Source organism: Natronospira elongata, from assembly GCF_034931365.1.
Lineage (GTDB): Bacteria > Pseudomonadota > Gammaproteobacteria > Natronospirales > Natronospiraceae > Natronospira > Natronospira elongata.
The window spans coordinates 1-56,290 of sequence record NZ_JAYGII010000001.1 but is presented as its reverse complement, the minus strand read 5'-3'; the positions used below and the strand labels follow the sequence as shown (position 1 = coordinate 56,290).

General features: G+C 60.8%; 57 protein-coding genes and 3 tRNA genes (1 of these 60 cut by a window edge). 13 read left to right on the top strand and 47 right to left on the bottom strand.

Features of this window, described 5'->3' with window-relative positions:
- The 5 genes from fliF to VCB98_RS00280 all read right to left on the bottom strand — a co-directional run.
- On the bottom strand, window positions 1–1,080 hold the 5' portion of the coding sequence (gene fliF / locus VCB98_RS00300; RefSeq protein WP_346049275.1) for a flagellar basal-body MS-ring/collar protein FliF. Its footprint begins 612 nt before the window's first position; 1,080 of the gene's 1,692 nt are visible here — the first part of the coding sequence; it begins with the start codon at window positions 1,078–1,080; its stop codon lies off the left edge, out of view.
- Between the two features lie 50 nt (window positions 1,081–1,130).
- Window positions 1,131–1,454 carry a flagellar hook-basal body complex protein FliE gene (gene fliE / locus VCB98_RS00295; protein ID WP_346049273.1) on the bottom strand — a complete coding sequence of 108 codons (324 nt, stop codon included), beginning with the start codon at window positions 1,452–1,454 and terminating at the stop codon, window positions 1,131–1,133.
- A 63-nt stretch (window positions 1,455–1,517) separates the two neighbouring features.
- Complete coding sequence (locus VCB98_RS00290; protein WP_346049271.1) at window positions 1,518–2,912, bottom strand: sigma-54-dependent transcriptional regulator; 1,395 nt, start codon at window positions 2,910–2,912, stop codon at window positions 1,518–1,520.
- Window positions 2,913–2,932: 20 nt separating this feature from the next.
- Window positions 2,933–4,135, bottom strand: coding sequence for a sensor histidine kinase (locus VCB98_RS00285; RefSeq protein ID WP_346049269.1), 1,203 nt, complete (start codon window positions 4,133–4,135; stop codon window positions 2,933–2,935).
- 248 nt (window positions 4,136–4,383) lie between these two features.
- Window positions 4,384–5,778, bottom strand: a complete 1,395-nt coding sequence (locus VCB98_RS00280) for a sigma-54 dependent transcriptional regulator (protein ID WP_346049267.1) — start codon at window positions 5,776–5,778, stop codon at window positions 4,384–4,386.
- A gap of 241 nt (window positions 5,779–6,019) precedes the next feature.
- On the opposite strand from VCB98_RS00280, the gene VCB98_RS00275 reads away from it, so the two are divergent.
- On the top strand, window positions 6,020–7,570 hold the full coding sequence (locus VCB98_RS00275; RefSeq protein WP_346049265.1) for a tetratricopeptide repeat-containing sulfotransferase family protein: 1,551 nt from the start codon (window positions 6,020–6,022) through the stop codon (window positions 7,568–7,570).
- A 6-nt stretch (window positions 7,571–7,576) separates the two neighbouring features.
- Here VCB98_RS00275 and VCB98_RS00270 read toward each other — a convergent pair whose 3' ends face one another.
- The 17 genes from VCB98_RS00270 to flgB form a co-directional block, all read right to left on the bottom strand.
- Window positions 7,577–8,152, bottom strand: a complete 576-nt coding sequence (locus tag VCB98_RS00270; protein WP_346049263.1) for a PilZ domain-containing protein — start codon at window positions 8,150–8,152, stop codon at window positions 7,577–7,579.
- The gene (locus tag VCB98_RS00265; protein ID WP_346049261.1) at window positions 8,149–8,496 is read right to left on the bottom strand and encodes a flagellar protein FliT; all 348 of its coding nucleotides are present in this window, start codon (window positions 8,494–8,496) and stop codon (window positions 8,149–8,151) included. Before VCB98_RS00265 ends, VCB98_RS00270 begins: the two co-directional genes overlap by 4 nt.
- Entirely contained in the window at window positions 8,496–8,936 is a 441-nt protein-coding gene (gene fliS / locus VCB98_RS00260) for a flagellar export chaperone FliS (protein ID WP_346049259.1), read from the bottom strand. The genes VCB98_RS00265 and fliS overlap by 1 nt, the downstream gene beginning before the upstream one ends.
- 15 nt (window positions 8,937–8,951) lie before the next feature.
- Window positions 8,952–10,343: a flagellar filament capping protein FliD gene (gene fliD / locus VCB98_RS00255; protein ID WP_346049257.1), complete on the bottom strand. Its 1,392-nt coding sequence runs from the start codon at window positions 10,341–10,343 to the stop codon at window positions 8,952–8,954.
- Window positions 10,344–10,359: 16 nt separating this feature from the next.
- Complete coding sequence (locus tag VCB98_RS00250; RefSeq protein ID WP_346049255.1) at window positions 10,360–10,767, bottom strand: flagellar protein FlaG; 408 nt, start codon at window positions 10,765–10,767, stop codon at window positions 10,360–10,362.
- A 147-nt stretch (window positions 10,768–10,914) separates the two neighbouring features.
- Window positions 10,915–12,816 (bottom strand): flagellin N-terminal helical domain-containing protein, encoded by a 1,902-nt coding sequence (locus tag VCB98_RS00245; protein WP_445353986.1) that lies wholly within the window; start codon window positions 12,814–12,816, stop codon window positions 10,915–10,917.
- A gap of 328 nt (window positions 12,817–13,144) precedes the next feature.
- Window positions 13,145–14,338, bottom strand: coding sequence for a flagellar hook-associated protein FlgL (gene flgL, locus VCB98_RS00240; RefSeq protein WP_346049251.1), 1,194 nt, complete (start codon window positions 14,336–14,338; stop codon window positions 13,145–13,147).
- Between the two features lie 6 nt (window positions 14,339–14,344).
- Window positions 14,345–16,228 (bottom strand): flagellar hook-associated protein FlgK, encoded by a 1,884-nt coding sequence (flgK, locus tag VCB98_RS00235; protein ID WP_346049249.1) that lies wholly within the window; start codon window positions 16,226–16,228, stop codon window positions 14,345–14,347.
- Between the two features lie 35 nt (window positions 16,229–16,263).
- Window positions 16,264–17,235 (bottom strand): flagellar assembly peptidoglycan hydrolase FlgJ, encoded by a 972-nt coding sequence (flgJ, locus tag VCB98_RS00230; protein ID WP_346049247.1) that lies wholly within the window; start codon window positions 17,233–17,235, stop codon window positions 16,264–16,266.
- 12 nt (window positions 17,236–17,247) lie between these two features.
- Window positions 17,248–18,324 carry a flagellar basal body P-ring protein FlgI gene (locus tag VCB98_RS00225; protein ID WP_346049571.1) on the bottom strand — a complete coding sequence of 359 codons (1,077 nt, stop codon included), beginning with the start codon at window positions 18,322–18,324 and terminating at the stop codon, window positions 17,248–17,250.
- A gap of 91 nt (window positions 18,325–18,415) precedes the next feature.
- Window positions 18,416–19,138 carry a flagellar basal body L-ring protein FlgH gene (gene flgH / locus VCB98_RS00220; RefSeq protein ID WP_346049245.1) on the bottom strand — a complete coding sequence of 241 codons (723 nt, stop codon included), beginning with the start codon at window positions 19,136–19,138 and terminating at the stop codon, window positions 18,416–18,418.
- Between the two features lie 29 nt (window positions 19,139–19,167).
- Complete coding sequence (flgG, locus tag VCB98_RS00215; protein ID WP_346049244.1) at window positions 19,168–19,953, bottom strand: flagellar basal-body rod protein FlgG; 786 nt, start codon at window positions 19,951–19,953, stop codon at window positions 19,168–19,170.
- A gap of 90 nt (window positions 19,954–20,043) precedes the next feature.
- The gene (flgF, locus tag VCB98_RS00210) at window positions 20,044–20,787 is read right to left on the bottom strand and encodes a flagellar basal-body rod protein FlgF (RefSeq protein WP_346049242.1); all 744 of its coding nucleotides are present in this window, start codon (window positions 20,785–20,787) and stop codon (window positions 20,044–20,046) included.
- 27 nt (window positions 20,788–20,814) lie between these two features.
- Window positions 20,815–22,032 carry a flagellar hook protein FlgE gene (flgE, locus tag VCB98_RS00205; protein ID WP_346049240.1) on the bottom strand — a complete coding sequence of 406 codons (1,218 nt, stop codon included), beginning with the start codon at window positions 22,030–22,032 and terminating at the stop codon, window positions 20,815–20,817.
- Window positions 22,033–22,110: 78 nt separating this feature from the next.
- Window positions 22,111–22,782, bottom strand: a complete 672-nt coding sequence (locus tag VCB98_RS00200) for a flagellar hook assembly protein FlgD (protein ID WP_346049238.1) — start codon at window positions 22,780–22,782, stop codon at window positions 22,111–22,113.
- A gap of 40 nt (window positions 22,783–22,822) precedes the next feature.
- Window positions 22,823–23,227 (bottom strand): flagellar basal body rod protein FlgC, encoded by a 405-nt coding sequence (flgC, locus tag VCB98_RS00195; RefSeq protein ID WP_346049236.1) that lies wholly within the window; start codon window positions 23,225–23,227, stop codon window positions 22,823–22,825.
- Window positions 23,228–23,233: 6 nt separating this feature from the next.
- Window positions 23,234–23,638 carry a flagellar basal body rod protein FlgB gene (gene flgB / locus VCB98_RS00190; protein WP_346049234.1) on the bottom strand — a complete coding sequence of 135 codons (405 nt, stop codon included), beginning with the start codon at window positions 23,636–23,638 and terminating at the stop codon, window positions 23,234–23,236.
- A 264-nt stretch (window positions 23,639–23,902) separates the two neighbouring features.
- On the opposite strand from flgB, the gene flgA reads away from it, so the two are divergent.
- The 7 genes from flgA to VCB98_RS00155 all read left to right on the top strand — a co-directional run bounded on the left by flgA (window position 23,903) and on the right by VCB98_RS00155 (window position 28,996).
- Window positions 23,903–24,604 (top strand): flagellar basal body P-ring formation chaperone FlgA, encoded by a 702-nt coding sequence (gene flgA, locus VCB98_RS00185; protein WP_346049232.1) that lies wholly within the window; start codon window positions 23,903–23,905, stop codon window positions 24,602–24,604.
- Between the two features lie 153 nt (window positions 24,605–24,757).
- Complete coding sequence (flgM, locus tag VCB98_RS00180) at window positions 24,758–25,060, top strand: flagellar biosynthesis anti-sigma factor FlgM (RefSeq protein WP_346049230.1); 303 nt, start codon at window positions 24,758–24,760, stop codon at window positions 25,058–25,060.
- Window positions 25,061–25,138: 78 nt separating this feature from the next.
- The gene (gene flgN / locus VCB98_RS00175) at window positions 25,139–25,660 is read left to right on the top strand and encodes a flagellar export chaperone FlgN (protein WP_346049228.1); all 522 of its coding nucleotides are present in this window, start codon (window positions 25,139–25,141) and stop codon (window positions 25,658–25,660) included.
- A 134-nt stretch (window positions 25,661–25,794) separates the two neighbouring features.
- Window positions 25,795–26,520: a flagellar brake protein gene (locus tag VCB98_RS00170; RefSeq protein WP_346049226.1), complete on the top strand. Its 726-nt coding sequence runs from the start codon at window positions 25,795–25,797 to the stop codon at window positions 26,518–26,520.
- 104 nt (window positions 26,521–26,624) lie between these two features.
- Window positions 26,625–27,851, top strand: coding sequence for an EAL and HDOD domain-containing protein (locus VCB98_RS00165; RefSeq protein WP_346049224.1), 1,227 nt, complete (start codon window positions 26,625–26,627; stop codon window positions 27,849–27,851).
- A gap of 195 nt (window positions 27,852–28,046) precedes the next feature.
- Window positions 28,047–28,424 (top strand): hypothetical protein, encoded by a 378-nt coding sequence (locus VCB98_RS00160; protein WP_346049222.1) that lies wholly within the window; start codon window positions 28,047–28,049, stop codon window positions 28,422–28,424.
- Between the two features lie 182 nt (window positions 28,425–28,606).
- The gene (locus VCB98_RS00155; RefSeq protein ID WP_346049220.1) at window positions 28,607–28,996 is read left to right on the top strand and encodes a hypothetical protein; all 390 of its coding nucleotides are present in this window, start codon (window positions 28,607–28,609) and stop codon (window positions 28,994–28,996) included.
- Between the two features lie 71 nt (window positions 28,997–29,067).
- On the opposite strand, the gene VCB98_RS00150 is transcribed toward VCB98_RS00155, so the two are convergent.
- The 15 genes from VCB98_RS00150 to VCB98_RS00080 form a co-directional block, all read right to left on the bottom strand.
- Window positions 29,068–29,143 (bottom strand) — tRNA-Lys (locus VCB98_RS00150).
- Between the two features lie 71 nt (window positions 29,144–29,214).
- Window positions 29,215–29,907 (bottom strand): 7-cyano-7-deazaguanine synthase QueC, encoded by a 693-nt coding sequence (gene queC, locus VCB98_RS00145; RefSeq protein WP_346049218.1) that lies wholly within the window; start codon window positions 29,905–29,907, stop codon window positions 29,215–29,217.
- Between the two features lie 17 nt (window positions 29,908–29,924).
- Window positions 29,925–30,623: a 7-carboxy-7-deazaguanine synthase QueE gene (queE, locus tag VCB98_RS00140; RefSeq protein ID WP_346049216.1), complete on the bottom strand. Its 699-nt coding sequence runs from the start codon at window positions 30,621–30,623 to the stop codon at window positions 29,925–29,927.
- A gap of 11 nt (window positions 30,624–30,634) precedes the next feature.
- The gene (gene ybgF / locus VCB98_RS00135) at window positions 30,635–31,414 is read right to left on the bottom strand and encodes a tol-pal system protein YbgF (RefSeq protein ID WP_346049214.1); all 780 of its coding nucleotides are present in this window, start codon (window positions 31,412–31,414) and stop codon (window positions 30,635–30,637) included.
- Window positions 31,415–31,419: 5 nt separating this feature from the next.
- A complete protein-coding gene (pal, locus tag VCB98_RS00130) occupies window positions 31,420–31,968 on the bottom strand; it encodes a peptidoglycan-associated lipoprotein Pal (protein WP_346049212.1) in 549 nt (182 codons plus the stop codon).
- 42 nt (window positions 31,969–32,010) lie between these two features.
- On the bottom strand, window positions 32,011–33,357 hold the full coding sequence (gene tolB, locus VCB98_RS00125; protein WP_374729178.1) for a Tol-Pal system beta propeller repeat protein TolB: 1,347 nt from the start codon (window positions 33,355–33,357) through the stop codon (window positions 32,011–32,013).
- The gene (gene tolA / locus VCB98_RS00120) at window positions 33,354–34,274 is read right to left on the bottom strand and encodes a cell envelope integrity protein TolA (protein WP_346049210.1); all 921 of its coding nucleotides are present in this window, start codon (window positions 34,272–34,274) and stop codon (window positions 33,354–33,356) included. The genes tolB and tolA overlap by 4 nt, the downstream gene beginning before the upstream one ends.
- Window positions 34,271–34,729, bottom strand: a complete 459-nt coding sequence (tolR, locus tag VCB98_RS00115) for a protein TolR (RefSeq protein WP_346049208.1) — start codon at window positions 34,727–34,729, stop codon at window positions 34,271–34,273. Before tolR ends, tolA begins: the two co-directional genes overlap by 4 nt.
- A 3-nt stretch (window positions 34,730–34,732) precedes the next feature.
- Window positions 34,733–35,416 (bottom strand): protein TolQ, encoded by a 684-nt coding sequence (gene tolQ / locus VCB98_RS00110; RefSeq protein ID WP_346049206.1) that lies wholly within the window; start codon window positions 35,414–35,416, stop codon window positions 34,733–34,735.
- Window positions 35,413–35,820, bottom strand: a complete 408-nt coding sequence (gene ybgC, locus VCB98_RS00105) for a tol-pal system-associated acyl-CoA thioesterase (protein ID WP_346049204.1) — start codon at window positions 35,818–35,820, stop codon at window positions 35,413–35,415. The genes tolQ and ybgC overlap by 4 nt, the downstream gene beginning before the upstream one ends.
- A gap of 69 nt (window positions 35,821–35,889) precedes the next feature.
- Window positions 35,890–36,930: a Holliday junction branch migration DNA helicase RuvB gene (gene ruvB, locus VCB98_RS00100; RefSeq protein WP_346049202.1), complete on the bottom strand. Its 1,041-nt coding sequence runs from the start codon at window positions 36,928–36,930 to the stop codon at window positions 35,890–35,892.
- Window positions 36,931–36,933: 3 nt separating this feature from the next.
- Window positions 36,934–37,533 (bottom strand): Holliday junction branch migration protein RuvA, encoded by a 600-nt coding sequence (gene ruvA, locus VCB98_RS00095; protein ID WP_346049200.1) that lies wholly within the window; start codon window positions 37,531–37,533, stop codon window positions 36,934–36,936.
- On the bottom strand, window positions 37,530–38,072 hold the full coding sequence (gene ruvC / locus VCB98_RS00090; protein ID WP_346049198.1) for a crossover junction endodeoxyribonuclease RuvC: 543 nt from the start codon (window positions 38,070–38,072) through the stop codon (window positions 37,530–37,532). The genes ruvA and ruvC overlap by 4 nt, the downstream gene beginning before the upstream one ends.
- Before the next feature lie 11 nt (window positions 38,073–38,083).
- The gene (locus VCB98_RS00085; RefSeq protein ID WP_346049196.1) at window positions 38,084–38,833 is read right to left on the bottom strand and encodes a YebC/PmpR family DNA-binding transcriptional regulator; all 750 of its coding nucleotides are present in this window, start codon (window positions 38,831–38,833) and stop codon (window positions 38,084–38,086) included.
- A gap of 18 nt (window positions 38,834–38,851) precedes the next feature.
- Entirely contained in the window at window positions 38,852–39,418 is a 567-nt protein-coding gene (locus tag VCB98_RS00080; RefSeq protein WP_346049194.1) for a YfaZ family outer membrane protein, read from the bottom strand.
- A 166-nt stretch (window positions 39,419–39,584) separates the two neighbouring features.
- Between VCB98_RS00080 and relA the strand changes: the two genes are divergently transcribed.
- Window positions 39,585–41,735, top strand: a complete 2,151-nt coding sequence (gene relA / locus VCB98_RS00075) for a GTP diphosphokinase (RefSeq protein ID WP_346049192.1) — start codon at window positions 39,585–39,587, stop codon at window positions 41,733–41,735.
- A 161-nt stretch (window positions 41,736–41,896) separates the two neighbouring features.
- Window positions 41,897–42,676 carry a glucosaminidase domain-containing protein gene (locus VCB98_RS00070; protein WP_346049190.1) on the top strand — a complete coding sequence of 260 codons (780 nt, stop codon included), beginning with the start codon at window positions 41,897–41,899 and terminating at the stop codon, window positions 42,674–42,676.
- A gap of 58 nt (window positions 42,677–42,734) precedes the next feature.
- On the opposite strand, the gene VCB98_RS00065 is transcribed toward VCB98_RS00070, so the two are convergent.
- The 9 genes from VCB98_RS00065 to VCB98_RS00025 form a co-directional block, all read right to left on the bottom strand.
- Window positions 42,735–43,769, bottom strand: a complete 1,035-nt coding sequence (locus VCB98_RS00065; protein WP_346049188.1) for a polysaccharide deacetylase family protein — start codon at window positions 43,767–43,769, stop codon at window positions 42,735–42,737.
- Window positions 43,770–44,024: 255 nt separating this feature from the next.
- Complete coding sequence (gene lpdA / locus VCB98_RS00060) at window positions 44,025–45,455, bottom strand: dihydrolipoyl dehydrogenase (protein WP_346049186.1); 1,431 nt, start codon at window positions 45,453–45,455, stop codon at window positions 44,025–44,027.
- A gap of 84 nt (window positions 45,456–45,539) precedes the next feature.
- Window positions 45,540–46,784, bottom strand: a complete 1,245-nt coding sequence (gene odhB / locus VCB98_RS00055) for a 2-oxoglutarate dehydrogenase complex dihydrolipoyllysine-residue succinyltransferase (RefSeq protein ID WP_346049184.1) — start codon at window positions 46,782–46,784, stop codon at window positions 45,540–45,542.
- A complete protein-coding gene (locus VCB98_RS00050; protein ID WP_346049182.1) occupies window positions 46,781–49,726 on the bottom strand; it encodes a 2-oxoglutarate dehydrogenase E1 component in 2,946 nt (981 codons plus the stop codon). Before VCB98_RS00050 ends, odhB begins: the two co-directional genes overlap by 4 nt.
- A gap of 538 nt (window positions 49,727–50,264) precedes the next feature.
- Window positions 50,265–50,341: transfer RNA gene (locus tag VCB98_RS00045), tRNA-Arg, on the bottom strand.
- A gap of 313 nt (window positions 50,342–50,654) precedes the next feature.
- A tRNA-Ala gene (locus VCB98_RS00040) sits at window positions 50,655–50,730 on the bottom strand.
- Between the two features lie 33 nt (window positions 50,731–50,763).
- Entirely contained in the window at window positions 50,764–51,267 is a 504-nt protein-coding gene (locus VCB98_RS00035; RefSeq protein WP_346049180.1) for a GNAT family N-acetyltransferase, read from the bottom strand.
- Window positions 51,267–51,794, bottom strand: a complete 528-nt coding sequence (locus VCB98_RS00030) for an acyl-CoA thioesterase (RefSeq protein WP_346049178.1) — start codon at window positions 51,792–51,794, stop codon at window positions 51,267–51,269. The genes VCB98_RS00035 and VCB98_RS00030 overlap by 1 nt, the downstream gene beginning before the upstream one ends.
- Window positions 51,791–52,189, bottom strand: coding sequence for a secondary thiamine-phosphate synthase enzyme YjbQ (locus VCB98_RS00025; protein WP_346049567.1), 399 nt, complete (start codon window positions 52,187–52,189; stop codon window positions 51,791–51,793). Before VCB98_RS00025 ends, VCB98_RS00030 begins: the two co-directional genes overlap by 4 nt.
- Window positions 52,190–52,398: 209 nt before the next feature.
- Between VCB98_RS00025 and VCB98_RS00020 the strand changes: the two genes are divergently transcribed.
- Both VCB98_RS00020 and VCB98_RS00015 read left to right on the top strand, forming a co-directional pair.
- On the top strand, window positions 52,399–52,632 hold the full coding sequence (locus tag VCB98_RS00020; protein ID WP_346049176.1) for a hypothetical protein: 234 nt from the start codon (window positions 52,399–52,401) through the stop codon (window positions 52,630–52,632).
- An 11-nt stretch (window positions 52,633–52,643) separates the two neighbouring features.
- Complete coding sequence (locus tag VCB98_RS00015; RefSeq protein WP_346049174.1) at window positions 52,644–53,225, top strand: hypothetical protein; 582 nt, start codon at window positions 52,644–52,646, stop codon at window positions 53,223–53,225.
- Window positions 53,226–53,315: 90 nt separating this feature from the next.
- Here VCB98_RS00015 and VCB98_RS00010 read toward each other — a convergent pair whose 3' ends face one another.
- Window positions 53,316–55,448, bottom strand: coding sequence for a dihydrolipoyl dehydrogenase family protein (locus tag VCB98_RS00010; RefSeq protein WP_346049172.1), 2,133 nt, complete (start codon window positions 55,446–55,448; stop codon window positions 53,316–53,318).
- Between the two features lie 114 nt (window positions 55,449–55,562).
- Between VCB98_RS00010 and arsS the strand changes: the two genes are divergently transcribed.
- Window positions 55,563–56,290, top strand: a 728-nt coding sequence (gene arsS, locus VCB98_RS00005; RefSeq protein WP_346049170.1) for an arsenosugar biosynthesis radical SAM (seleno)protein ArsS, incomplete at its 3' end; no start/stop codon positions are given.

The window sequence follows — 56,290 nt, the reverse complement described above, 5'->3', positions numbered from 1 at the left end:
GCGCGCCACCGGGGTGGGGATGCCGGCTTGTTCGGCTTCGACCTCGAGATCCTCCTCGTCGATCAGCCCCGGCGGCTGATTGGTCAGCGCCCCGGGCACGCCACGGCCTCGGGCACCCGGCTGTGGATCTTCGCTTTCCTGCTCGCTGCGAACGGCCGTGGTGTCCGGGTCAAAGGTCTCGCGGCTCTCCTCGAATCGGGTAAAGTCAAGATCCGCCGCCACCTGGGCACGAACCCGGTTGGGGCCGAGAATGGGGGTGAGGATATCCTCAATGCGCTCGACATAGGCCCGCTCCAGACGACGCGCATGGTCGAATTGCTCACGGGTGTCGGCGCCGAGCTGATCCCGCCCCTGGTCGGAGAGTAGACGACCACGCTGATCCACCACGGTCACCTGCTCGGCGGGCATGTCGGTGATACTGGAAGACACCATGTGAACGATGGACGAGACCTGTGACTCGCTCAGGCTGCGACCGCGATAGAGATTGATGAAGACCGAAGCCGAAGGCTGACGGCGATTGCGCACGAACACCGTGTCCTCGGGAATGGCCAGATGAACCCGGGCACTTCTCACCGCATCCAGGCTGTTGATGGTCCGGGCCAGCTCGGTCTGCAGGGCGCTGTGATAGCGGGCCCGCTCCATGAACTGACTGACCCCGAAGCCGGTCTCTTCGTCCATCATCTCGAACCCGGTGCCCGCCCCGCGCGGCAGTCCTTCGGCGGCCAGATGCAAACGGGCCCGATGCAGCTCACCCTCGGGAACCTCCACCGCGCCGGTAGTCCGGTTCAATCGATAGGGAATACCCGCCTCTTCCAGCGACTGCACGACCTGGGAGGCATCCTGCTGATCCAGATCGCCGTAAAGCGTTCGATGACCGGGTGACTGGGACCAGAGGAACACCACCACGGCAATGGCCACCGCCGCCGCCAGGCCGATGACCATGCCCATCTGGCGCCCGGCATCGCTATTCAGCATATTCTGAATCTGCAGAGCCGTGCTCCGGGATTCCTCACGCCGCTCTTCGCGGGGTGCCTGTTCCGCCGGGAGATTGCTAGCGCCTTCCGGTGCCTGTGCCGCCATTTGCTCCGTCCCCTGAATCAGTGTCTACTGCTATTTCGAGCCCAGTCGGATCAGATCTGCATCCGCATGATTTCCTGGTAGGCCTCTACCAGACGATTGCGGACCTCCGACATGGCCTGGAAGCTCACATCCGCCTTCTGCAGGGCCAGCATCACCTCGGTGAGCTCCACTTCCTTGTCGCCGCTGGAAAAGGCGTCCGCCAGCTTGCCCGCCGCCTGTTGGGTCTCGTTGACCTGATCAATGGAGGCCTTGAGCATTTCACCGAAATTGGGCCCCTCGCTGCTCGCCTCCCGCTGGGGACCATGGGGGCCGCCCGCCTCGGTCGAGAGCTGGCGCATCTGCTGCAACACACTTTCGATATGCGGATCGTTCATTATCCACCTCGCCTCTTCCACCGGCGCCGACAAATCGACACCAATCGACTACTCGATCAATAGCTAAGCAAGTTTCGCGCCAAGATCCCTCGGCAGCTCAATGCCGGCTTCCCGCAATCGGGCCATTTTGTAGCGTAGGGTCCGCGGACTGATGCCCAGACGGGCGGCGGCCTGCTTGCGGGAACCGCCCTCGGAACGCAAGGCATCGACGATCAGACGATACTCCCTTTGTTTGAGGGCATCATCCAGACCATTTGATCCGGCGGCAGCTGAAGGTGCAGGCTCGCCGGAAACAGGGGGCGACATTTCGCCACTGCCAGCGCTCACCGGCATATCGGCCCCGGGCTCGAAATGCAGGGCCTCCGCGCCGATGGTGTCCCCGTCCGCCAGAATCAGGGCACGCTGCATGACGTTATCCAGCTCCCGGATGTTGCCGGGCCAGGCATGGGCCAGAAGACGGGCCTCCGCGGTTCCGCTCAGAGCCGGCGCGGGCCGTTCGCCGCGACAGTGACGCTGGAGCAGATGCCTGGCCAGCGCCGGAATGTCATCCAGCCGCTCCCGCAGCGGCGGCAGACGCACCGGGAAGACATTCAGGCGGTAGTAGAGATCTTCCCGGAACTGTCCCTCGCGGACTGCCGCGGCGAGATCCCGGTTGGTGGTGGCAATGACCCTGACGTCCAGTTCAATGGTCCGCCGACCGCCGAGGCGTTCCACTTCCCGCTCCTGAAGCACGCGCAGCAGTTTTGCCTGCAGGGACAGGTCCATTTCGGAAATCTCGTCAAGCAGCAGGGTGCCACCCTGAGCCTGCTCGAACTTGCCGGGGTGGGCGGCCTGGGCACCGGTAAAGGCCCCCTTCTCGTAGCCAAACAGCACGGCCTCCAGCATGTTTTCCGGGATGGCCGCGCAGTTGATGGCGACAAAGGCCTGGTCGCGGCGGGGCGAGCAGTCGTGGACATATCGGGCATAGACTTCCTTGCCGGTACCGCTCTCACCACAGAGCAGGACCGTGGCCTCACTGTCCGCCACCCGCCGGGCCAGCTCCAGCACCCGAAGGCTGGCAGGGTCTTCGGCCACCGGGCCGCCGTCCGCTTCAGGCTGGAGTCGATGGCGCTCAACCATCTCCACCAGTCCCTCGGCCTCGAAGGGCTTCATCAGATAGTCCGTGGCGCCGCCACGCATGGCATCGACGGCCTGCTCGACCGTGCCGTAGGCCGTCATCATCACCACCGGCAGTTCCGGATGGTGGCTGCGTACATGGGCCAACAGGGCGCGACCGTCCATGGGTGCCATCTGCACATCGGTAACCACCATGCCCACCGGCTGTCGCCCCATGGCCTCGATGGCCGTTTCGCCGTCCGCCGCCTCAATCACGGTCAGCCCGTGAGCCATCAGTGTCTCGACAATGGCCTCGCGCAGATCGGCGTCATCTTCCACTACCAGAATCGGAAGCTCGCTCATTGGCTGCTCTCCCGTAGTTGTCAGTGTCTGGGATTGGCTCGCCGCCGGCCATCGGCCGCCTCCGGCAGACTGAGCAGAAATTCGACGCCCCCCTTGCGGGGCGTGCCGACCATCAATTCACCTCGATGGGCCTCCACCACCGAGCGAACCACCGCCAGACCCAGGCCCGTCCCCTGGGGGCGGGTGGTAAAAAAGGGCTCGAAAATCTGTTCTCTGATCTCGGTGGGAATGCCCGGGCCGTTGTCCCTTACCCGGATGAGAATGCGTTCCTGTTGCCGCTCCGCCTTCAGTCGCACCTGGCGATCCGACTGTGCCTGAGGCTGCACCGCCTCCGCCGCGTTATTGAGCAGATTGGTCAATGCCCCGAGCAAGGCAGCCCGGCTGCCTTCGATGTTCAGACCCCGACCGCCTTCCACGGCCAACTGAATTCGGCCGCGCCAGCGTGCCATGATCTGCCCCGAGGCCTCGGCAAACAGCTCGTCCACACCCAGGACCTCGTCATCGCGCCGTCCACCGCCGGCAAACATCAACATATCGCCAATCATGCCCTCGATCTGGCGCAGACGCCCGGCCAGGCGACCGCCGATCCGCGGCAGGGCCTCATCGCCGAGCCGGCCAGTTTCCAGTTGCCCGGCATAGAGCAGGGCGGCCGATAGCGGCGTACGGATCTGATGAGCCAGACGGGCGGCCATTTCGCCCATGGCCGACAGACGCTGATGGCGGTCCACCAACTCCTGCAGGGCCCGTGTCTCCGAGACATCGGTGAACAGCACGATCCGCCCCTGCTCCGCCTCCAGACTGCGCTGGGAGATGGAAACACGCCGCCCCGTTCTCAACTGGACCTCGCCGGTGCTGCGCAACTCGCCGGTGAAGGATCGGTCACGAACCGTTTCCCAGCGCTCTCCTTCCAGCGGACGGCCCAGCAGGGACTCGGCGGCGGGATTGGCGTCACGGACCCGGCCTTCCCCATCGATCACGATCACACCGCCGGGCAATGCTTCAAGGAGCTGCTCCAGGCGCCGCCCGATTCGCTCCTTCTCCGCCAGCTCCCGCAAACGGGCATCACGGGCCGCCGCCAGTTCCTGACTGAGGGAACTGACCTGGGTTTCCAGTTCTGCATAGGACTCGGAGAGCTGCCGCGAGGTGCGGGTAAACACCTCGAAGGCCTGCTCCAGCTCCTCCATCCGCTCTGAATCGTGCTGCTTCAGGGACGATCGACTCACGACATCGGCTCCGTCGGGGAATTGACAGTTCGCTCCGAGGGAGGCTTTTGCAATTGCCGTGCCGACTTTTTATTTTTCGCTAAAACCGAGACTTGGGATGTCTTTCGACCAATCTGCGCGGGGTATGTCGGTTTCCCGACGGGGTGGGTATTGAATGTCAGCGTGCCAGGCGGAGGATTGTCATCGCGGATGAATCCGCTCCCACGGCGCCAAGGACAGGTACCGGTTTTGCTCCTTGCTCCTTTATTTCAGGATTCCGGCTGCAGACCGTATTTGCGCAGCTTCTCAACCAGGGTGGTTCGTCGCATTTTCAGCAGGCGGGCGGCCCGGGCCACCACTCCGTCGGTGCGCTCCAGGGCCTGGCGGATCAGGCTCTGTTCCATCTCGGCGATGTGTTCTCTGAGGTCCAGCCCCTCTTCCGGCAGTTGCATGGGATCTGCTGCCGAGGCGCCATTGACGGTGGCGTCTTCCGTCTGCTCTTGCGGCTCCTCCCACTCGGGGAGATTGTCCGGATCACCGGGATCCGCCCCATAGCGACCGGGCAGGTCCTCCAGATCGATGATGCCACCGGGCTTGATGATTGCCAGACGCTCAAGCAGATTGGCCAACTCACGGACATTGCCGGGCCAGTCATAGGCACAGAGGGCGGCCATGGCCCTACGGCTAAGCCGTAGCCCGGGGCGGCCCTGATCCCGAATATTGGCGCTCATCAACCGTACCAGCTCGGGGAGGTCTTCATTGCGCTCCCGCAGCGGCGGCATTTCGATGGGGAACACGTTGAGCCGGTAATAGAGATCCTCGCGGAAATCCCCCTCCGCGATCATCGATTCCAGCTTCTGGTGGGTGGCGGCAATGATGCGCACATTGCACTCAATGGGTCGATTGCTGCCCACCCGCTCGAAGGTCCGTTCCTGAAGGACCCGAAGCAGCTTGACCTGCATGGGCTGGGGCATGTCACCGATTTCGTCCAGAAACAGGGTGCCACCCTCGGCAATCTCGAAACGCCCCTTGCGGGCAGTAATCGCCCCCGTGAACGCCCCTTTCTCATGGCCGAACAGCTCAGACTCCAGCAGCTCACCCGGAATGGCACCACAGTTGACCGGCACGAAAGGCGCATTGGCGCGGCTCGAGGCCCCATGCACCTCCCGGGCGACCACTTCCTTGCCCGTGCCCGACTCCCCGGTAATCAACACATTGGTGTCAAAGGGGGCCACCTGCTCGATCAGGGAGCGAACCCGGCGAATGGGCTCGGAATGGCCGGCCGGGCGGCGGGCCTTGCTTCGACTGAGGGCATCCTGGAATTCCTCCACCCGCCGCAGGGCTTCGGTAAGCTCGGCATGCTTGACCGGATAATTGAGATGGCAACAGGCGTGGTCCGCCATTTCATCGCTAATCAGCCCGCCATCCTCCTGGACCAGTGCCACCAGCGGCACCCGCTTACCCAGTTTCTTCAGGGCATCCAACTCGGTAGCCGCCGGCAACTCCCCCACCACCACGGCCTGCCAGCCCCCATCCGGGCTCAGGTCAGGCTCCTTGCCATCCGTAACCACCGCCGGGGGCATGTCTACCGCCCCCAGAACGGCCTCCAGGGCGCGGGCACGGTGTTCGTCTTTTTCGAGCACCAGAATCTGCGACTCAATCATCCGGCGGGCTCCCTAAGAACGGCTTAGCTTTGCTTTGAATTGTCGATATGTCGAGAATATGTCAGGTGATGTTTTTTTGCCAGTTTTGAGAACAGATGGTGTCGATTTACCGGCAGGCGGTGCCCGAATATTGCCACCCTGGCTTGGCACTAGATTTGCTTGCAGGAGATACTATCCGCAGGATAACTTGTAAGCCTGTCCAGTCTGTAAGGACAGCAAACCGACCTTGGAGCCAACCAGCATGAGTCGAGACCAGGCTTCGGCCCAGCGCAAGCAGGTCAATGGAACAAAACGCCCCGAGCTCAAGAAGAAACAACAACGAGTTCGGGATCTTCGTTCCCGCGGGGATACACGGCGCGCTTTGAATACAGCGGCTGAACTAGCCAAGGAATACCCTAATGACCCGGAATGCCACTTTCTTCTTGGTTTGACACTGACGGATTTTCAGAGATTTGAAGCCGGTCAGAAATGCCTTGAACGATCCCTGGAACTAGCACCCAAGAATCATGGCCTGAGGTTGGCTGTTTGTCAGGCCATGCTTGAAACAGCCGAATTCGAGAAGCTGCTCGATCAATCTGATAACTGGTCGTCACTGCCCAAAGTCGCCCAGGATATGGGAGCCGTCCGGGCGGCAGCATTATGCGAACTGGGTCGGCGATCGGAAGCAGAATTGGTTGCCAAACAAATACTGAGCTCTGCGCCACAAAGTCTGTCCGTTTACAGGCACCTTCTGGGCTATGGCCTTACGTCCCACGACGAGCGTTTCGGACGATGGCTCGAAAAACACCTTTCAGGAGATGGTACTTGGGAGGGTGAAAAACTGGCAGAAGGCTATTTCCTGCTGGCAGACTACTACCACCAGCGAGGTGAGCACGAAAAAGCCCTGACCGCCTATATTGACGCCAACGAAAAAGCAAGGCCCCTACTTGCCCGAAAATTCAATCGACCTTATCGCGCCGAACAAGAAGAAAAGTCCGTGGCAAGTATTACGAAAAACTTCCCGGCGGAGAAATTGAACAATGAGCCAACTGCCTCTGTTTCAGACAATATTACCCGCCCGGTCTTCATCCTAGGCATGCCACGATCCGGCAAGTCTCTAGTCGAGTATGCAATCGGTGCTCACCCCCAAGTCTCTGCAAAGAGAGAATTACCTCCCTTTACAGTCCTGGGTTTATCATTGGAAAGAAAAACCGGAAAAACCATGAGCCAGGTCCTGGGGCTGCTCGACGCCAAGCAAAGAGCCACTATCGGCGCTCGTTATCTGAAGGCCATCCAAAGCTCGGAGGTTACTGAGCCCTGGTCAACAGACACGAACCCCATCAATCTGAGAGGGGCTGGCTTTCTTTGGGCAACGGTGCCTGGATCCCGTATTGTATTGATCAAGCGGGATCCGCTGGATCTCGCCTTCGCCAATTTCGCAAAATTCATGCCGCGCTTTCCCCATGGCCAACTCCCCTTGTTTGAAACCGGACACAGAACCCGGATGATGCTCTCTTTGATTGACTTCTGGGCTGAAAACTTGGGAGACCGATGCCTTGTCGTTGAGTATGAATCTTTTGTGCGCGAACCCGAAGTGCATACGCGGCGTGTACTCGAATTGCTGGATTTGCCCTGGGACGATTCTTGCCGGCCTGCTGAGAAAAAGCGTGTTGTGGCCAGCAACAATGTGGATAGCCGGGAAAGAGCAGCCCCGGATGAGCAGTTTGTCGGCCTGGCCGCCCCCTACCGAAAGTGGCTGGAGCCCATGATTGAGGGCTTGGGAGAATACGGCGAGCGCTACCGACAGAATTGAACTCAATCAGCCTTGCCTTGCCCCTGCAATGGCCCGCCGGTGATGGCGAAAAACGAATTTTCCCAAGGCATCCAGGCAGGTTTCATTCAAGCCGAAGAATTGGCCCAGCACGGCCGGACGGCCTTCCCACTCACCGTGAGCCTGGATACGGGCAGGCAGAATCAAGGGCTGGGTGGCGTAGGCGGCCAGGGACAGTTCGAGCATGCCTTCCGCATCCTTTGGGTCCTGTTCTCCATCTTTCGGCCACCAGGCCGCCCCTTCGGCGGCCAGCTCAATGCTGTGGCTGGGGGGTATCAAGCCATCGGCTGAACGGATCTGGCCCACCAGGGTGAGGAGCAGATCCACTTTCGCCTCAAGACGTTGAAGTTCGGGACTGAAGGCAACCTGCTGCGTGTCACTGGTGTCGGTATGACGCTCTTCCAGGGCAGCCACCGCCCTGAGAAGGGCCAGATTCTGCTCATTCAGGGCAGCCAATTGGCCATCATCAAGGGCCGTTTCGAACCTCACCCACTTCAGGGGCATCCGGGACCGAAAGCTGACCCGGCCATCAAAAAACGCTGCGAACTGCTCGGAGCCGCTCATGGCCGGTTATCCGCATAGGCGCCAACGGCCTTCTGCCCCCTTCGCACCGCCGACAGTTCCGCGTCAAGCTTGCTACGCATGGCCATCACCTGGTTGACCAGGGCCTTGTCCGCGGCAATCAGCTCACGGGTAATGCCGGCCAGCGCTTCGCCCGACTCGGCATCCAGGTCTCCGGGTTCTACGTAAAGCGTCCGCAATTCCTGCGCCCTGCGGCTCTCCAGATCGCGGGTCTTGTCCCAATCCCCTTGTTCCACGGCGGCCGTCATTGCCGCCTGGAGCTCAAGCACCTGCTCCAGGCATTCGCGGCGTTCACGGGGCAATTTGTCGATTAGCGTACGATCCATCATTCCACCGCGGCGGGTGCCTGCTTGTGACTGGCGGCCTCCTGGACGGCCTCATCAGGGATGGCATCCCAGCCGGCCTTGACCTCGCGCATCAGGCCCGCCACTTCATCCAGCTTTTCCATATCATTGTACAGATTGGCTTCGGTGAGGCGACGGCACATGTAGTCGTAGAGCTGTTCCAGGCGCTCGGACAGTTCCGGATTATGGCTGTGGTCCAGCATGGCGCGCAGGCTGTCAATGATATTCACGGCCCGACCGATCTGCTCACCCTTGGGACCCACTTCACCACGCTCCAGACAGCCCTGAGCCTGATAGATGCGATCCAGGGCCCCTTCCATCAGCATCTGGATCAGGCGATAGGGATTGGCTTCATCCACCCCGCCCTGGACACTCATCTCACGGTAGGCAGTCAATGCAGCATTTCGAGAGACGTTATACATCGTTCACCTCAAGGGTTATCGGTTATTGAAGGGCAAATTACCCAACTGCTGATCGAGAAAGCTGGAGGTTTCCTGGAGTTGGGCCACAAGCTGATCCATGGCCGTGAACTGACTGATGTAGCGGGACTCCACCCGGGCCATCCGTCGATCCAGCCTTTCCTGCTGGTTACCCAGATCCTGCAAACGGTTTTCCAGGGAGCGGGAGCGGCTATCCAGAATCCCGCCGGATTGGGTGTAGCTTCTGGCGACGGTATCCACCGCATTGGCCAGGCCACCCTCGCCCGCAAAGAGATTGCCCACCGCATCGTAGTTATTGCTGATGGCTTCATCCAGGCGCTCGTCATTGATCTCCAGCGTGCCGTCATCCCGGGTGACAATGCCCAGGCCGGCCAGCGAGGAAAAATCCGCCCCGGTATCCACCGAACTGTTGATGGCATTGCGCATCTGGCTGACCAGGGTTCTCGCCGTGGAATCCCCGGTCAGGGGCCCGCTGGTGCCCTCCTCCGGGTCGGCATCGGCCAATGCCCGGATCTGGCTGATCAGTTCATTATAACTTGCCACGAACTGCTCGACAGACTCCCGCCCCTGGGCCCGGTCCTCGGCAATCACCAGGTTATGCACCTCACCGGGATCTGAGTCCCTCAGATTCAAAGTCACGCCGTCGATGACGCCGTCCAGGGTGTTGTTGCTGCTGGTTACCGCGAAGTCATCGATGAAGACCAGGGCATCCTGGGCTTCCCTTACCTGGCTCATGGGGTTATCTTCCGGATCCAGGCTAGGATCAAAGGCCAGATCTTCCAGCGGGCTGCCGCCCTGATCGGCATCGACACTGACGGAAATGACATTGTCGGCGCCCGTTTCCTGAGATGTCAGGGTCAGTCGGGCCCCTTCTGCCGTATTGATGATGGACGCGGTGATGCCGGGATTGTCCGGCGCCACGTTGATGGCATCCCGAATCTGGGCGAGGCTGTCAGCACCCTCCGGCACCGCCAACTGGAAGCTGTCATTGCCCAGACTCAGAGTGAGCGTGCCACTGCCCATCTCCGTCCCGGCGCCATCTGCAAATTCACGCGAAGCGATCCGATGCGACTGAGCCAGTTCCTCTACCTGCACCGTAAAGGCGCCTTCCACAGCCTGGCGGGTTGCCGAAACGGTGAACACGTCCTCGGCACTGCTCTCCGCCGTGCGGCTCTGGAAGGCGGACCGACTTCTGAGATCACTCAGCCCGTCCTGCATCTGGCTGATGAGCCCTTTCAGGGTGCCCATGGCCGAGAGCTGATCCTGGGCCCGCTCGGCATTGCGGTCGATACGGTTCTGTGTGGGGGCCCGCTCAGCCTCCACCAGATCATCCACGAGTCCGCGAATATCCAGACCGGAACCGATGCCCATGCTGGTAATGGCGGGCATAATACCTCCTAGCACCTCAGGCGCGTGTCCTAATCAGGCTGATCTCAGACAGGTCACCGTTCGATCCCAGTTCCTGCAAGAGATGTGCCAGACGCACTGCCTCCTCGGGCGGAATCTGGCGAATCACTTCCTCCGTCTCCGGATTGTAGACGGTTATCACGGTTCTGCCCGAGACATCATCCACCTTGAACTCCAGTTCCGGGCGAAACAGGGTCTGAATATTCTGTAGCTCCTTTGCCGCCCGATCAGCCAGGGCCTGTCTATCCTGACCATCCAGTTCCCGGCCTCGTTCCAGATCATCCGACTTCAGGTCGCGCATAGTATTGCCGGCCTGATTGCCGTTTCGAGACAGGGACGGCAAGGCATTGCCGCCTCGAGAACCGAGAGCCTGGCTCAGGCGAGCACCATCAATCTCGTAAGACATGGTGTCCTCCTCCCTTGGGCCGCAGCCCCGCCATTGCAGCCGGCCATGTTAACGGGCTGCAACGGCCAAAGCGGACAGGGTCTTGCGACCCTGCCCGCTCCTCCTGATGACCATTGAAGGTCATTGGACTGTACCTCTATGCCGCCATTACTGCAGCAGACCCAGGACCGTCTGCGGGACGGCATTGGCCTGCGACAGGATGGAGGTACCGGCCTGCTGCAGAATCTGGGCACGGGTCAGTTCGGCCGTTTCAGCGGCGAAGTCCGTGTCCTGAATCCGCGAACGGGCGGCGGTCAGGTTTTCTGAGCCGATGCTCAGGTTGGCAATGGTCGCCTCGAAGCGGTTCTGGACCGCACCCAGCTCGGAGCGCAAGCCAGAAACCTGCTGCAGAGCCGCATCCGCGGTGCGAATGGCATCCGAGGCTTCAGCCCGGCTCAGCACGCTGAGGTTGGCCACATCCAGGCTCTGGCTGATATTGTCGCCGTCAGAGTCCTGAAGACCAATGGCTTGCAGGAACTCGGCATCACCAGAGATTTCAGCATCCAGATCCCGAACTTCAATCTCGAAGCCAGCCTGGAAGGTGGCAGAGGTGATGGCCTCTACGCCGGATGCTTGACCCACAGTACCGTTATCAAACTCGATGGGCCCCGGCTGACCAAACAGATCATTGAGATCAAGACTGGCGATGTTGGTAGCATTGGTGACTCCCTCGATCGTGAAGTCATCACCATCAGCGCGGGTCACCGAAATCTCGTTACTTGTGGCGCTGTAAGCGGCGGTAATGTCAGCCAGACCATCCAGACTCGCGGCGATGGCACTACCGAGCGCATCCTGATCCACCGAGCCGCCCGCCGTAATATCACCGGCCAAGACAGTGACTTCCACGTTGCTGAACCCGGCCACTTCCAGCTCGAACACCAGGTCTTGGCTGCCAGTGGTCGCCGAAATCTGGGAGCTAACAGCCAGGGTGCCGGTGGTGGCAACGGTGGTGACGCTGGAGATGGCATCGCCCACGCCCATGACATCGCCGAAGACCACGCTCAGGTCATCGGTATTGACGCCGGCGGCCGCATTGGTGATGCTCATGTTGGAGAATTCGATATTCTCGCCGTCTTCATTGCGGAAGACCAGGCTGTCCCCGTCGCGCTCGACGGTCACACCAATGTCGGCATCATTGACGGCCTCTTCGACCGCGATAGCCAAGGCCGTTCCACCGAAATCACCGGTAGTGCCGGCTTCCACCGAAATCGTTGCGCTACCAATATCGAATTCGAAGGAAACTTCCTCTAATCCGCCAGCGCCATCCGAAGCGGCTTCAATCGAGCCCACCGTCATCTCGGCCGTCTCGGTGAACTCAGCCTGTTCAGCCGAAACACCGGACAGGCCCTCGGCATTAATGGCGTCAACGATGGCAGAGAGGTCGTCACCGGCCCCGGAAAGATCGATGGAATCGTCACCAATCGTGATGGTGCGATCACCACCAGCCACATCGGCCAGGTCGCTGGTGTTGACGCCCTCCTGATCACCGAAGACCTGCAGACCAAGCTGATCGGTGCGGGAATCCACACCATCCACGGAAATGGTCTGACCGCGGTTGGCGCCCACCTGGAAGACCAGGTCGGAGAGGGTGCCGTCCAGGACGTTCTGATCATTGAACTGGGTGGATTCGGCAATCCGCTGAATCTCGGCCACAGCCTGTTCAACCTCCTGGTTCAGGGCTTCCCGATCGGAGGCGGAGTTGGTGTCATTGGCGGACTGCACAGCCAGTTCGCGGACACGCTGCATGAGGTTGGAGACCTCTTCCAGCGCACCCTCGGCGGTCTGGGCGAAGGAAATGCCATCGTTGGAATTCCGGATGGCCTGGTTCTGACCGTTGATCTGAGCGGTGAAACGCTCGGAAATGGCCAGGCCGGCCGCATCGTCCTTGGCGCTGTTGATGCGCAGACCGGACGAGAGCCGCTCAAGGGAAGTCGCCAGAGCGCCCTGGGAGGAAGACAGGTTCCGCTGGGCGTTGAGCGACATGATGTTGGTGTTAATAACCGAACCCATGCTCATAAGTCATACTCCTAATTTGCCGTTTCTGAAGTTGTCCGAGTGAGACCTCGGGCTTCATGCCCAACGCCGGGTCCTCTGGGTCGATGGGACAATTGCGGCGCTGTCAGTGGGCTTAACGGCGGGAGGGGAGGAGACTTTAGGGCCCGGGGGGAATTTTCCATAACGGGCGACGAACGGTGCAGGGAGCGGGATGGGCGGCTGCGGGGGCGGTTTTCTGGGCCCTGGGGGGCGCGATACAGCGGTGTGACAGGTTTGGGATTGAAATCGCGGATGAATCCGCTCCCACGGTGCCATTCCTGAGGCCCGGGTTCTGCTCCTTGGATCACATGAAGTTGAACAGGCTCAGGCCCTGGACCCGTACATAGGCCTGCTGGGCAGCCTGGAGCCCCACCTGCTGCTGGTTGAGGCGGGTGATGGCTTCGGCATAGTCGAGATCTTCTATGCCGGATTTGGTGGTTTCCAGGTCCAGGCGAGCCCCGTCATTGACCGACATCTGGTCTTCCACGGCCTTCAGGCGGGCGCCGGTTTCCGAACGAACCTCCAGCATCCGCGAAATGGCCTGATCGGTATCATCCAGGGAGCGGTTGATCTCGTTGAGCTGCCGCGTCCGGTCGCGGGAGTTACTAACCGGCGTTTCAAAGGCATCGATCAGGCGATCAAAGGTATTGAAAATACTGCTATTCCGGCTGGGGGTGACTTCAAAGAGATCGCCCTCTTCCGGATTGCCATCGATGATGAACTCGATACCGGAAAAGCCAATGGTCTCGCCGGAGGCGAACACGCCCGTCTCCACCACGTCACCGACCGAATCACGGACCTCGTACTCGCCATCGGCGAGGATCTCGATTTCGTAACTGTCCCCCGTCCAGTCCTGGAGGTCGCGGATACTGCTGTTCTTGATGACACCGGTGCCCTGATTATCTTCACCCGCCTCGACCTTGAAAGTCCCATTGCCCTCGCGAATACGCATGAAGACTTCCGAGCCCGGGTTGCCATCGGTGACAAAACGATTGGGCCCAATCTGCAGCGTGCGCTGGCCCTCATCGCCGTTATAAGTCACGCCATCCGGGGTCGGGGAAAAAGGCTGGGTGCCGCCGCGATAGCCGGCGAAAATGAAATTGTCGCTGGAATCCTTGGTATTGGCCAAATCAATCAGGGACTGGCGCAGCTCCCGCAGCTCATTGGCGATGAACTGGCGGCTGTCGTTGCCCTGGCTGCCATTGGCCCCCTGCACGGTGAGCTCACGGGCCCGCTGAAGAATGTCCCCTACCTCCGTCAGGGTGCTCTCCTGAGTCTGGAGGCGGTTCTGGGCGATGGTCGCATTGCGGTCAAACTGCTCGTTCTTCTGCAGGGCACGCCCCAGCTCCAGGGCCTGGACCGAGCCGATGGGGTCATCGGAGGGTCGGACAATACGTTTGCCGCTGGCCACCTGCTCCTGGGTTTTAGCCAGTTGCGACTGCTGATTCTGCATTTGCAGAGTCGCATTCAGATTAAACCAGCTCGTTGACACTCTCATCAGTGTTTACCTCCCTACCGCGCTAAGCAGGGACTGAAACACCGTATCAGCCACCCGGATGGATTGCGCCGAAGCCTGATATGCCTGCTGGAAACGCATGAGATTCGCCGCCTCTTCATCGAGATTCACCCCGGAAACCGATTCCAGCGACTCCCGGGCCTGATCCCTGAGGGTTTGCTGGGCATCCCGGTTGGACTGGGACTGGGAGGTCTTGGTCGCCACATCGGCGACCAGTTCGCCCACCGCGTCCTGCAGGGAGGTCTGGCCGCCGTCGAGAACCCCTTCATCCACCAGGGCCGCGAGACGGTTGGCGTTACGGTTATCCCCCGTGGCACCGCTATTGGCTTCCACGGTGAAGGTATCGCCGGCCTCGGGCTGGCCCTCGATGGTCACCCGCCAGCCATTGAATTCAATGGGCTCCCCAGGCTCGAAGGTGACGGCCGTACCATCGATCTCAAAGGTGTCCTCATCGATGAATTCGATCTCCACGGTGTCCAGCAGATCGGGATCATCGATATCCACCACTTCGCCGAGACTGATGCTGCCAGTGCCCAGGTTGTCATCGCCGGGGCCGGCAACGATGGGGGCCGCCGCGGCAACGGCCCGGGGATCATTGATCTCCCGGGCCAGGCCTCCACCGGCACTGCGGGTGGGTTGAATCTGGAAGGCGTCGCCCTCTTCCACGGTGCCATCCACCACCACTTCCATGCCGTCAAAGACGAAGGGGTCGGCGGCACTGCCGTCCCCGGTAAAATTCACCAACTCGCCGGTATCGGCCCGATTGATCTGCCAGTCCCCATTCACGAATCGCAGGCGGTAATCGCCCCCGGTCAGATCCTGGGCGTCGGTGACCACTGCCTCCAGTTCCGCATCCCCCTCATTGCCACGGCGAGTAAGCACGGTGGGGTCGGGGACGGAGAAAAATGCCTCGCCCAGTTCACCATTCAGATCAATCCCTTCTGCATGGATTTCGTTGAAAGACTGGGTCAATCCATAGGCAATCTTGCCCAACTGATTCTGGGTCGGATCCAGTACTTCGCCGCGAAAATCCAGCACCCCCCCCAGCGAGCCGCCGGACAGGGTGCTGCTGATGTTGCCCGGCTCGGGCTGACTGGCAACGGCCACTTCCCGACGTGAGGGGTCAAAATCGCTGCGCCGGGCTTCCAGTTCACTGGCCGAATTGCCAATCACGAGGGGCGTGCCATTGCCCACGAAGACATTCACCGCGCCGCTGTCTTCCTGGATTTTCTCGAAACTGACGAATTCGCTCAGCTCCTGCAGTTTCTGATCACGTTTGTCCAGCAGATCATTGGGCTGCCCACGCCCCTGCCCCTTGGCATTGACGATCTCAAAGTTCAGGTCTGCGATCGCTTCGGTAATACCATTGATCTCCTGAACCGAGTTCCGAACCTGGGTGTTGATTTCACTTTCCAGGTCCTGCATTCGCTGGTCGATGGTGTCAAAGCGGTTCACCAGCGCCTCGGCTTCGCTCAACAGGACCTGACGGGCGGAGATGGAAGCCGGGTCATCGGCCACCTCCTGCACCGCATTGAAGAACGCCTGCAGACTCGGGGTGAGGCCAGCGTCTGAATCCGCCAGCAGATTGTCCACTCGCTGGGCGAGATTGGTGAAGGTATCCAGCTCCTCGAAGGCCGAGGTGGCATTTTGGAGCTGATCGCTCAGAAACTGATCAAAAACCCGATTGATGCCCGAGACCTGGGTACCCTGGCCCACGAAACCGTCACCGAATCCCTGTGCCTGGCGGGTGCTCTGATCCACCCGCTGGCGACTGTAGCCCTCGGTGTTCACATTGCTAATGTTGTGGCCAGTCGTGGACAACTGGCGCTGTGCGGCCAGCAGGCCGGATACACTGTTACTGAGCAAACTCATTAGCGACCACCTCGGCGCGGATCGCGCGATCCTGTTTATTCAAACGGCCGGTCGGCCAAGTTCTTTAGTCCCGACGCCCATTCCGCCCCACTGCCATTGCCTGAGGCGGCGTCATTCAGCACTTCCTGCATGGGACGGCTACGAGCCACCCGCTCGATCTTCTCGGCATATTCGGGGTCAGTGGCATAACCGCCCGCCTGCAGGGCCCGACCAAAGGCGGCGGCATCATCGCCCTGGTCGAGCGCATTGCGATACCGGGGCGATTGCTCCAGCAGGCGAACGTAGTCCTCCAGGGACTCCTCGGGCGAGCGGTAGGCGCGAAACTGGTCATGGCGACGAACAGGCACCCCCGCCTCGAACTCCAGGGTGGGAACCGTCACCTCGGGCCCTTGCCAGTCCTGACTGGCCTTGATGCCGAACAGATTAAAGCTGTTGCGGCCCTGGCCGTCCCGGATCATGTGCTGCCCCCACCCGGTCTCCAGGGCGGCCTGTGCCAGAACCAGTTGCGGTTCTACGCCCAGACGCCGCGCCGCAGGGCGAGCCGCCGGCATCAGCCGTTCCAGGAAATCCCGGGGGCCATCGGGCCGGAAGTCTTCAGCGCTGTCGGTTGCCGCTCCGGCTGAATCGTTCTCTTCGGTGCGTACGGGAATGGCTCGCTGGCGCATGGCTTCAATGGTGTCCCGGGCGCCCTTGCCGGGCGACGCTGAAGCAGGCTCACCACCCAGTTCACGAACAATCATGTCGGCCAGACCGATGCCCTGGCCTTGAGACATCTCCACCGCGATCTGCTGATCGAACATATCCCGGTAGAAGTTCATTTCATTGCCGCCGGTGAGATCGTCACCGAAGCTGGCCGCCCGCATGCTCTGCAGCATCATGTGGGTGAACAGAGACTCGAAATGCCGCGCAACTTCCCGCAGGGCTTCCGGATCATCCCGACGAGCCTTGCCGCGCAGGCGTTCAAGACCCTGGAGGTCGGTAAAGACGGGCTTGTCACCGGAAATCATGGCCGGGCCTCCTCAGATCACCACCAACTGGGCGCGCAAGGCACCCGCGCGGTCCAGGGCCTCGAGGATGGCCACCAGATCACCGGGGGCGGCGCCGACCTCGTTGACCGCCTCGACGATCTGGTCCAGCCCCACGCCCGGGTCGAACAGGAACATGCTGGCATCTTCCGGCTCCTCGACCTCAATCTCGGTACGTGGCACGACGATGGTTTCCCCCGGCGCAAAGGGCGAGGGCTGCACCACGAAAGGCCGCTCACGAATGCGCACGGTCAGCGCCCCGTGGCTCACCGCGGCGGGGCCGACGCGGACATTGGAACCGATGACCACGGTGCCGGTACGGGAATTGACGATTACCCTGGCCGGCCCTTCGCCGGGTTCCACCCGGAGGTTTTCCAGCACCGAAACGAAGGCAATACGCTGAGTGGGATCATTGGGGGCCTCAACCCGGACGGAAGTGGCATCCAGAGGCAGGGCGGTATTGGCACCAAAGTTGTCGTTGATGGTTTCGGTGAGACGGTGGGCGGTGGTGAAATCCGAATCATTCAGGTGCAGGGTGATGAACTCCTGCTCCTGAAAGTTATTGGGCACTTCCCTCTCCACCGTGGCACCGTTGGGTACGCGACCGGCACTGGGCACATTCACCGTCACCCGTGAACCGTCCTGGCCATCAATACCAAAACCCGACACCACCACATTGCCCTGGGCCATGCCGTAGACCTGTCCGTCGGCACCCAACAAGGGCGCCATTACCAGGGTGCCACCGCGAAGACTGGTGGCATTGCCAAGAGAAGACACCGTGACATCGATTTCCTGGCCGGGCTTGGCAAAGGGTGGCAGCTCGGCGGTGAGGGAGACGGCGGCCACATTGCGAAGCTGCGGGTTGACGTTGGCCGGCACCTCGATGCCGTAGGTGGAGAGCATGTTCTTCACGCTCTGCACCGTGAAAGGCGTCTGGGAGGTCTGGTCACCGGTCCCATCCAGGCCCACTACCAGGCCGTAGCCGGTGAGCTGGTTGGCCCGCACACCGCCGACAGTAGCCAGGTCCTTGACCCGGTCACCCTGCTGATCGGCCATCACCTCGCCAAGCATCTGTTGCGCCGTGGCGGGCAGCAGACTCAAGCTCAGCAAGAAACCCGCGAACCAGGCAGTGGCAGCTTGTGCTTTCATGACCGATCCTCCCTCACAAGGGGCTCAAGGGTGACTGGAAAAAGCGGGTCAGCCAGCCAGGCTGATTGGCATTGGCCAGGCTGCCGGTGCCGCTGTAGGTAATACGGGCATCGGCGACCCGATTGGAAGGCACGGAGTTATCCGAGGCAATATCCTGGGGGCGGATGATGCCGGCAATACGCACCATTTCCTCGCCCTGGTTGAGGGTCAGCCATTTCTCCCCCTGCACCATCAGGTTGCCGTTGGGCAGGCGGCGGGCGACGGTCACCGTGATCTCGCCCTCGAGGCGATTGCTCTGGCTGCTCTCACCGCCGCCTTCGAAAGAACGGCTGCTACCCATTTCCGTTTCCAGGATGGGCCGCCCACGGTGGGTCACCCCGCGGCCAAACAGCGTGGGCGGCTGCATACTGGTGCTGCTATCCCGGCTGGTATTGGTATTCATGCTCTTGCTGGCATCGGTCCGTTCCACCAGGCGGATGGTGAGAATGTCACCCACCCGCCGGGCCCGGCGATCCTCCACCAGGGAACTGGCATAGGCCGCCTGGAAGATGGAGCCGCTGACCCGCTCGGACTCGGCGGGCTCCTCGGGCATGACCGGCTCGTAGCTGCGCTCGTCGTCCCGAGGCGCCTGACCGGCACAGCCTGCGAGAAAAGCGGCAATGATCAGCAGCATGAGAGCGGCAAGCCCTTGCCGCCCCAACGATACCTGACGATGTTGTCGAGACACTCCAGTCATGATTCATCTACTCCCATCAATGTGAGCGATTAAAGCTGCTGGTTGGTGAACTGCAGCATCTGGTCGGCGGAGGAGATGGCCTTGGAATTGATCTCATAGGCCCGCTGGGTCTCGATCATGTTCACCAGCTCTTCCACCACATTGACGTTGGAACTCTCCAGTGAGCCCTGCTGAAGCATGCCGAGACCGTCGAAACCCGGCGTGCCCGGCTGGGGCGGACCACTGGAGGCGGACTCCATGAACAGGTTCTCGCCCCTGGCCTGCAGACCGCCGGGGTTGATGAAGCGGGTGAGCTGAATTTCACCCAACTGAACCGGCTCGGCCTGTCCCGCCAGCTTGGCGCTCACCGTGCCATCCGAACCGATGGAAACGCTCTCGGCATCCGGGGGAATCTGAATACCGGGTTCCAGGGAATAACCACTGGAAGTCACCACTTCGCCCTCGGCATTGAGCTGAAAGGAACCGTCCCGGGTATAGGCCTGGGAACCATCAGGCAGCCGAATCTCGAAGAAGCCATCGCCCTCGATGGCCAGGTCGAGGGGATTCTCGGTCTGGATCATGTTGCCCTGGTTGAACAACTTCTCGGTGGAAACCACCCTTACACCGGTGCCCTTGCTCAGCCCGGAGGGATTGAGGGTTTCCTGCGTGGTTTGGCCCCCTACCTGGCGGACGTTCTGATACATCAGGTCCTCGAACGCCGCCCGCCCCCGCTTGAAGGCCGTGGTGTTGGCGTTGGCCAGGTTGTTGGACACCATGTTCATGCGCGTCTGCTGCGCATCCAACCCCGTTTTCGCCACCCATAGTGCTGAGTTCATCTCTCTCGCTCCTCGGAAAGCTGACGCATTGCCGTCACTTCCCTCTTGATCATTGGTTACGCTGCAAATTCAGTGCCAATTCCGGCTGGATCAACCCTGACCGCGGATCAGCTCGGATGCGGCACGGGCATTGTCATCCGCACTCTGGATCATCTTGACCTGGGTCTCATACTGACGGGCCAGCTGAATCATGTTCACCATCGCCGTGGTGACATTGACGTTGCTGCCCTCCAGTACGCCACTGGCCAGGCTCACCTCCGCATCGGCCTCGGCCTCCTGACCATCGGCCAGTCGCACCAGGCCATCAGGGCCCTTTTCCAGCTCTTCCAATGGCGGATTGACCAGCTTGATCCGGTCCACCAGGGCCATGGCTTCGGAGCCCTGGCCCTGGGGCACGATGCTGATGGTGCCGTCATTGCCAATGGACAATTCATCATGCGGCGGGACCGCCACCGGGCCGGCGTCTCCCAGAACGGGATGGCCGGTACCGGTGACCAGATTGCCGTTGGCGGTCAGTTGCAGATCGCCGGCGCGGGTATAGGCTTCACTGCCGTCCGGCGCCTGTACGGCAATCCAGCCTTCACCCTGGATCGCTACATCCATTTCCCGACCGGTGGTCTGCATGGTGCCGGGGGTAAAATCCACACCCAGCCCCCGGTTCACCGCATTGACCCGACTGGCATAACCAGGGCCCCTGACTTCTTCCGGTGCAAAAGCATGCAGATCGGCGCGAAACCCGGCGGTATTGGCATTGGCCAGGTTATGACTGTTGGCCGCCTGAGCCTGCATGGTCTGTTTGGCGCCGGTCATGCCGATGTAGATGCTGCGATCCATGTCATCACTCCCGTTTCAATCCAACCCTTATCGGATATTGATAATGGTCTGGGTAATTGCGTCCGAAGTGGAGATCATCTGAGCATTGGCCTGGAAGTTACGCTGGGCCGTGATCATCTCCACCAGCTCTTGGGTCAGGTCTATATTGGCCCCTTCCAGGGCACCGGCCTGAATTTCACCGAAACCGGAGGCACCCGCTTCACCCAACTGGGCCTCGCCGGCAGCAAAGCTCTCTGCCCAGCGGGTATCACCCACCTTCTGCAAACCCTGGGGGTTGTCGAACTTGGCCATGGCCACTTTGCCCAACTGTTCGGTCTGGCCGTTTGAGAAGCGTGCAGAGGCAACGCCGTCACCGTCCACATCAAACCCCGTCAAGCGGCCCACCGCGAAACCATCCTGAGACAGCTCGGTCACGCCGAAGCTGCCGCCAAACTGGGTGGAACCCCGATAATCGATGGAAATTTCCAGCGGCTCGGCACCGTTGCCCGGATCAAAGGGCGTGTAATCGATGGTTGCAGGATCCGGCGTCGCCAGACTGCCATCGGCATTGAAGGTCAGGGTATCCGGGCCACCGATCTCCTCGTCGCCAATGTAGAGATAGGTTTCCCACTCATTGGTGTCCTCTGACTTGACGAAATAGGTAGTGGCGTCATGGCGGTTGCCAAGGGAGTCATAAACCGTGATCGAGCGGCTGTTATTGAAGCTCAGGGGATCATCCGGATCGAAATCCGTCACTTCGGGCGGTTCGGCATCGGCCGGGAGGTTAAGCTCGGCCCGAATCCCGGAAGTGGCCTGGGGCGGATTCTCACCGGTCACCAGTCGCAGATCCTGAAGTTGCCCTGTGTTGAAGCTCCCATCACCGGCGGGGGGATAGACCTGAAGGCGCTCCCCCAGATTGTTCTGAACAAAACCGTCATTGTTCAGCGAGAAATTACCGGCACGGGTGAATACCCGCCCATCGGCACCCTCCAGGGTGAAGAAACCCTCGCCACTGATGGCCAGATCCAGATTGTTCTCGGTGAAATCGATATTGCCCTGGGTAAATTGCTGGGAGACCCGTTGCAGACGGACCCCGTTACCCGTGGACGTGTCGGAAATATCCCCGGTGCTCACCGCAAAGAGATCGGCGAATTCGGCCCGGGAACCCTTGAAGCCAGTGGTATTCACATTGGCAATGTTGTTGGAGGTCACGTTCAAGTGACTGGATGCGGCATTCAGTCCGCTCAATGCAATACGAAATGGCATGATTCTCTCTCCTCAATACCCGCCGAAAATTCGGCATTCAGTCCTGCCCCGCCGGCCAATCAATGGCCGGCACTCCCATCAAAGAAACTCGTGAACGTCGGAAAGCCGATACTCACCAGCCGCCGTATTCAGACTCACCCCCCGACCACTGCGGTCCAGGGTCACACTGTCAACCATGTGATTGATCAGGGCCTGGCCTGATTCGGTGGAATCACCACGGATCACACTGGCATCCACGCGATAAGGACCTGCCTGCACCGGTTGGCCCTGGTCGTCCAGTCCGTCCCAGTGAAAACGGGCCATGCCTTCGCCATGGGAACCAAGATGCATTCGTCGAATGCGCTCCCCGTTCTGGTCGAGGATGTCCACCACAACATCATTGGCACTGCCATCAAGCTTCACTGCACCCGACATCCCTATTTCCTCGTGCATGAAGCCACCGTCTGCCTCCACCAGCACAGTGCTTCCCACCAGACTGGATGCCTGCAGTGCCTGGCTCGACTGCATGGCTCCAGCAAGATCAGAGAAGCCGTTCTTGAGCTCGTTAATACCGGAAACGGTGCTGAACTGCGCCAACTGCCCCAGAAACTCCCCGTTTTCCATGGGATCAAAGGGGTCCTGATTCTGGAACTGGGCGATCATCAGCTTCAGGAATTGCTCCTGGCCCAGCTCATCGTTCCCCTTGCCCTTGCTGCCTTGCTGGTCTTCGCGAGTGCGCAGGCCCAGCTCTTCAAATGGATTGCCGTTCATGGAAGAAATCATCACCAATCACCTCTTCTCGTCAGGGGCATCACTGCCCCATCTGCAGGGTTCTCTGCATCAGGTCCCGGGTAGTGCTGACTACCTCAATGTTGTTCTGGTAAGCCCGGGAGGCTGACAGCATGTTCACCATCTCCTCGATAGGGTTAACGTTGCTGCCAAAGACATAGCCTTCTTCATTGGCTTCGGGGTGTTCCGGCTGATAACGCGCTTCCACCGGGGCCCCGCTGCGCACGATGTTCTCAACGCCCACACCAACCGAGTCAGGATTGTCGAAACGATCCATCCAGGCCTGGAAGTGAGGATGACGGGCGCGATAAGCCGTCTCGGGATCACCCGTGACGCTGTCCGCATTGGCCAGATTGCTGGCGGTGGTATTCAGGCGCAGAGACTGAGCGCTCATGCCGGAGCCGGCGACATCAAAGACGTTGAACATGATTGATTACCTCATCGTTTGGCCAGTGATGGCGTTCTTCAGCGATGAAATGCGACCGCTGGTGAACTGCAGGGCCGCCTGGTAGCGCATCACGTTCTCGGCCCAGTTACTCATTTCCAGGTCAGGGTCCACGGTGTTGCCATCCAGCGACGGCTGGTTGGGCACCCGGTACTGCACCTCGCCACCAGCACCCATGCCGCTGGACTGGATGTGGCGGGCGTTGGTGGTCTGCATGGCCGGGCTGCCCGGTCCCATCTGCTCCTGAAGTGCAGCCCGAAAATCCAGATCACGCGCCTTGAAATGCGGGGTGTCGGCATTGGCCAGATTGGAAGCCAGTATCTGGTGGCGGCGCTGGTAAACCCGCAGTGCCTCCTGCTGCTTGCCGACTGCGGTCTCGAATCCAATGGGCATGGCGGCATTCCTCCTGTGGTGCAAAATCCGCTCTCTCACAGCCCGTCTATCGCAATCGGCATGCCAACTATTTTTTAATCAACAATTTCAATTAGTTACCCATTAACCCCGGGAGCGGGCGGCAGGCCATTGCCGCCGTTCTTGCCGCCTCGGGGACCATTGCCTGCCGCCAAGAGGGCAAGAAGGCGGGTCTCGGGCGAACTATTCACTGGCATATAAATTGCAACGTTATTCCGCCGAGCCTGTTCAAGTGGTAAAGCGACGATGAACCGACACTTTTTTCTGCTGAGCACTTTGCTCCTGGCCCTCTGGGCCCTGCCGGCCGCGGCAAGTGACTGGCAAGACCCGGACAGCATCCGTGACGCCGCCGAAGGCTTCGTCCAGGCGCAAATGGGTGACAACGGCCAGGTTCGTGCCCGGGCTGGAAACGTGGATCAACGATTGCGGCTGCGGCGCTGTGAGCAGGGCCTGGAGACTTTTCTTCCCAGTGGCCGAGAACTGGGCGGAAGCAACACCACGGTCGGCGTGCGCTGCCCGGGGCCGGTGCAATGGCGGCTTTTCGTCTCTGTCGAGACCGAGGTTCTGGCCCCTGTGGTGGTTGCCAACGGCGTTCTGCAACGGGGCCAGGTCCTTGGGCCGGAGGACATCAGCCTGCAGGAGAGAAACACAGGCTCTCTGCGTCGGGAATTCTTCACTAGCCCGGATGAAGTCGTTGGTATGCGCCTGCGCCGCAATCTTTCGCCCGGCAGCGTGATCCAGGCCAATCACCTGGATATCCAGCGCCTGGTAGAGCGCGGCCAGCGGGTGCGACTGCTGGCACGGGGTGAGTCCGTGGAAGTGAGCATGGCCGGTGAGGCCCTGCAGAACGGGGCTCGAGGACAAAGGATTCGGGTCCGCAATCTGAGTTCCGGCAAGGAGCTGGAAGGTGTTGTGAGCGGCGAAGGGACGGTAAAAATCCGTTTCTGAACCGAGAGTTAGACCGACCCTGGCCTGGGAAGCGGCCGGGACGGTACAATAGAGGACAGGTCGCGACGGAAAATCCGAAAAAATCCCTCAAGTCCGGCGGGAAGCGGCCGATAAGGAGGGTGAAAGCGGGTTTTCCGGGGGAGCGAGGAAGTCATGATCGATCGCATCAACAATCTGGTCCAGGGGCAGAACCAGCTCCAGAACGATCGGCGCAATGAGCGGGTGGAAAATACCCGTGAAGGCGGCGGCGAGAGCGGCAATCGCCCTGAAGAGGACCGGGTCAGCCTGTCGGCCTCCGGTCGCCAGATGCAGGCCATCGAGCAGCGCGTCGCGGAAAGCGACGGCGTCGACCAGGCACGGGTCGCCGAGCTGCGTGATGCGATTGAACGTGGCGACTACGAGCTTGACTCTGATCGCATCGCTGACGCGTTGATCCGCGACAGCCGGGAAATCTAGACCCCGGCTGAAGCCGTTCGAGCGCCCTCCTTCGTCCTGTCCTCCCCAATCCATCTGGATCGTCCGGAGGAATTCGCTGTGAATGACCAAGCCCAGCACGACCCCCGCCAGCTCGCCAGCCAGCGGCTGCAATCCCTTCGGGCGCTGGCGCGCCAGTTTGAGCAGCTCCTGGAACAGGAAGCCGCGGCACTCAGCCAACGCGACACCGAGGCCGTCCATGATCTGGCGGCAAGAAAGATCCCGCTTGCCGAAGACATGGACCGGGGTTTTAAATATCTGCTCGGGGCATTGGAAAAGGGATTCAACATCCAGGCCTCAAGCGATGCCCGGGAGAGGCGTGGCGAGCAGATTGCCAGGGCCCTTGAGTTGGCCGGCGAATCCAGCCTCGCGACTCAATGGACCGAGCTGCTGGCCGAATTGGGCAAACTACGCCACGACAATCAGAATAATGGTCAGCGGGTCGGATTGCAGGGTAGACAGATTGAACAGGCTCTCGCTATCCTCAGCGGGCAGGATTTGGGGACAAAAGCCAGCACCACCTATGGATCGGATGGTCGTACCCGGGATGGCGAGAACAGTCAGCGCCATGTTTGGGTTTGATCGCCCCTGGTCGGCGTATTGATGCCGCTCCTCGCTTATTTCGCTCAGCACGGCTCCCTGCGCACGGATAGCAGCATGAGTCGACTACACTTTGCCCAATAGATAAAACCTTTTGACATAAATTGAAAGCTACAGTGACAGTGGAATCCGACCATAATGCCCCGGCGGAAGAAACGCTGGAGAAGCGCCCTGCCCGCATCCGACAGTTACTGCTGCGGTTGAGGGACCAGCGCCCCTTGCTGACCGTCAGCTTCCGCGGCCGCTCCGATCAGTTCGGCAGCATGCTGCTGGGCGTGGACATAGAGCGTGGCGAACTCAGTTTCGACGAGCTCACCCCCACTGATGGCGATCGACTGGTTCGTCTCCAGCAGAGTTTTCAGGTCACGGGGCAGCTGGATGGCGCGGAAGTGCGTTTTCCGGTCCAGGTACGTCGTCGCGAGGAACAGGATGGCTTCATCACCTATATTGCGCCGATCCCGGATAGTCTGCGCTACCTTCAACGGCGCCGGGCCTTCCGGGTGGAAGTTCCTGCTCGCCCCGAATGCCCGGTGGTAATGAGTAATTCGGACGGGGACTGGTTCGAGGGCGTGTTGGTCGACGTGTCGATTTCCGGCATCGGTTTCCGTGTCAACAAACAGCTCGCCGATGGACTGGAGCGCGGTAACCGTTGTGACTGCCATATTGATTTTCCTGACGCCACGGTTGAAACCCGGGTCGAAATCCGTTTCAACGAGCCAGTGCGTGACAAACCCTTCAATCGCCTGGGGGCTCGATTCCTTCGCCTGGAGGCCAGTGACCGCCGTCAGATCGAGCGATTTGTCTTCCAGTTGCAACGCAGGCAGCTAAAAAACGAACTATAAGCCGATGTTTTGTCCAGAGGGGCTTGAGACTGCAATGGCCCTCCCGCCATAATTGGCGTCAATACCACCCGGTGAGCCCCACCCCGCCGACACAGGTTGATTTCATGGCAGAAACAAGCGCAGCAAGCAAGGGACCGGCTCCGCAGCTCTTCATTGCTCGGCAACCCATCTTCGACCAGAAGCAGCGGGTCTATGGCTATGAGATCCTGTTTCGGGACAGCCGCCGCAACATTGCCTCGGTATTCGACGGCGACCGGGCTACCTCTCAGGTAATCACCGATACCTTTCTGGAAATCGGTCTGGACAAACTGGTGGGCTCCAAATATGCCTTTTTCAACCTGACCCGCAACTTTCTCATCAACGACACGGATTTCCCGCTATCCAGCGCCCATGTGGGGCTTGAGATCCTGGAAACCGTGGAAGTGGATGACAAGCTGGTGAAATCGGTGGAGCGGCTGGTGGACCAGGGCTTCAAGATTGCCCTGGATGACTTCGAATACCGTGAAGAAGTGGTTCCGCTTCTGCCGCTCGCGCATCTGGTCAAGATCGACATACTCGATCGCAGCCGGGAACAGCTGGCCGAGGAAGTGAGCAAGGTCCGCCAGTACCCCGCCCGGCTCGTGGCAGAGCGGGTCGAGACCCAAGAGGCCTTTGACATGGCCGTGGAACTGGGCTTTGACTATTTCCAGGGCTATTTCCTGTGCGAACCCGAGCTGCTGGAGCGCAAGCGCCTGCCGGACAACAAACTCAGCATTCTCCGGGTTCTGGCCAAGCTACAGGACCCTGATGTGGGGCCCAAGGAACTGGAAGCCATCATCAAGCAGGACGTGGCCCTTTCCTACAAGCTGCTTCGCTGCGTCAATTCCGCCTATTACGGCGTCTCCCTCGAGATCAAGTCCATTCAGCATGCGATTGTCTACCTTGGCCTGCCGGCGGTGCGCAACTGGGTACGTCTGCTGGTCCTGGCCGGTCTGACCGATCGCCCCCCCGAACTGATTACCATTGCCCTGACCCGCGGCAAGATGTGCGAAATCCTGTCGGAGCATGCGCCCAATCTGAGCCGGGAGGTTGCCTTCACCGTGGGCCTGTTTTCCGTCCTGGATGCACTCCTGAACGCGCCCCTGGAAACGATTCTGGACTCGGTACCGCTATCCGAGGAGATTGACCGAGCGCTACTGCAGGGGAAAGGACCCTACGGCGTCCTGCTTGGTTTCGTGAAGGATTATGAACAGGGCAATTGGGACAATATCGAGGATGGCCCCTACCCTGCTGAAGCCGTCAAGCAAGCCTATATCGATGCACTGGACGCTGCCGGCAATATGATCACCTGAAGCGCGCGCGGCGAAATTCCCTCTCGTCGGGCAGGCCCGGCGATCAGGCGCACGATACCGACAGTACCCGCTCTGAACCGCCCATCCCCTGAGAATTACCGCCCGTTAATCACGGGATTGCCCCCTGCCCCCTCCCTTGACCACACTGTATATGTCAAATGTCGCTAGGCCTTCGTCGGAAGAGGGGTTCCCGAAATGCGAAAGATGGTCCTGCTCTGCAGTCTGCTGTTTGTTTTGCCACTGGCGGCCCCGGCCTGGGCGGCCTGCTCCTCCGGAGATTTTGGGGTGGAGAATTTTGAAATCGGCATCGACCAGTGTCGTGGCCGTAACTGCCCAAGGGTGATCATCAAGGGCGACCTGATCAATAACTGTGACGCCCCCGCGGCGGCCCGAATCGAGATTGAGGCCCTCGCCGGTAACGGCAACGTGGTCAATTCCGTGGATGGCTGGCCGGCGCGAACCAGCAATCTGGACCCAGGTGACCGGGTCTCCTTCGATTTCACCGGCATGATGACCTTCGAACGCAACATGGTGGACTTCTCGGTCAGCATTGTCGAAGTCCGCGAATGGTAATGCACAGACGGGCGTCAAGCCCGCACACCGTTGGCCTGCCTGATTGGACGCTGCACAAGGCGTGCGACAGCAGGCCACAAAATTAAGGGGACAGGTGAGCCGGGCATAGCGGCAGGACAGCCGTTTCCCTGAGTTCTGAAAGTAATTGGATTTTGCGAACAAGCGATTAAGGACGAGTCCACATGAATCACTCCCTCAAGTACCTGGCCCTGGCGGCCACGACAATGCTTTTCCTTGGTTTCGGAAACATGGCCTGGGCGGCCTGCACTTCTTCGGACTTCGACGTCCAGGATCTGGATATCTCGGTTGAGAACTGTTCCGGACGCAACTGCCCCCGGCTGGTGATGCGCGGGCAGCTAGTGAATAACTGCAGCGAGCCCGCCGGTGCCCGAGTGGAAATCGAAGCAAGAGCCGGCAACGGCAACCCCGTGGACAGCGTTGACGGCTGGCCGGCCCGGACCGAAAACCTGGGCCCCGGTGAATCGGCGGAATTTGATTTCACTGCCATGATGGAGTTCGAGCGCAATATGTCCGATTTCTCGGTTTCCATCATCGAGACCCGCACCTGGTAAATCACCAGTACCGGGACAATACCCGCAAATTAAAAAAGGCGCTTCTCCAAGGAGAAGCGCCTTTTTTAATTTGGTGGGTCGTGCTGGATTCGAACCAGCGACCAGCGGATTAAAAGTCCGATGCTCTACCAACTGAGCTAACGACCCGGAAAGCCCGCCATTATAGCGGCATTGCACACATGTTGGAAGCTCTGAGAGAGAGAAAACTTCCCTGCCACTCACTGTCGGTAGTGGGTGGGATCCCCGACCCCGGCTTCTTCAAAGCCCTGGCGGCGGAAACGGCAGGCGTCGCAGCGGCCACAGGCCCTGCCCGCCTCATCGGCCTGATAGCAACTCACGGTCAGGCCATAGTCCACACCGAGCGCCAGACCACGCCGAATAATCTCGGACTTGGGCAAATCGATCAGCGGGGTGCGAATACTCGGTCCCCGACCTTCCAGACCCTGGCGTGTCGCCACATCGGATAATGCCTGGAACCGCTCGATGAATGCCGGCCGACAATCAGGATAACCACTGTAATCCACCGCATTGACACCGATATAAATGGCAGCGGCTTCAATGACTTCGGCCAGGCCCATGGCAATGGAGAGGAAGACCGTGTTGCGGGCCGGTACATAGGTCACCGGGATCCCCTCACCCGGGGTCTCGGGCACCGCCAGACTGGCATCGGTCAACGCGGAGCCACCCAGGCTACCCAGGTCCAGCCCCACAGTCCGATGGCTGGCGGCCCCCAGGGACTCGGCTACACGCTCGGCCGCCTGCAATTCTGCATCATGGCGCTGGCCATAGCGGAAACTGATTGCATGACACTCGTAGCCCTCGTCCCTGGCCATGGCCAGCACGGTGGCTGAATCCAGGCCGCCCGAGAGGAGCACGACGGCCTTCGGCGTGTCGTCATTTGAAATCGGCATAATCTGGCTAGGCTCTGTCAGCGACCGGGGACGTCGCCCCAGAGGTACTTGTGCAATTGCAGCTGAAACCGCACCGGGAGGCGGTCTTCCAGTATCCATTCCGCCAGCTGGGCGGGCTTGAGACCCTGGTGCTCCGGCGAGAAAAGGACTTCGCAGCGATCCTGCAGTGACTCTCGCCGCAACAGGTCCCGGCTCCACTCATAGTCGGCCCGGTTGCAAATCACGAACTTGAGCTGATCAGTGGGGCGCAACTGGTCCAGATTCTCCCAACGATTCCGATCCACCTCACCGGAGCCGGGAGTCTTGATATCCATCACCCGAACAATGCGATCATCCAGGACACTGATGTCCATTGCGCCGCTGGTTTCCACCGAGACTTCCTGCCCGCCATCGGCAAGGGCGTGGATCAGCCGATCGGCGTTGAACTGGGCCAGGGGTTCGCCCCCGGTCACCGTGACATGGCGGGCCTGGTAGCTGGCGACCTCCCGGCAGATGTCGTCGATCTCTCGCCACTCTCCGCCATGGAAGGCATATTCGGTATCGCAGTATACGCAGCGCAGCGGGCAGCCGGTCAGACGCACGAAAACGGTGGGCAAGCCCACCGTTCGCGATTCTCCCTGAAGAGAATGGAATATCTCGGTAATGCGCACCCGGTTCACCCGCGACCCTGCAGAATCACGGGAAGACATCGGCTTGAGCGGAACCTCTACCGTCATGGAGCGCTCACTCAGCGGCCTTCATCGGCCATGCGATTGAGGCGGTTCCCCGCCAGACGGGCGGCCGAGGTATCCGGATGGGAGCGGCGGACTTCTTCAAGCATGTCCCGCGCCTGATCCCATTGCTCCAGCTCGTAATAGGCAAAACCCAGCTTCAGAGCGGCGTCCGCCTCCTTGTTGGAGCCCGGATAATCATCCAGGACACGCCGAAATTCTTCGCTGGCCTGCTCGAAATCCCGAGTGACGTAATGAACCTCTCCCAGCCAATAGCGGGCATTGGCGCCGAGATCGCTGTCGGCGTGGTCTGCCAGGAAGGCGTCAAAGGCCTCGCCGGCGGCGTCGTAGCGCCCCTCCCGGAGAAGCTCGAAGGCCGCCTGGTAGGCCTCGGCTGGATCCGCCGCGCCCCTTTCCTCACCGGCATCCAGTCCTGCCAGTTCGTCTTCCTGAAGGTCGGGTGTGCCCGTCGGTGCACCCCCGACTTCCAGGCGCCGAAGCCGCCGGTCCAGGTCCAGGTAGGTTTCCCGCTGGCGCTCCTGGATGCCCTCCTGCTGGTGTTGAAGCAGTTCCACATCACCACGCAGGCCGCGAAGTTCCGACTGGATTTCCTCCAGGCTGGCGGCAAGATCAATAAGGCTGTCACTGTCCACCAGGCGCTCGATCTGTGCGAGACGGTCTTCCAGTTGATCAAGCCGCTCGGCGGTTTCGTCGTCCTGGGCATCCAGGGCGGCACAGCCCGGCAGCAGTAGGATGCTGCCCAGGGCCAGTGGAATCAGGCTGTTTCGAAAAGACATTGGCATCACCGGATATAGTCGATTTCCACCCGACGGTTGGCGGCCCAGGCATCCTCATTGCTCTCCGGGATGGCCGGCCGCTCCTCACCGTAACTCACGGTCCGGATCTGGTCCTCGGATACCCCATGGAGCACGAGCATGCGCCGGACGGCCTGGGCCCGTCGGTCTCCCAAACCGATATTGTACTCTCGTGAGCCGCGTTCGTCCGTATGACCTTCCAGACGGACCCGCAGATCGGGCCTGTCACGCAGGTAGCGGGCGTGCTCCCGAACCAGTTCCCGGTACTCGGATTTGACCTCGTAACGGTCGAAATCGAAGTAGATGACCCGCTCGGACAGCGGGCTATCCGGGTCGTCCAGGGCCTGGAACTCGGCAAATTCATCATCCCGCAGACCATCGATCTCCGCCGATTCTCTTTCCTGAGCAGCGCGGCGGTCCGCCTCGTCGGCGGCCTCCTCATCGACGATCTCCTGAGTGCCGGCACAGGCGGCCAGGACCAGGGCCGCCGACAAGGCAGTGACAAGCTTCAAGGTGATACCTTCATTCCCGTTCATGGAACTACTCCCCTGCAATCAAATTTTTGAAAAGCCAGGCTGTCAGTTTCCTCGCAGCGCACCCCGGTCGACGGCATCCAGGCGTGGCGACCATGCCGGCTCGCGGACATTGCTTTCACCGCTGCCCAGACGCTGGCGTACCCGGCCGTCCGTGGACACGGCGGACAGGACGCCCTGCCCATTGCTGCGCGAGGCATAAATGATCATGGCGCCATTGGGGGCAAAACTGGGAGATTCATCACTGTTGCCTTCTCCCAGCACGGTCAGACCGCGACGTTCCATATCCTGGACTGCAATCCGAAACCCGGGTTGCGCACCGCGATGGATCATGGCCAGCCGTCGACCATCGGGTGAGACCATGGGGCGGGCATTATAGTTGCCATCAAAGGTCAAACGCCGTAACTGCCCACCATCCACCCCCACACTGTAAATCTGGGGCGCACCCCCACGGTCCGAGGTAAAGGCAAGACGGTCACCGTCCGGGAACCAGGCGGGTTCGGTATCAATCGCCCGGCTGCGGGTGACACGGGTGAATTCACCGCTCTCCAGATCGAGCACATGGATATCCGGCCCGCCATCTCCCACCGACAGGGTCATGGCCAGCCGTTTGCCATCCGGGGAGAAGGCCGGCGCACCATTGATGCCGTCCCGGGCGGAGACGGACTGACGCTGCCCGGTCCGCAACTCCTGCACGAAGATCTCGGAACGGCGGTTCTCGAAAGAGACATAGGCCAGGCGCTCGCCATCGGGAGACCAGGCCGGTGACATGATGGGATGGGAAGAACTCATGATCTGGCGAGGGTTCTCGCCGTCGGAATCCGCCACCACCAGATGAAAGCGCTCCCGGCCATTGCGCCGCTCGACCTGAACATAGGCCAGTCGGGTATTGAAGGCACCGGGGTCACCGGTCAGCCGCTCGTAGATCATGTCGCTGATCTGGTGGGCAGCCCGTCGCAGGCGGTCGGCCCTCGCCGGCAGACTGTAGCCCAGCACCTGTTCGCCGCGGTGGACATCGTAGACGCGGAAACGAATGTCCAGGCGATCACCGGACTGGCGCACCTCGCCCACGATCAGATTATCGGCCTCCGCTTCACGCCATTCACTGAAGGAAGGGCGGCCTTCGATGCCGGGACGGGCGGGCAGCTCGTCCCGGCTCAGGGGGCGAAAGCGACCACTGCGTTCCAGATTGGCGGCAATGATGGCGGCCACGTCCTGCCCCGCCTCGCCGTCTGCTTCCCAGGCAAAGGGCACCACGGCCACCGGCTCGGCCGCATCCACACCACTGGTGATATCCACCCGCAGCACCTCATCGGCCCAGACGGCCGGGGCGAACAGCCACAGAAGCAGAATCAGCCAGCCTGCCCGCCGATAGTGATTTGCTTGCTTCACTGTGCATCCCCTCTGAAGGTAAATACGATGGTCCTGGCGAAAGCCTCTTCTTCCGGTGGCGGTGGCAAGGGCGAGGAGCGAAACACGGCCGATTCAATGGACCGAACCACCGCGGCCGGTGCATTGCAGTCTCGCACCTGAACCTCCACTACCTCGCCGCCGGGAATCTGCTGGGCGACTACCTCGCAGGCCAGATCATCCGGCACCTCGCCGGGCCGAATCCAGTGGCGCTCCACATGGGCACGAATCTGGGCCGTATATTGGGCCCGCAGGCTCTGGATCCGCCGCTGCCGCTCGGCCTCGCGACGGGCCCGGGCCTCTTCCTCGGCCGCCCGCTGCATGGCTTCCTCAGCCTCCCGCCGGCGGCGCTCTTCCTCTTCCGCCTGACGCCGAGCTTCCTCCTCAGCCCGGCGGCGCTCTTCCTCTTCCGCCTGGCGACGGGCCTCCTCCTCTGCCCGTCGGCGCTCTTCCTCTTCCGCCTGGCGGCGGGCCTCTTCCTCTGCCCGCCGACGCTCCTCCGCTTCCGCCTGCCGTCGCGCTTCCGCCTCCTCGGCTTGACGGCGCTCTTCTTCCTGACGCCGCCGTTCCGCCTCGGCCGCTTCGCGTCGACGCTGCTCCTCGGCGGCGGCACGGGCCGCTTCTTCCTCGCGAGCCCGGCGCTCGGCTTCCTCTGCCGCGCGGCGCGCTGCCTCCTCGCGCTGGCGTTCGCGCTCGATCAGTTCCTGCCGCGCCGCATCCAGGCTTTCGGCATCGATACTGGTGGCCTGGATGATCTCCCCCGGTGCCTCGTCCGCCGCGTCCTCGATGGGGCGATCACGCTCGAGGCTGATCAGCAGGGTGCTTCCCAGCAGGACATGCAGGGTGGCCGAGATCACCAGAGGCCACTTCCAGTCTTCCTGTTGCCTTCGGCGATTCACGCGCCTTCAGCTCCCGCAGGCCTCGCGGGCGGCTCGGTAATCAGCCCCACCCCCGGCGCTCCGGCGGCCCTCAAACTCGTCATGGCTTCCATCACCCGCCCGTAGTCAACATTGCGGTCCCCTCGGACATAGACTGGACTATCGGGTCGTTCGTTCAGCGCCTCGCTCACAAGCGCCTGAAGCTCGTCCTCGCTGACCTGCCGGTCGTCCTGATCGCCGATGCTGAGAAAATACTGCCCGTCCCGGTCAACGGTCAGGGTAATGGGCCGGCTTTCCTGCAGCTGATCCGCATCAATGGGCTCGGCATCCAGGGCGGGCAGGTCCACATCCACCCCCTGAATCAGCAGGGGCGCGGTGACCATGAAGATGATCAGCAACACCAGCATCACATCGATATAGGGGACCACATTGATCTCCCCCATCATGCGACGTTTCTTGCGCTTGCCCGCTACCATTGCCTACTGCTCCGAATGCGCGTTGCGTTCCAGGATGCTGCAGAATTCCTCGACGAAGGTGTCGAAACGCACCTCCAACCGTTCCACCTTGTCGGCATAACGGTTATAGCCAATCACTGCGGGAATGGCGGCAAACAGCCCCATGGCGGTGGCAATCAGGGCTTCGGCAATACCCGGCGCGACCATGGACAGGGTGGCCTGCTGCACGGTCCCAAGGGCCCGAAAGGAATTCATGATCCCCCAGACGGTCCCGAACAGACCGATATAGGGACTGGTGGAACCCACCGTCGCCAGAAAGGCGAGATTGGCTTCCAGGCGGTCGATTTCCCGGATGTGGACAATCCGCATGCTGCGGCGGGCGCTTTCCACCACATCGTCGGCGCTTCTGCCCTTGCGCTTCTGACCGTCCACGAATTCCGCAAAACCCGATTCAAAAATGGCCTCCATACCCTGGGATTCTTCCGGCTGCTCCGCCAGCTCCCGATACAACTCACTGACGTCACCACCGGCCCAGAAATTCTGTTCGAAGCGCTCGGCCGCCTCCTCCGCCTCTCTCAGCATGCGATGCTTGCGAAACATCACTGCCCAGGAAGCCACCGAGGCCAGAACCAGAATCAGCATGACGAGCTGGACGAGCAGACTGGCTTCGGCGATCAATGCCAAAATGGACATGTCTTGTTCGGTCATGCGAACAGAATCCTCTGCATGGAATCGGGAAGGGGGCGCGGCCGGAAACGCTCGGCATCCAGACAGGCCACGGTAATGATGCCATCGGTGAGATGGGCCCCATCGGCGGGACGATAGACTTTCTGCTCAAAAATGATTCGGGAGCGACGCTGCTCGGTCACCGCCGCGGTGACGTGGAGCAGGTCATTGAAACGGGCCGGGGCACGGTAACGCACCTCGGCAGCGGCAACCGCAAAGAGCACGCCGTCGTCGCGGATCAGCTCGTCCTGCTCGAAGCCAAGCTGACGCAGCCACTCGGTGCGCGCGCGCTCCATGAAACGCAGATAATTGGCGTAATAGACAACGCCACCCACATCGGTGTCTTCGTAATAGACCCGCACGGGCCACTCGAATAGATCAGACAATGTCCTTCCCCGACATCACGAATTGCACCTGAATGGACTCCAGGCCCGACATCCCCCAGACACTCTGACTCAATCGAACAGGCCCGGTTCCCCTTCCCCAGGCCGGTACCCCGGCGGTTTCATGCCGAAATGCAACCAGGCCGAGGAAGTGGCCACGCGGCCACGGGCAGTGCGTTTCATGAAGCCCTGCTGGATCAGGTAGGGCTCGATGACATCCTCGATGGTGCCGCGCTCCTCACCGATGGCGGCTGCCAGGCTGTCCACCCCTACGGGGCCGCCATCAAACTTCTCAATGATGGCGAGCATCAACTTGCGATCCATCAGATCAAAACCATTGGGATCCACCTTGAGCATGTCCATGGCCTGGTTTGCCACCGTCTCGGTAACCGTGCCACTGGCACGCACCTCGGCATAATCCCTGACCCGCCGCAGCAATCGATTGGCAACCCGTGGCGTACCACGAGACCGCCGGGCGATCTGACGGGCCCCGGCCTCCTCCACCGGCAGATTGAGGATATCCGCCGAGCGATTGACGATGAAGGCGAGATCCGCCTCGTCATAGAACTCCAGGCGCTGGACAATCCCGAACCGGGCCCGCAGGGGCGAGGTCAAGAGGCCGGCACGGGTAGTGGCTCCCACCAGGGTAAAGGGGGGCAGATCCAGTTTGATGGAACGCGCCGCCGGCCCCTCACCGATCACGATATCCAGCTGAAAGTCTTCCATGGCCGGATACAGCACTTCTTCCACCACCGGACTCAGGCGGTGGATCTCATCCACGAACAGCACGTCCCCCGGCTCGAGATTGGTCAGAATGGCGGCCAGGTCGCCGGGGCGTTCCAGCACCGGCCCCGAGGTCTGGCGCAGATTGGCTTCCAGTTCCTCGGCAATGATGTGGGCCAGGGTGGTCTTGCCCAGGCCGGGGGGACCGAATATCAGCGTGTGATCCAGGGCTTCGCCCCGCTTGCGCGCCGCCTCGATGAAGATTTCCATTTGCTCACGGACTTCCGGCTGGCCGCGATAGTCGGCCAACCGACGGGGACGAATGGCACGATCAAAGCGCTCGTCCTCGCCCCGGTTCTCGGCACTGATCAGGCGGTCCTGCTCACTCATGGCTTATCCTCTCCCCAGGCCTCTGAGGGCCTGGCGGATGATTTCCTCGCTGTTGAGGTCCTTGTGGTCCACGCCGGCGACCATGCGGGAGGCCTCCCGGGGCTTGTACCCCAGGGCAACCAGGGCGTCAAAGGCCTCATCGGCCGGACTGGCCGGCTGCGCACTGTCCCCGGCGGGCAATCGCGCACCATCCTGTTCGGGGATATCCAGGCGATCGCGCATTTCCACCACCAGGCGCTCGGCGGTTTTCTTGCCGATCCCGGGCAGCTTGGTCAGTCGAGCCGTGTCCCGGTCGCGAACACAGGCGGCGAACTCCCCTGCTGAAATGCCGGAAAGCACGCCCAGGGCCATCTTGGCCCCGACACCGGTGACCTTGATCAGGCTTCGAAAAAGCCGCCGCTCGCCGGCGGTGAGAAAGCCGTAGAGCACATGGGCATCGTCACGGACCACAAGATGAGTGAGAAGCTGCACCTCGCTGCCGGTCTCCGGCAGGTTGTAGAAGGTGGACATGGGCGCTTCCACCTCGTAACCGACGCCAGCAACATCGATCAGCAATTGAGGTGGCTGCTTCATCGCCAGACGGCCGCGCAGGAAGCCAATCATCGCCGCCACCCCCTCCGCCGGGTGGGCACGGCCTGGCGGGCCATGGCCACGGCCGAGGCGGCGGTGTGGGCGTGACAGATGGCCACCGCCAGGGCGTCGGCCTGATCGGACTGCAGAGGCTCGCGAATCGTCAAAAGCATAGCCACCATGTGCTGCACCTGCTCCTTTGCCGCTCGACCGCCACCCACCACGGCCTGCTTGATTTCACTGGGCGAGTACTCGTGGACCGGCAGGGCCGCCTGCAGGGCGCCACAAATGGCCGCCCCACGGGCCTGTCCCAGCTTGACGGCGGCATCCGGGTTGCGGGCCACGAAGACCTTTTCCACCGCCACCTCGCTGGGCTCATACTCCTCGACCACCGCGCTGATCCCCTCGAAGATCCGCCGCAGACGATCGGCGAAAGCCCCGCCACGGGCATCAATTCGGCCACTATGCACGTGGGCGAGGCGGTTGCCTTCCGCATCAACGATGCCGTAGCCGGTGCTCACCGAGCCGGGGTCGATTCCGAGAATGCGTCGTTTTTCTGTGGTCCTGCTCAAGACGAGCCAGCTCAGCCGGCTTCTTCTTCCCGGAACAGCTCGTCCGGGAAGTCGGCATTGGAGTAGACCGTCTGGACATCATCCAGGTCTTCAAGCCGGTCCAGCAGCTTGAGCACCTTCTCGCCCTCGTCCACCGAGAGGCTGATGGTGGTGGCCGGCCGCATGGTCACTTCGGCCTGTTCCGGCTTCAGCTCCTGGGAAACCATGGCTTCCCTGACCGCCTCATAATCCTCGGGCGTGGTCACCAGCTCGATGCTGCCATCCTCATTGTTGATGATGTCCTCGGCACCGGCCTCCAATGCAGCTTCCATGACCCGGTCTTCCCCCGTGCCCGGCGGATAGCTCAGTACGCCCTGCTTACTGAACAGGTAGGCCACCGAGCCATCCTCGCCCAGATTGCCGCCATGCTTGGAGAAAGCGTGGCGGACCTCGGAGACGGTCCGGTTGCGGTTGTCGGTCATGCAATCAACCATGATTGCCACACCGCCGGGGGCGTAGCCTTCATAGCGGATTTCTTCCAGGTCGTCGCCACCATCCTCGCCAGTCCCCTTGGCGATGGCCTTCTCGATCTTGTCCTTGGGCATATTGCTGGACAGGGCCTTGTCGATGGCCAGGCGCAGGCGTGGATTGGCAGCCGGGTCGCCTCCCTCGCGGGCGGCAACCGATATTTCACGAATCAGGCGGGTGAAGATCTTTGCCCGCTTGGCGTCCTGGGCGCCCTTGCGGTGCTTGATGTTCGACCATTTGCTGTGACCAGCCATAAAACTCCCCGTAAAAGATCAGAAATTCAGGCGCATCCCCAAGTGCAGGCCGGATTCAAAGGTGGCCGAGCCACCACCGAAATCCGGGCGCACACGACGATAGCCCAGGTAGATATTGGCCTGGCGAAGCACCTGGTATTCGCCGCGCAGGGCCCACTGGCTATGGCGCTCCAGGTCACCACCGGAGACGATGGAAGGCGCCACATAAAGCTCGCCACCCAGGCCCAGACGATTCATGTTGGGGATGGTCCAGCGGAAATAGCCACCCACCGCCAGGGCAACCCCGTCAGGGCCGGGGGTGTCGATGGCGATAATACGGCCACCCAAGCCGGTATCCAGGCGGCCGCCGGCCGGGTTGGCATTATCCACCAGGTGCAGGCCGAGACCGAGCAGATCGCCGTTATCCTGTTCATGCAGCCAGCTGACCTGGGTCTCCAGCAGGGCCTCGCCCCCGGTCTGCTTGTGCCAGGCCAGCTTGAATTCGGCGGCATCGTCGCTCAGATTCAGATCAAGGGTAAAGGCGCTGGCCTGACCCGCCGCCAGGGCCAGAGCCAGGAACAAGATGTAGCTCAATCGCTTGGGCATGCCGTTTTTCTCCGTGATTTGGCTTGGGAACCTTCTTGGCTATATTGATCCAACACAGACCGAAGGTTTCCTGATTGGACCGCCTTTGGCGCCGCCTGGCACCAAGCGCGTATGATAACGGTTTTGAAGGGATATGGCAGCGACAGCACCAGGAGCAAAGCGTGGCATGAAACCACAAGCCCCCAGTCGGGCGGAACAGCAGCCGTCCCTGCTTCAGGCCAGGTCCCCTCACGGGGAGGCAGAGCGCGATCAGGCCGCCGCCCTGCTGGACCCGCTGGACCCGTCGGCGACCGCCCGCTCCCGGGGCGTTGCCGCCATTGTCGCCGATCTGGGGATGGATCCGGCCCTGGAGGGCGCGGCGCTCCTTTTCCCGGCCGTGGAAGCCGGGCAACTGTCCCTGGAAGAACTTCGTGCGTCCTTCTCCACCGATGTGATCACACTGGTGGAGGACATGCAGCGTATTCCCCGCTTCAGCGATCTGGGCCGGGCCGAACCCGGCCAGCTACTGTCCCGCACTCAGTCCGAGGCCCTGCGCCAGATGCTGCTGGCCATGGCCCGGGATATTCGGGTGGTGGTGCTGCGCCTGGCCGATCAGCTTTACACCATGCGCAGCCTGCGCCACGCCGGCCGCGAGGAACAGAAGGCTGAAGCCATTGCCACGCGCGAGCTTTACGCGCCGCTCGCCAACCGGCTTGGGATCTGGCAACTGAAATGGGAGCTGGAAGACCTGGCCCTGCGTTTTCTGGAACCCAACAGCTACCACCGAATCGCCCGCGCTCTGCGGGAAACCCGCCGTGACCGGGAAGCCTATATCGACCGTGTTGTCGCCCGCATTCAGGAGGAAATGCGGGCGGCCGGGATTCGAGCGGATGTCTACGGACGCCCCAAGCACATCTTCAGTATATGGAAGAAGATGCAACGCAAGGGGCTTGCCTTCGAAAATCTCTTCGACGTGCGGGCGGTGCGCATCCTGGTCGACACGGTCCCTCAATGCTATGCCGCCCTGGGTGTGATCCATGGCCTCTGGCACCACATACCCCATGAGTTCGACGATTACATTGCCAATCCCAAGGAAAACAACTACCAGTCCTTGCATACGGCGGTATTCGGGCCGGAGGACAAACCGGTCGAGGTCCAGATCCGCACCTGGGAGATGCATCGGCATGCAGAGTTGGGTGTGGCCGCCCACTGGCGCTACAAGGAAGGGGGTGGGAGCAAGGACCCGGCCCTGGAAGAGCGCATTGCCTGGTTGCGCCATTTGCTGGAACCGGGTGAGCCCGATGATGGCGACGACGAATTACTGGATCGCTTCAAGTCCGAGGTGTTCGAAGACCGCATCTACACCCTCACTCCGGACGGCGACATCATCGATCTCCCCGCCCACTCTACTCCCTTGGACTTCGCCTATCGGGTTCACACCCAGGTGGGACATCGTTGCCGAGGTGCCAAGATCAATGGCCGCATCGTCAGCCTCAACCACGAACTGAAAAACGGCGACAGAGTGGAAATCCTCACCGGCAAGAATGCCCGGCCCAGTCGGGACTGGCTGGTTCCCCAGCTGGGCTTTGTGGCCAGCAACCGAGCAAGGGCCAAGATACGCCACTGGTTCCGGACCCAGAACCAGGAGAGCCATCTGGAACAGGGGCGCCAGGTGGTGGAGCGGGAAGCCGCCAGGCTCGGTCTGACGACACCGGCCTGGGAAGAACTGGCAAATGAGTTCAAGCTTCAGACGGGCGATGAGTTCCTCAAGGCCGTTGGTCGCGGCGACATTACTGGCGATCAGGTAGGCCAACGTCTCGGGCGACGCCTTGAGCGTGAACGACCCACGCAAGATCAGGTCAAGACGCGGCCGAGCAAGGCATCCCAGGGCGGCGTGCGGGTTCGCGGTATCGGCGACCTGGCCACCACCATGGCCCGCTGCTGCAGCCCGGTGCCGGGTGACCCCATCGTCGGTTTCATTACCCGTGGACGCGGCGTGAGTATTCACCGACAGGACTGTGGCAATATGCTACGCCTTGCTGATGATCAGCAGGAACGACTGATAGAGGTCGACTGGGATCAGGGCGAAGGTCAGGGATATGCCACCGAATTGCTGGTGGAAGCCTGGGATCGGCAGGGCCTGCTGCGTGATATAACCACTCTACTGGGCAATGATGGGGTCAACATCACCCATGTTTCCACCCGCACGGATCCGGCTAATAACATTGCCCAGATTCAGCTCACCGTGGAACTGGCCAACCTGGATCAACTGAGCCAGACACTACAACGCCTCGTACAGTTACCGAACATCACCGAGGCAAGACGGGTCAGCCAATAAAGCGCAGAAAAGGTAATACCATGCTTTCAGGAAAGGATATTGCAACCAGAACCCTAATTCCGGCCATTCCACTGCTCACTGCAGTGGCCATCGTCCTTTGCCTGCAGGGGGCAGCGGAGGATCACCCGGTACCGCAGAGACCTGAGCTGCGCAGCATAAGCGTGGACTCACCCCAGGCGCTGGATCAGGCACTGCAGGAATACGGCTTTCAATGGCCGCCGGAGCAAAGAGTCCCGGCCGTGGCAGTGGAAAGCTTTCCGACCGGCATGGCGGAGCAGGAGGTTAACCTTCGCAAGTCTCTGTTCTTCCGAAGCCTCCTGCCACTGATTCTGGCGGAGAACGAAAAAATTCTTGCCAAGCGTGAAGAGTTGACATCCATACACGAGAAACTGGAGCGAGACTCGGACGCCGAGCTAAGCGACGAAGAAAGAACATTGGTTGACCACCTGCAGCAGCGCTTTCGCGTCGAGGGGGATATCCGGGACATCGCTGTTCGTGACAAGCTCTTCCGTCGCATTGATGTCATTCCGCCCTCCCTGGCGCTGTCACAGGCGGCCAATGAAAGTGGCTGGGGCACCTCTCGCTTCACCCGGGAGGCCAATAATCTGTTCGGGGAATGGACCTGGAACGAAGAGGTCGGTCTGGTGCCCCAGCAGCGCCGGGAAGGGGCTACTCATTTCGTGCGGGTGTTCCCGGACCTCCACGCCTCGGTTCGCTCCTATATCCACAATCTCAACATAGGACACGCCTATACGCTGCTCCGCCAGCTGCGAGCGGAGGCACGGCAAGCCGGTCGCACGGCAACCGGAATGGAACTCGCTCAAGGACTGGAGCGCTATTCCGAGCGAGGGCAGGACTACATACGCGAAGTGAGGTCCATGATCCTGCAGAACGACCTGCATGAATTGCCGGAAGAGCTTGAACTGGTCAGTGAGCCCTGATCAAGCGGGCCCGGGCAATGTCCACGAGGGCATTGCCCGGACCCTGGCTGTCGCAATCTCAACGCCGCCCACGGACCCATTGGAAGCTATACCAATGGAAGCCCCCCTCACGTGCCGGGGCGGTGCAGTTATAGCGACTGCGCCCCTCAGCCAGGGGCGCATCCGCCTGCACCGAGAGAATGCGAGGGCTGTCTGAAACCCATTCCATCTCCACCCCCCGACCAGAGGCAAAGCAGTTAATGCGGTCCAGGGCAATCTCGGTCTCCGCAAACTCCAATCTCAGTTGTGGTGGATTCTGCTCATCAATGGCGGTGGGGTCATCCGGCGTAATGGAGACGACCGGCAGTGGTCGGGTATTCACCCGCAGCCGGAAATCGTCTGGGTCGGCATAGTTCTCGGCCATGGCGAATCGTGGCAGCGCCAGCTTGTCTGAATAATGCCCCACCGGCCCGGAATGCTGACCAAAGGCCACATAGCCCATTTCCTCCACCAGCTCCTGCAGTGCCCGGTCGTACTCGCCGTAAGGATAGGCATGCAATTTGGGATCATCAGGCACATGCCCTGAAAGCTCTTCCTGAAGCCGTCTTTCCGCCTTCTCAATATCGGCTTTCACTCGGGCCCGCCAATCTTCCTCGCTCTCTCCATCACGGCGTGCCACCAGGTAATCATGGGTGGCGGAATGATTGGCAAAACGAGCCTCACTATTCTCGGCCATTTCCCGCATCTGGTCCCAACTCATGTAACTGCCGCCAGAATCGGCACCGTCGCTGTTGACGAACACGGTGTACGGCCACCCCCTCTCCTTGAACAAGGGATAGGCTTCCTCGTAAATCGAGCGATAGGCGTCGTCAATGGTGATGGCCACCGTCCGCGGCGGGAATGTCTTGCCGTCACGCAGATAGCGCACAACCCGCTCCACTGGCCAAATATTGAACTCCTCTTCTTCCAGGTATTTCAGGTGCTGCTTGAATTGCTCCATCCGAACACTGGTTGAGGGATAGCGGTCCTCACCGAAACGGTGATACATCAGAACAACCGCACCGCTTTCATCACCTGACGCGTCTGTTGCGCTGGGCTCTACGGCCTGATCCACCGCCTCCTGCTCCTGCTTCTCTGCGCCACTTCCACTCTCGGAACAAGCAATAGTTACAGACAAAGCGGCAACAAGCACAGCCAGCCAACTCATGCGAAACAATGACATTTACCTACCCCCATGGATACGAATGTGGTCTTGCCAGGATTCCCGAGCACTTGTCTTCTACAAGAGCGACGGCACTCAAGTAAGTTCCGCTGCCCACAAAAAAGGGCGCCGGAAGCGCCCTTTTTTGTGCAGTCAAGCATACGCTATTCAGCGATTGACGCCGTGCAGCGCTTTTCCATCCACCGCCAGGGCGGCTTCGTGGATGACTTCCCCCAGGGCCGGGTGGGCGTGAATGGTGAGCTGGATATCCTCGGCACTGGCTCGGAACTCCATTGCCAGCACAGCTTCGGCAATCAGCTCGGAAGCCATGGGACCAACGATGTGAACCCCCAGCACCTCATCACTGTCCTTGTGGGCAAGCATCTTGACCATGCCGGCGGCCTGATTCATGGCCTGAGCACGGCCATTGGCGGCAAAGCCGAAGCTGCCCACCTTGTACGGCACCTTCTCGGCCTTGAGCTCCTCTTCGGTCTTTCCAACCCACGCCACTTCCGGCGCGGTGTAGATGATCGAGGGGATACACTCGTGGCTCATCTCGGCCGTCTTGCCGGCGATCAGGTCGGCCACCACCACCCCTTCTTCGGAGGCCTTGTGAGCCAGCATGGGCCCCGGCGCGCAGTCGCCCACGGCCCAGACATTCTTCACTGAGGTCCGGTTCTGCTTGTCTACCTTGACGAAACCCCGGTCATCGGTATCCACCTTCACGTCGTCACCGAACAAGCCGTCGGTGTAGGGGCGGCGGCCCACCGAAATCAGCAGTTTATCGAAGGTGGCTTCGTGCTTGCCGCTCTTGTCCTCGTAAACCACCTTGACGTCATTCTTGCCAGCCTTGGCTTCGACCAGCTTGGCACCCAGCTTGATATCCAGGCCCTGCTTCTTGAACTGGCGCTGGGCGTCCTTGGCGATCTGCTGGTCAGCCATGAACAGGAACTTGTCCTGAGCCTCGATCATGGTGACTTCCGAACCCAGACGGCTCCAGACACTGCCCAACTCAAGACCAATCACGCCGGCACCGATGACACCCAGGCGCTTGGGCACCTGTTCAAACTCCAGGGCATCCCAGGAGTCCACGATGCGCTTGCCATCGAATTTGGCAAAAGGCAACTCCACAGGCGTTGACCCCGTGGCCAGGATCACATGCTTGGCTTCCAGGGTTTCCTTCTTGCCTCCCCCATGGGCGGTGACCTCAACCTTGTTGCCCTTGAGGAGCTTGCCGGTTCCGGCAATGCCATCCACCTTGTTCGCCTTGAACAGTTGAGCAATGCCGCCGGTGAACTGCTTCACGATCCCAGCCTTGCGCTTCAGCATCGCATCCAAGTCCAACTCCGGCTTGGAGAGTTTGATCCCGTGCTCGGAGAACTCATGACCCGCACGGTGATACAGCTCTGAAGACTCCAGCACCGCCTTGGAGGGGATACAACCGGCATTGAGGCAGGTCCCACCGAAGGCGTGGGAACCATCCCGGTTCTCCCAGTTATCCACGCAGGCAGTCTTGAGTCCGTTCTGAGCGGCGCGAATCGCTGCCACATAGCCACCCGGGCCACCACCAATCACCACAACATCATAGGACTTGCTCATTGAAAATCCCCTGAGAAAGTTTTAAAGAATTCGAAGGCTGCAAGAAAAGCCCCGGCCCAGACGGGCCGGGACCTGATCCTTGATTCAGACCTGGAGCATCAGACGAGCCGGATCTTCCAGGCTCTCCTTGATGGACACCAGGAACTGGACCGCATCCTTGCCATCAATGATGCGGTGGTCATAGGTCAAGGCAATGTACATCATGGAACGGGCCTTGATCTCACCATCCACCACCATGGGCCGCTCCTGGATCTTGTGCATGCCCAGGATGGCACTCTGGGGCGGATTGATAATGGGCGTGGAGATCAGCGAGCCGAATACACCACCATTGGTGATGGTGAAGGTGCCGCCCTGCAAATCGTCCATTCCCAGACCGCCTTTGCGGGCCTTCTGGGCATAGGCGGCAATATCGCCTTCAATCTGCGCAAAGCCTTTCTGGTCACAGTCACGCACCACCGGAACCACCAGCCCCTTGTCACTGGATACGGCAATACCGATATCCCAGTAGTCATGGTAGATGACATCCTTGCCTTCCACGGAAGCATTGATAATGGGGTGCTTCTTGAGCGCCTCGACAGCCGCCTTGACGAAAAAGGACATGAAACCAAGGCGTACGCCATGCTCCTTCTCGAAGCTTTCCTTGTAACGCTTGCGAAGGGCCATGACTTCGGTCAGGTCCACCTCATTGAATGAGGTGAGCATGGCGGCATTTGACTGTGACTCCACCATCCGCTCGGCAATACGGGCACGCATGCGGCTCATGGGAACCCGCCGGTCTTCCCGGGCGCCGCTGATCACCCCTTGAGGACCGGCAGGCTTCTCGCTGGCTTCAGCAGCGGGCTTCTTGTCGGCCTTCTTGTCGCCACCCTGTTCGATATAGGCCATGACGTCCGCCTTGGTAAGGCGACCACCCTTGCCGCTGCCTTCAATATCAGACGGTTCCAGGTCATGCTCTTCCACCAACCGGCGCACGGAGGGAGACAGTCGATCAGCAGCGGACTTATCCTCATCACCCCCGCTCTTGGCGGCCTTCTCGGCCTTGTCGTCACCCGTATCCTTGGCCTCTTCCTTGCTGGCACCCGCCGCGGCTTCGGCACCTTCTTCTACTATGGCAATCACGTCCCCACTGGTGACAGTGCCTTCCTCGACCTTGATTTCCTTAAGCACACCGTCGGCCGGTGCGGGAACTTCCAGCACCACCTTGTCGGTTTCCAGGTCGGCCAGGTTTTCGTCACGCTTGATGGCATCGCCTGCCTGCTTGTGCCAGGCAACCAGCGTGGCGTCGGAAACGGATTCCGGTAGTTGGGGTACTTTTACTTCAGTGCTCATGCTTTCTCCGAGGTTTTCTTATTACTGGATTTCTTGCCCGTGTTCTTGGCGCCCGTCTTCTTGCCGGCAGCCTTCTTCTTTCCAGCCTTCTTCTTGCCGCCGCCCGAAGCGGTGGTGCCACCGGCAGACAGAGCAGACTCGATCACGGCCTTCTGCTGCTTAACGTGCAGCTTGAAATAACCGGCCGCGGTGGAAGCCGCCGTGGCACGGCCCACATAACGCAGACTATGCTCTTCGGTGAGCGGCGCCTGCAAGCGATGACGGATGTTGTACCAGGCACCCTGATTCTTCGGCTCTTCCTGACACCAGACGATTTCACGGGCGTTGGGATAGGTCTTGATTGCTTCCCGATAAGCTTTCTGCGGGAAGGGGTAGAGCTGTTCCAGACGAATCAGGGCGACATCATCGATCTCGTCGCGGCGTCTGGCCTCCAGCAGATCGTAGTAGACCTTGCCGGAGCAGAAGACAATCCGCCGAACCTTGTCGCGATCCAGCTCATCCACTTCCGGAATTACGGTGTGGAAGCGGCCCTTCTCCAGGTCACTGAGTGGCGAGGTGGACAGCTTGTGTCGAAGCAGGCTCTTGGGGGTCAGCACAATCAACGGTTTACGGAACTTGCGCACCATCTGCCGGCGCAGCATGTGGAACATCTGTGCGGGCGTGGACGGGACGCAGACCTGCATGTTGTGCTGGCCACAAAGCTGCAGATAACGCTCAAGGCGGGCGGAGGAATGCTCGGGCCCCTGCCCTTCATAACCATGAGGCAGGAACAGGGTCAGGCCGCAATAACGGCCCCACTTGGCTTCACCGGAGCTGAGGAACTGATCAATGATGACCTGCGCACCATTGGCAAAGTCACCGAATTGGGCTTCCCAAATGACCAGCGTGTCCGGGTTGGTGGTGGAATAACCGTACTCAAAACCCACCACCCCCTGCTCGGAAAGCAGGGAGTCATAGACATAGAAGGGTTGCTGATCGTCACTCAGGTGCTGAAGCGGAATGAACTCGGCATTGTCTTCCTGGTTGTAGACCCGCGCATGGCGGTGGAAGAAAGTGCCGCGGCCACTGTCCTGGCCGGCGATGCGAACCGAATAACCTTCGGTGAGCAGGCTGGCATGGGCCATGGTCTCGGCAAAACCCCAATCCATGGGTATCTTGCTCTGCCCCATTTTCTTGCGGTCATCGATGATCCGCTGGACCCGGCTGTGCAACTTGTAATCATCGGGAACCGTGGTGATTCCCTCCACCAGTTGCTGAACTCGATCCCCGTCGATAGTGGTATCCACCGGCTCATCCCAGTCTTTCAGGTTGAACTCGCTCCAATCGACGGTGTACTCATTGCCGATCATGCCCTGGCTCTTGGGCGCCACCATGCGGCCGGCATCCAGGTCGTCGCGATATTCATCCAGCAGTTTCTGAGGATCTTCCTCACTCACCACACCGGCCTCAACCAGGTTCTCGGCATAGATCTCCCGGGCCGTGGGATGGGAGCGGATCACCGAGTACATACCAGGCTGGGTCACTGCCGGCTCATCTGCCTCGTTATGACCATGGCGGCGATAGCAGATCAGATCGATCATCACGTCCTTGTGGAAGCGCTGCCGATAGGCCAGGGCCAGGCGGGTGGCAAAAATGACCGCCTCCGGGTGATCCGCGTTGACGTGAAGAATCGGCGTCTCGATCATCTTGGCCACATCAGTGGCATAGGGCGTGGAACGGGCATCGCGGGGATTACTGGTGGTAAAGCCCACCTGGTTGTTGACGGTAATGTGCACGGTGCCGCCAGTGTAGAAGCCCCGGGTCTGGGACATCTGCAGGGTTTCCTGAACGATACCCTGACCCGCAAAGGAAGCATCACCGTGGATCAGAACCGGCATGACGGTCTTGCCGTCCTTGTCACCACGGCGGTCCTGGCGGGCACGAACCGAGCCCTCGACCACCGGATTCACGAACTCCAGGTGGGAAGGGTTGAATGCCAGGGCCACGTGGACATTGCCACCGGGTGTCTCCAGATCCGAGGAGAAGCCCATGTGATACTTCACGTCGCCGGAGCGGTCTTCCATATCATCGTCATAGATGCCCTCGAACTCGGAAAACAATTCCTCCGGGCTCTTGCCAAGGACATTGATGAGCACGTTGATACGACCGCGGTGCGCCATGCCCACGACGATTTCATCCAGACCGTCCTTGCCCCCCTGCTGGATCAGGTCATCCAGGAGCGGGATCATGGTCTCGCCGCCTTCCAGAGAGAATCGCTTCTGGCCGACGTACTTCTTGTGCAGGTAGCGCTCGATGCCTTCGGCACCGGTGAGCTGGCGCAGTAGCAGCCGTTTTTCGTCATCATCCAGCAGGGCATCCACCTGGCGGCGCTCAAACTGCTCCTGCAGCCAACGCCGTTCCTCCGGATCGGTGACGTGCATGTACTCGAAACCAATGGGCCCCGTGTACAGGCGCTCGAGCTGGGCAATGATATCCCGCAGCTTCATGAAGTCCTTGGCGAACAGGCCCATGGTGGAGAATTCAGTGTCCATGTCCGAATCGGACAGCCCGTGAAAGGCCGGCTGCAATTCGTCCAGTTCCGGCTTCTCCCGCAGGCCCAGGGGATCAATGTCAGCCACCCGGTGCCCACGGCCACGATAGGCCTGGATCATCCTGGCGACACCGGCCTGTTTTTCTGCCAGCCTGGGATCAAAGCCGGAACTGCCGGCAGCCGCCACGCGGGGAGCACGGGCTCGCTCGGCCATTTCATCGACAATGGGCCCATGGGCGACATCGGCGCCACTGCCGCCCTGGCCATCCAGGAAGCCGCGGAAGTAATTCCGCCATTCATCCGGCACTTCGCCGGGATCTTCCAGGTATTTTTCGTAAATTTCGAGAATAAAGGGTGCATTTGCACCAAAAAGGTGCGAAGTCGCGTACTTCTGCTCGAGAGTTTCACTCATCGGTATCAGTCACCAACTCGGTTGGAGAGGCTTGAGAACGGGCGACGGATAGAGGATCCGTGCCGGAAAGGGGATTGCTGCGGGCATGGGCGACAACCGGGCCATAAGGACCCGTCCGGTAAGTAGCCGGGAAGCGTGGTGGACCGCATCCTGGGTGCCGCTCCAAGTGAATTCGCAACGGCGGTATAGTGTATCGGATTCGGCGCCGGGAAGAAACCGCTGGGCGGGCAAAATGTCAGCGGGAATCCGTATTTGCGCGGTGGTTTCGGGCAGTAAGGCGGGAATGCGAATGCTGCCATCGAGGCTGGCCGGGAGCCCCTACCGGAACACGCGGGCCAAGCCCTGTAAAGAAAAATGGCGCCCCGGGCAGGAGTCGACAAATTGCCGGGAGCCATTTGACATTCACGGGCGGAGCCCGTGAACCCGGAGGGCGACGCACAGGGAAGTGCGTCGTGCCTCCTGCGCGCAGGTTCGCACGCCTGCGGTCCCAGAGCGTCAGTTGCAGCCGGGACGGTTTGAAGGCCGGTCGTTGGGAAAATGGCGCCCCGGGCAGGAGTCGAACCTGCGACCTGCCGCTTAGGAGGCGGCTGCTCTATCCTGCTGAGCTACCGGGGCTTTCGGTCTGGCGATGGGGCGGGACCATTCTACGGATTTCTCTTTGTCTGGGCCACTGGCTCGTTATCTGTCGGGCTCGATTGGGGATAGTGCCCTTCGATGACGAGGGACGCTTTTGATCGCGAATAAATTCACTCCCACGGTGCCACTAGCGTATGCCGAAGCCGCCGTAGGAGCGGATTCATCCGCGATTTCAGCCCCTGAATCGAAGGCAATCTGCCCATCACTTTGAATGCGCCAACAGCAAGCACGGCCCAGGTGCCCCCCCCATTTCAGGCACAAAAAAACCGGGCATCGCCCGGTTTTTAGATATTGGTGGAGCCGAGGGGAGTCGAACCCCTGACCTCAGCAGTGCGATTGCTGCGCTCTCCCAACTGAGCTACGGCCCCGATTTGCGCGGAATTCTATCACCGGCGCCCCACTCAGTCATCCTTTTCAGCCGCACGGCTTTCCCGGTCGGGCTCGGAGAAATCCAGTTCCAGCATCCGATAGGGTGCGTCCGAAAGCCCCAGGGAGAGATAGGTTTCAATGGCCTTGCGGTTCTCCGGCTCCACATAAAGACGCAGACCGGTGCACCCCGGATCCTCCAGGGCCATGGCTTCCACATGATGGTACAGGGCACGAAAGACGCCACTGCGACGATGGCTCTCCCTGACGTAGACACTCTGAATCCACCAGAAAAACCCGTTCCGCCAATCACTCCACTCATAAGTGAGCCCGATCTGGCCCACGACCTGCCCCGCCTGCCCGGCCAGGAAATAGCAGCCCCGGCCCGGATCAGCCAGCACAGCGCGAACCCCGGACTGGACCAGAGCGGCATCCAGCTCCAGCCCCTCCGATTCCATGGCCAGGGCACGATTGAATTCGGCGATCACGGCCTCATCAGCCGGTTTGGCACGACGAACCTGGATTGCATCATCGGACATCACACCTGCTCCTTGACGGCATCTTCTGCCTCCACCCACCGCTGCACCGTTTCCGGCATCTCAGGCGCCGGATGCGCCCGCCCCGTCACCTTCTCAAAGATATCAGATGGTGGCACATGACCACCCGAGACGCGCATGCAGCCCTTGAGCAGGGCCACGGAAACGGTTCGGTCCCCCTGGACCAGTTTCTGCTCCAGGAAAAACCATTTCTCATCCCAGCATAGAACACGTGTCTCCAGCCGGAAGCGCTGAAAGGGCAGCAGCGGCTTACGGAAACGGATCATGGCGGAAGCGGCGATGGGCATCCAGCGTTCCCGGAGGAGCAGTCGCCCCATGCCGGTCCGGATCATCAGGTCGAGCCGCCCCAGATCCATCAGGGTCAGATAGCGGCCGTTGTTCATGTGCATGTTCACATCAAGATCGTGGGGCCAGACCCGGAAATGAACCACCGACAGGCCCAGGGGATCCAGTTTGCGCCCCAACAGGGCCCGGATGATCACCCGAATCATTCGAAACCAGAGATTCATGCGCCCCCCGCCTCCCCCATGACCGTCACCACCACCCGACGGTCATGGCTGCCGCTGCGGTGCTCGTAGAGGAAAACCCCCTGCCAGGTCCCGGTCAGCAAACGACCGCCCGTCACCGGCAGACTGAGACCGGACTGGGTCAACATGCTGCGAACATGGGCCGGCATGTCATCCGGACCCTCGGCGTCATGGCGAAACATGGGATCGCCATCGGGAACCAGACGGGAAAGGAATCGCTCCATGTCGTCGCGCACCTCCGGATCGGCATTCTCGCAGATCACCAGAGAGGCGCTGGTATGACGACAGAAGACGTGACACAGACCAGTGCCCACTCCACTGTCTGATACCACCGCGGCAATGTCGGCCGTGATATCGCGGGTGCCGCGCCCGGGCATGGGGAAATTGAGTTCCTTCTGAAGCAAGACTGTCTCCTCGGGTCGGGTTTCCCACCATGATAATATGCCCGGCCACCGGAGACCCATTGCCTGATAGCGTCATTTTTTTCTTTAAAGGGCCTTTCCTTCCGCGCCGCGAAGCTATATAAATGCTGCGCCCCGATTTGCCCGAATTCGAGGGCGTTGCAAATCAGGAGGAAGGCTGCGGCATGGCCGGAAAGAACAAGAAACTGGACGACAACGATTTCGATGACGAAATGGACCTGGAGGAGGCAGGCGAGCTGGAAAAGCTGTTCGCCGCCACGGCACCGGCCAATCGGCCGCCGGCCCCCAATCACAGTCAGCGAAAGAGCCAGTGGCGATCCGTCGAGGAATACATGGAGGCGCGTCGCTTGCAGGACGAGCTGGCAGACGATTACCTTCAGGATGACGAAGATGAATAAAGGACCGCTAAATGAGCCCTGCCCGCGCCAGCCTGCTGACCCTGTTGCTAGCCCCTGTCACTGCTCTTGGCTCCGATCTGGACTTCTCCACTGATTTCCTGGATGCCCAGTACAGCCGTATTGACCCGGACAGCGCGGATGCCATCACCGGCACCAGCAGCCGTCTCAGCCTGACGGTGAGCCCGGGCAGCTGGCTGATTCTCGAACGGGAAATGCTGAGCCGGGACAATCAGGATCTTCCCGGGCGAGTGGCGGTGGAATACAACGCATTGCTGGTCGGCGCGGGCGGCATGATCACTGATCGGGGCATGTGGTACCTGGAAGGTGGTCCGGTAACCGCCCGGGTCAGTCTGCAGGACACCCGTCGCTCTGTGAGTATGGCGGCGGGCATTCGAACCCGGATCAGCCCCCGCTTCGAGCTTGGTGGCGGTCCCCGGGTCGGCGGTGTCAGTCGCCTGGACCCGGAGTCCGGCGAAGCACTGATGCAGATCCACGGCGTTTTCGAGCTCTCGGATCAGGTTGCCATCTCCGGCAGTTATGATTACCACGGAGATGACCGGCAGTGGCGACTGGGAGCACGCCTAACCTGGTGATGCCCGCCGCCTGACCGGAAAAAGGAAGGGGCAAGGGCCGGCCGGTAGCCGGTCGCTTGCCCATTTACCTTGCCTCACACCGACCTGGCATTACCTCTGCCAGGCAAAGAACTTCTCCATCCAGGCCAATACTCCCTGCGGTGCATTGGCCTTCTTCCAATTACCCGCGGCAAACTTGTTGGCCTCACCCAGGGTGGGATAGGGGTAAATGGTCGAGAGCAGCTTGTTCAGGCCGATACCGTTCTTCATGGCAATGGTGAACTGGCTGATCAGCTCCCCTGCCTGAGGCCCGACAATAGTGACACCCAGCACCCGATCCTTGCCCGGCGGGGTAAGCACCTTGATGAAGCCCTCATTGCTCTCATCCGCCACGGCCCGGTCCAGGCCGGAGAAATCGTAGGTGGTGAGCTCGTAATCCACACCCCGGTCCCTGGCATCGCGCTCGTTGAGGCCCAGGCGGGCCACCTGGGGGTCGGTATAGGTCGCCCAGGGCAGGAATCGGTAATCCACCCGAAAGCGCTTGGCCCAGCCAAACAAGGCGTTGACCGCCGCATGCCAGGCCTGGTGGGAGGCGGCATGGGTAAATTGATAGGGGCCCACCACATCACCGCAGCCGAAGATATTCGGCACCGAAGTGCGCAGATACTCATCGGTTTCCAGACGGCCATCGGGCAGCTTTTTAACGCCAAGGGCGTCGAGTCCAAGACCCTCCGTCACCGCACGGCGGCCGACCGCCACCAGCAACTCATCACCCTCGATGGTGCGGGTCTCGCCACCAACTTCCACGGTCATGCGAAAACCACCGCCCGGCAGGGGCTCGAAGGCAGTGGCCTTGTGATCCAGCAATACCTCCACACCGTCGCGCTCCAACACCTCGCGGGTGAAATTGGCCACATCGCGATCTTCCCGGCCCAGCAGCTGGTCGGTCATTTCCACCTGGGTCACCTTCGACCCCAAACGGGCGAAGGATTGGGACAGCTCACAGCCGATCGGGCCACCCCCCAGCACCACCAGGCGCTCCGGTTTCTTCTTGAGATTCCAGATCGTATCGGTGGTCAGATAATCCACCTGGTCGAGACCGGGGATCGGCGGCACCAGCGGGGCCGAGCCGGTGCTGATGATGATATTCCTTGTCGTCAGACGACGACCGTTGACCTCCACTTCCCAGGGCGAGATCACCCGGCCTTCACCCTGAATCACATCGACCCCCAGGCTTTCAAAGCGCTCCGGCGAATCATGGGGCTCGATGGTCTTGATAACCCGCTGGACCCGGGCCATGACATCGTTGAAGTCGAAATCCACACTGGCCTCGCGAAAGCCCAGCTTGTCGGCCTTGTCCACCTGGGCCTTGAAGGTTGCTGAACGGATCAGTGCCTTCGATGGCACACAGCCGGTATTCAGGCAGTCACCACCCATGCGGTCCCGCTCGATCAGGCTGACTTTGGACTTGACCGTCGCGGCAATCAATGCGGCCACCAGACCACCGGAGCCGGCACCAATGACCACCAGATTGCGATCGAACTTTTTGGGCTTTTTCCAGCCCTTGAAAGCCCGGCGGCGCTTGAAGAAGTCCAGCAGCCGCTTGGCGATCAGCGGGAACAGACCCAGCAGGACGAAGGAAGCGATCAGCACCGGCGAGAGGATATCTCCGGGGTTCTCGATGCGTGCCAACTGGGTGCCGGCGTTCACATAGACGAGCGTCCCAGGCAGCATCCCGGCCCAGCTCACCACCAGGAAGGTCAGGGCCTTGATGGGGGTGAGGGCCATGGCGATATTGATGACGAAAAAGGGAAAAATGGGCACCAGTCGCAGAGCGAACAGGTAAAAGGCCCCTTCCCGCTCGATGCCTCTATTAAGGGCACGGAGCCGGTCACCATAGCGCTGCTGGACGGCGTCCCGGAACAAAAAGCGGGCAATGAGAAAGGCCAGGGTGGCGCCCAGGGTAGAGGCCACCGAAACAAGCGCGGTCCCCCACAGCAGACCGAAGAGAAAGCCGGCCGCCAGCGTCATCACCGCCGCCCCGGGAATGGAGAGGGCCACTACGGTCACATAGACCAGGAAAAAGCCCGCCATCATCAGGAATGGGTTGGCGGCCACCAGACCCTCCAGATCGTGCCGCCTATCCTGGAGATAGTCGAAGTCCAGATACTGGCCCAGATCCAGGGCAAAGAAGGTCATGAAAGCGGCCGCCACGGCGGCCAGAATAAGGATTCGCTTGAGCATAATGTTCGGGTCTCGCCCTTGCTGTGGTTTGCGGCAGATGTGCCCCCTGTGACTGTAACAGCAGTGGGAGTGTTACAGTCTTTTCTGTAACTCATGAAAATCCGGGATTAGACAATGCGTGACACACTGCCAAGGCTGGAAGCCATCGACTTCCCCGCCATTCGGCGAGACCGACTGACCACCTTGCAGATGAACCTGGGTTATCTCTGCAACCTCTCTTGTATCCACTGTCATGTGGCGGCTGGCCCCAACCGCAAGGAGCTGATGGACTGGGAAACCATGGAGACTGCTCTGGCCTTCATGGAACGACAGAAAATCGAAACACTGGATGTCACCGGCGGCTCCCCGGAAATGAACCCCCATTTCCGGGCGCTTTTCCGGCACGCCCATGCCATGGGCGTGCAACTCATGGATCGCTGCAATCCCACCATTATCGAGGAGCCGGGTTACGAATGGATTCCCGAATTCCTGGCTGAACACCGGGTCCAGGTGGTGGCTTCCCTGCCCTGCTACCAATCAGATAACGTTGAAAGGCAACGCGGCAGAGGCAGCTTTGACGCCAGTATTGCCGGCCTGCAGAAGCTCAATGAACAGGGCTACGGGGATCCGGACATGGGCCTCGAGCTGGACCTGGTCTATAACCCGGTGGGCGCCCATCTGCCGCCGGATCAGCAGCAACTGGAATCCGACTACCGGGCATTTCTCTGGGAACATTTCGGCCTGCGCTTCAACAAGCTCTTTGCCATTGCCAATATGCCCATCAAGCGCTGGGGCAGCCTGCTGCTATCCACCGGGCAGTTCGATGACTACATGGAAACCCTGCAGACGGCCCACCGCACCGC

What these genes read in the sequence shown, in the direction of transcription:
- VCB98_RS00270 (WP_346049263.1), bottom strand. Translation starts at nt 8,152, where the DNA reads ATGAGCGGCTCCGAGCAGTTCGCAGCGTTTTTTGATGGCCGGGTCAGC.
- flgH (WP_346049245.1), bottom strand. Translation starts at nt 19,138, where the DNA reads ATGACTGGAGTGTCTCGACAACATCGTCAGGTATCGTTGGGGCGGCAA.
- queC (WP_346049218.1), bottom strand. Translation starts at nt 29,907, where the DNA reads ATGCCGATTTCAAATGACGACACGCCGAAGGCCGTCGTGCTCCTCTCG.
- flgK (WP_346049249.1), bottom strand. Translation starts at nt 16,228, where the DNA reads ATGAGTTTGCTCAGTAACAGTGTATCCGGCCTGCTGGCCGCACAGCGC.
- VCB98_RS00030 (WP_346049178.1), bottom strand. Translation starts at nt 51,794, where the DNA reads ATGAATCTCTGGTTTCGAATGATTCGGGTGATCATCCGGGCCCTGTTG.
- VCB98_RS00225 (WP_346049571.1), bottom strand. Translation starts at nt 18,324, where the DNA reads ATGCTTGGCGAGGTGATGGCCGATCAGCAGGGTGACCGGGTCAAGGAC.
- VCB98_RS00010 (WP_346049172.1), bottom strand. Translation starts at nt 55,448, where the DNA reads ATGCTCAAGCGAATCCTTATTCTGGCCGCCGTGGCGGCCGCTTTCATG.
- VCB98_RS00245 (WP_445353986.1), bottom strand. Translation starts at nt 12,816, where the DNA reads ATGGGTTCGGTTATTAACACCAACATCATGTCGCTCAACGCCCAGCGG.
- VCB98_RS00020 (WP_346049176.1), top strand. Translation starts at nt 52,399, where the DNA reads ATGGCCGGAAAGAACAAGAAACTGGACGACAACGATTTCGATGACGAA.
- tolR (WP_346049208.1), bottom strand. Translation starts at nt 34,729, where the DNA reads ATGGTAGCGGGCAAGCGCAAGAAACGTCGCATGATGGGGGAGATCAAT.
- ruvA (WP_346049200.1), bottom strand. Translation starts at nt 37,533, where the DNA reads ATGATTGGCTTCCTGCGCGGCCGTCTGGCGATGAAGCAGCCACCTCAA.
- VCB98_RS00250 (WP_346049255.1), bottom strand. Translation starts at nt 10,767, where the DNA reads ATGTCTTACGAGATTGATGGTGCTCGCCTGAGCCAGGCTCTCGGTTCT.
- flgC (WP_346049236.1), bottom strand. Translation starts at nt 23,227, where the DNA reads ATGTTCAACGTCTTTGATGTCGCCGGCTCCGGCATGAGCGCTCAGTCT.
- VCB98_RS00290 (WP_346049271.1), bottom strand. Translation starts at nt 2,912, where the DNA reads ATGAGCGAGCTTCCGATTCTGGTAGTGGAAGATGACGCCGATCTGCGC.
- ruvB (WP_346049202.1), bottom strand. Translation starts at nt 36,930, where the DNA reads ATGAGTGAGCAGGACCGCCTGATCAGTGCCGAGAACCGGGGCGAGGAC.
- VCB98_RS00160 (WP_346049222.1), top strand. Translation starts at nt 28,047, where the DNA reads ATGCGAAAGATGGTCCTGCTCTGCAGTCTGCTGTTTGTTTTGCCACTG.
- lpdA (WP_346049186.1), bottom strand. Translation starts at nt 45,455, where the DNA reads ATGAGCAAGTCCTATGATGTTGTGGTGATTGGTGGTGGCCCGGGTGGC.
- fliE (WP_346049273.1), bottom strand. Translation starts at nt 1,454, where the DNA reads ATGAACGATCCGCATATCGAAAGTGTGTTGCAGCAGATGCGCCAGCTC.
- flgM (WP_346049230.1), top strand. Translation starts at nt 24,758, where the DNA reads ATGATCGATCGCATCAACAATCTGGTCCAGGGGCAGAACCAGCTCCAG.
- VCB98_RS00275 (WP_346049265.1), top strand. Translation starts at nt 6,020, where the DNA reads ATGAGTCGAGACCAGGCTTCGGCCCAGCGCAAGCAGGTCAATGGAACA.
- flgF (WP_346049242.1), bottom strand. Translation starts at nt 20,787, where the DNA reads ATGGATCGCAGCATCTACATCGGCATGACCGGCGCCAAACAGACCATG.
- ybgF (WP_346049214.1), bottom strand. Translation starts at nt 31,414, where the DNA reads ATGTCTTTTCGAAACAGCCTGATTCCACTGGCCCTGGGCAGCATCCTA.
- VCB98_RS00085 (WP_346049196.1), bottom strand. Translation starts at nt 38,833, where the DNA reads ATGGCTGGTCACAGCAAATGGTCGAACATCAAGCACCGCAAGGGCGCC.
- VCB98_RS00265 (WP_346049261.1), bottom strand. Translation starts at nt 8,496, where the DNA reads ATGGATCGTACGCTAATCGACAAATTGCCCCGTGAACGCCGCGAATGC.
- flgB (WP_346049234.1), bottom strand. Translation starts at nt 23,638, where the DNA reads ATGCCCATTGGATTCGAGACCGCAGTCGGCAAGCAGCAGGAGGCACTG.
- flgA (WP_346049232.1), top strand. Translation starts at nt 23,903, where the DNA reads ATGAACCGACACTTTTTTCTGCTGAGCACTTTGCTCCTGGCCCTCTGG.
- VCB98_RS00200 (WP_346049238.1), bottom strand. Translation starts at nt 22,782, where the DNA reads ATGAACGGCAATCCATTTGAAGAGCTGGGCCTGCGCACTCGCGAAGAC.
- VCB98_RS00050 (WP_346049182.1), bottom strand. Translation starts at nt 49,726, where the DNA reads ATGAGTGAAACTCTCGAGCAGAAGTACGCGACTTCGCACCTTTTTGGT.
- tolQ (WP_346049206.1), bottom strand. Translation starts at nt 35,416, where the DNA reads ATGACCGAACAAGACATGTCCATTTTGGCATTGATCGCCGAAGCCAGT.
- VCB98_RS00025 (WP_346049567.1), bottom strand. Translation starts at nt 52,189, where the DNA reads ATGCCCGGGCGCGGCACCCGCGATATCACGGCCGACATTGCCGCGGTG.
- VCB98_RS00280 (WP_346049267.1), bottom strand. Translation starts at nt 5,778, where the DNA reads ATGATTGAGTCGCAGATTCTGGTGCTCGAAAAAGACGAACACCGTGCC.
- flgG (WP_346049244.1), bottom strand. Translation starts at nt 19,953, where the DNA reads ATGAACTCAGCACTATGGGTGGCGAAAACGGGGTTGGATGCGCAGCAG.
- flgE (WP_346049240.1), bottom strand. Translation starts at nt 22,032, where the DNA reads ATGCCATTTCGTATTGCATTGAGCGGACTGAATGCCGCATCCAGTCAC.
- VCB98_RS00015 (WP_346049174.1), top strand. Translation starts at nt 52,644, where the DNA reads ATGAGCCCTGCCCGCGCCAGCCTGCTGACCCTGTTGCTAGCCCCTGTC.
- pal (WP_346049212.1), bottom strand. Translation starts at nt 31,968, where the DNA reads ATGAACGGGAATGAAGGTATCACCTTGAAGCTTGTCACTGCCTTGTCG.
- odhB (WP_346049184.1), bottom strand. Translation starts at nt 46,784, where the DNA reads ATGAGCACTGAAGTAAAAGTACCCCAACTACCGGAATCCGTTTCCGAC.
- VCB98_RS00080 (WP_346049194.1), bottom strand. Translation starts at nt 39,418, where the DNA reads ATGCCCAAGCGATTGAGCTACATCTTGTTCCTGGCTCTGGCCCTGGCG.
- VCB98_RS00165 (WP_346049224.1), top strand. Translation starts at nt 26,625, where the DNA reads ATGGCAGAAACAAGCGCAGCAAGCAAGGGACCGGCTCCGCAGCTCTTC.
- relA (WP_346049192.1), top strand. Translation starts at nt 39,585, where the DNA reads ATGAAACCACAAGCCCCCAGTCGGGCGGAACAGCAGCCGTCCCTGCTT.
- flgL (WP_346049251.1), bottom strand. Translation starts at nt 14,338, where the DNA reads ATGAGAGTGTCAACGAGCTGGTTTAATCTGAATGCGACTCTGCAAATG.
- fliD (WP_346049257.1), bottom strand. Translation starts at nt 10,343, where the DNA reads ATGCCCGCCATTACCAGCATGGGCATCGGTTCCGGTCTGGATATTCGC.
- VCB98_RS00035 (WP_346049180.1), bottom strand. Translation starts at nt 51,267, where the DNA reads ATGTCCGATGATGCAATCCAGGTTCGTCGTGCCAAACCGGCTGATGAG.
- queE (WP_346049216.1), bottom strand. Translation starts at nt 30,623, where the DNA reads ATGACGGTAGAGGTTCCGCTCAAGCCGATGTCTTCCCGTGATTCTGCA.
- flgJ (WP_346049247.1), bottom strand. Translation starts at nt 17,235, where the DNA reads ATGATTTCCGGTGACAAGCCCGTCTTTACCGACCTCCAGGGTCTTGAA.
- fliS (WP_346049259.1), bottom strand. Translation starts at nt 8,936, where the DNA reads ATGTATAACGTCTCTCGAAATGCTGCATTGACTGCCTACCGTGAGATG.
- VCB98_RS00155 (WP_346049220.1), top strand. Translation starts at nt 28,607, where the DNA reads ATGAATCACTCCCTCAAGTACCTGGCCCTGGCGGCCACGACAATGCTT.